This window comes from Streptomyces argenteolus, assembly GCF_042902585.1.
GTDB classification, from domain to species: Bacteria; Actinomycetota; Actinomycetes; order Streptomycetales; family Streptomycetaceae; genus Streptomyces; species Streptomyces argenteolus.
Genome location: NZ_JBIBEG010000008.1, coordinates 166988 through 222628, shown reverse-complemented (window position 1 = coordinate 222628; position 55641 = coordinate 166988). Strand labels below are relative to the sequence as shown.

Here is a 55641-nt window from a genome sequence, read left to right as displayed (position 1 = left end):
GTACGCCGTAGCGGTGGGCCACGTCGCGGAGCCGGCGCTGGGCGCGGTGGATCTCCCACTGGGAGGTGGTGATGCCGCCGAACTTGGAGGAGTCGGAGTAACCGAGCATGACCTCCTGGACGTCGCCGCGGAGCGAGACGAGCCGGCGGTAGGAGGGGTCGGCGAGCATCTCGTCGAGGATGACGTCGGCGGCCTTGAGCTCGTCGGTGGTCTCCAGGAGCGGCACGATGCCGATCTTGGCCACGCCGCCGTGGAGGTCGATGAGCCCGGCCTCACGGGCGAGGACGGCGGCGGCGAACACGTCGTCGGCGCCCTGGCACATCGAGATGATGTAGGACTCGATGACCTCGGGGCCGAAGCGCTCGAAGGCCTGGCTGATGGTGTGGAAGACGCCGAGGGTCTTCTCGCCGTCGGCGTCCAGCGGTGCCGGGGTGGGGGCGAGCGGGCGACGGGAGCGGAGTTCCTTGGCGAGGAGCTTCTGCCGGTAGTCGCGGGGCATGTCGGCGTAGCGCCAGGACTCCTCGCCGAGGCGGTCGAAGAGCTGGCCGAGCGCGTGGTGATGGGCGTCGGCGTGTTCGCGGACGTCCATGGTGGCGAGCTGGAGACCGAAGGCGGTGAGCGTGCGGATGGTGCGGTCCATGCGGCCGTCGGCGAAGAGCCCGCCGCGGTGTTCGCGCAGGGAGGTCTGGATGAGGGCCAGGTCGGCGATGAGCTCGGCGGTGCCGAGGTAGTCGCAGCCGGGGCGGTGGGGGGTGCCCTTGGCTAGGCGTTCGCGGGTGTTGACCAGCTTCTGGCGGACGCAGGTGGCCTTGAGGCGGTAGGGCTCCTCGGCGTTCAGCCGCTTGTAGCGAGGGCTGATCTCGGGGAGGCGCTCCAGGTCGGTCTGGAGCGAGGTGAGGAGCTCGTCGGTGGCTCCGGTGTAGCGGATGGAGTTGGAGAGCAGTCCGCGCAGCTGGTCGACGAGTTCGAGGGCGTCGGTGATGCCGTGCTCGTGCTGGAGGATGAGCACGTCCCAGGTGACGGTGGGGGTGACGTTGGGGTTGCCGTCGCGGTCGCCGCCGATCCAGGTGCCGAAGGTGAGCGGGCGGGTGCCGGCGGGCAGTTCGACGCCGACGCGCTCCAGCTCCGCGGCCAGGTCCTCCAGGACGTCGCCCACGGCGTTGGCGTGGAGTTCGTCGAGGTAGTAGATGGCGTTGCGGGCCTCGTCGGCGGGCTCCGGGCGGACGACGCGCAGTTCGTCGGTCTGCCAGATGAGGTCGATGTTCTCGGCCAGCCGGATGTCCTGCCGGCGGCGGTCGGCCTCGATGACGGGCGTTTCGAGGAGCTCGGCGATCCGGCGGAGCTTGTTGAGCACCGAGCGGCGTGCTGCTTCGGTGGGGTGTGCGGTGAAGACGGGCCGGACGTTGAGGTTCTTGACCGTCTCGCGCAGGTGCTCGGGGTCGGCGTCCTTGAGGCGGTCCGCGGTGCGGGCGAGGAGCCCGCCTTCGGCCGACCGGCGGTCGCGCATCTCGTGGGCGCGGTGGACCTGCTCGGTGACGTTGGCGAGGTGGAAGTAGGTGGAGAAGGCGCGCACGAGCTGTGCGGCGGTCTCCAGGTCCGTGTCGCCGAGGAGCTGTGCTGCTGCCTCGCCGTCGGTGCGGGTCAGGGCGCGGACGCGCTCGACGAGGTCGAGGAGGTCCTGGCCCTCCTGTCGTACGAGGGTCTCGCCCAGCAGGTCGCCGAGGCGGCGGATGTCGGCCCGCAGTTCGGTGCTGGCGGCAGGGGTCTGGTCGGCACTGCTCACAGTGTGCGGCTCCTTGCAGTGGTTGAGCACGTCTGTCAGGGGGGCCGGGGCGCTCGCGGTGCTGACGGGGGCACCCCGGATATGCAGAGTGCGGACCGCGCTGTCCGACGCACCCAGGATAGGTGTCCTGGGGGCGGGCGTGCTCGTTGCCCTTGGGGGTGGTCCGTGGCGATGCCGTGGGCCGGTTCCCCCAAGGGTTGTGACGGCGGCGCTCTCGTGTCGCGGGGTGCCTCGCTGCCATACTTACGTTGCCGTAGGTTACGGAAGCGTAGCCCGCTCATTCCGTCATATTTCCTCACCCCACGGGGGACTCACCATGCCCACCAGCCCCGATCTGATCGACGACGGCCTGCCGACGGAGGCAGGCGGTCGCGTTCCCCCCTCCGCCACGCTGGGTGGCGACAAGAAGCGTTCGATCGAGCAGATCGCGCTGCTGCTGTTCATCGTGGTGCCGTTCGCGGCCCTGGTCGCGGCGGTGCCGCTGGCCTGGGGCCGCGGTGTCAGCTGGCTCGACCTGGGTCTCCTGGTCTTCATGTACTACCTCGGGTGCCACGGTGTGACGATCGGTTTCCACCGCTACTTCACGCATGGTTCCTTCAAGGCGAAGCGTCCGCTCCGTATCGCTCTGGCCGTCGCGGGTTCGATGGCGGTGGAGGGGCCGCTCGTGCGGTGGGTGGCCGACCACCGCAAGCACCACCGGTTCTCCGACGCGGAGGGCGACCCGCATTCGCCGTGGCGGTTCGGCGAGAACCTGCCGGCACTGATGAAGGGGCTGTGGTGGGCCCACATCGGCTGGATGTTCAACGAGGAGCAGACGCCGCAGCAGAAGTACGCCCCCGATCTGGTCAGGGACCCCGCGCTCCGCGCGATCTCGCGCCACTTCCTCAGCTTCACGATCCTTTCGCTGGCGATCCCGCCGCTGGTCGGCGGTCTGGTGACGTGGTCGTGGTGGGGTGCGTTCACCGGGTTCTTCTGGGGTTCGCTGGTGCGGGTCGCGCTGCTGCACCACGTGACGTGGTCGATCAACTCGATCTGTCACGCCGTCGGCAAGCGCCCCTTCAAGTCGCGCGACCGCTCGGGGAACGTGTGGTGGCTGGCGGTGCTCTCGTGCGGTGAGTCCTGGCACAACCTGCACCACGCGGACCCGACGAGCGCCCGGCACGGGGTGATGAAGGGCCAGATCGACTCCAGTGCCCGGCTGATCCGCTGGTTCGAGAAGCTGGGCTGGGCGCACGACGTGCGGTGGCCCGACGCTTCACGTATCGCCTCCCGCCGCAAGCCCGCAGCCGCCGACCCGGCATGATTGACGACGTGGCGACCGACGGAAGCACCAGCGGCGAGAAGAGCATGCCTGTCCCCACCCGGCGGGCCAGGCGGGTCCGCATGACGGGTAAGGAGCGCCGCGAGCAGCTCCTGGACATCGGCCGCACCCTGTTCGCCGACAAGGGTTTCGAGGGCACATCGGTGGAGGAGATCGCGGCGCGTGCCGGGGTCTCCAAGCCGGTGGTGTACGAGCACTTCGGCGGCAAGGAGGGCCTCTACGCCGTCGTGGTCGACCGTGAGATGCGCCAGTTGCTGGATCTGGTGACGGGCGCGCTCACGGCGGGTCATCCCCGGGAGTTGCTGGAGCAGGCGGCGTTCGCGCTGCTGGACTACATCGAGACGTACACGGACGGCTTCCGCATCCTGGTCCGTGACTCCCCGGTCGCCCAGTCCACGGGCACGTTCGCGTCGCTGATCAGTGACATCGCGACGCAGGTCGAGGACATCCTGGGCCTGGAGTTCAAGGCCCGGGGCTTCGATCCGAAGCTGGCGCCGCTGTACGCGCAGGCGCTGGTGGGGATGGTGGCGCTGACCGGCCAGTGGTGGCTGGACGTGCGGAAGCCGAAGAAGGCCGAGGTGGCCGCCCATCTGGTGAATCTGGCGTGGCACGGGCTGGAGAACCTGGAGTCGAAGCCGCGGCTGATAGGCCACCGGAAAAACTGAGCCCGGCCGCGGTGCGCGTGTGCTCACCGGGCACCGCGGCCGCCGGCCGGTGCCCCCGCAGGACGGCTGCTCCGTGGACGCCCTCTTCACGCCGCCCGGTCTCCCGCCGTACTCGGATGCGAGCGGGACCCGGTGGGCACGACGTACGCCCCGACGGGCGTCCGTCACGACCGGCTGGAGCCGGGGGTGCCGCCGTCCGCCGTCGGTCCGGACCTCTCGCCGGAGGCTCTCGGCGCGCTGTGGGGCGCGGCCGTCCGGGTCACCCGGCGGTCCTGGCCACCGCGAAGATCCGGCGGAACGGGAAGACCGTGCCGTGCGGGGCCGCCGGGTAGGCGGTGCGCAGCAGGTCGCGGTACTCGGCGAGGAAGGCGTCCCGGGCCCCGGGGTCGTCGGCGAGGGCGTCGAGGAGGGGGCGCAGGCCCGTGCCCTTGACCCAGTCGAGTACGGCGTCCTCGCCCTGGAGCAGGTGCAGGTAGGTGGTCTCCCAGACGTCGACGGTGCGGCCGGGTGCGGTGAGGTGCTCCAGGTAGGCGGCGGGGCTGTGCACGGCGTCCTCGTGGCGGAGGAGGCCTCCGAGGCGGCCGTGCCAGCGGGGGGACTCGGCGAGTTCGCGCATGAGGGTGTGACTGGGGGCGCCGAAGTTGCCGGGGACCTGGAAGGCGAGGGTGCCGCCGGGCGCGAGGGCGTCCAGCCAGAGGGGGAAGCGGGCGGCGTGGCCGGGGACCCACTGGAGCAGCGCGTTGGAGACGATGAGGTCGTACGTCTCGGTGGGGGTCCAGGTCGCGGCGTCGGCCTCGGCGAAGTCGAGGAGGGGCCCGGCGTGGGTGGTGCGGGCGCGTTCGAGCATCGGGGGCGCGTTGTCGTAGCCGGTGACGCGGGCGCCCGGCCAGCGGGCGGTGAGGACGGCGGTGGCGTTGCCCGCGCCGCAGCCGAGGTCGGCGATGCGGGGTGCGGGTTCGTGGGGCAGGGGCCCGATCCTGGCGAGGAGGTCGTGGAAGGGGCGGGTCCTGTGGTCCGCGTGCCGGAGGTACTGGTGGGGGTCCCAGGTGGGTGCGGTCATGATGGCAGGATCGTCCGCGAGATCTCTTGATGTCAAGACACTTGAATTCAAGAGACTTCATGTCGAGGGACCCTCTACACTGATCGTCATGGAGGACGAGGTCGACCGACTGGTCGCTGCATGGCGCCGTGAGCGCCCCGACCTCGACGTGGAACCACTCGAGGTGCTGAGCCGCGTCTCCCGCCTGGCACGGCACCTGGACCGGGCCCGGAGGATCGCCTTCGCGGAGCATCAACTGGAGCCCTGGGAATTCGACGTCCTGACGTCCCTGCGGCGCGCGGGCCCTCCGTACCAGCTCTCCCCCGGCCAGCTCCTCACCCAGACCCTGGTCACCTCGGGCACGATGACGAACCGCATCGACCGGCTGACCAAGAAGAACCTCGTGGAGCGGCTCCCCGATCCGAGCGACCGCCGCGGCGTCCTCGTGCGGCTGACGGAGCGGGGCCGCGACAAGGCCGACCAGTCACTCGCCGGGCTGCTCGACCAGGAGCGGGCCATCCTCGGCGAGCTCTCGTCCCAGCAGCAGTCCGAACTGGCCGGTCTGCTACGCCAGTTGACCGCCCCGTTCGACAACGTCCCCGGTTAGCCGGACCGGCCCCACCCCGGCCCGCCGGGCGAGCGCCACGGCGGCGAGGGTCGAGTGCACACCGAGCTTCCCCAGCACGTTCTGCATGTGCGTCCGCACGGTGTGCGGGGACAGGAAGAGCCGCTCCGCGACCGCCTTGCGGCCCAGCCCCGCCACCATGCAGCGCAGCACCTCGCGCTCGCGGGGTGTCAGCGACTCCACGAGCTGTTCGCTCTCGGTGCGGTGCTTACGGGCCGCGGTCAGCTCCCGGAGGACCCCGGTCAGCAGGGCCGCGGGCAGATGCGTCTCGTCGCGCAGCACACCGCGGACGACGGTCAGGAGCCGCTGGAGCGAGCAGTCCTTGGCGACCCATCCCGACGCACCGGCCTGAAGCGCCATCGCCGCCCTGCGCGGGTCGTCCTTCTCCGCGAGCACCACCGTCCGGATGTGCGGGTGTCCCGAACGGACCCCGGACACCAGCGAGATGCCGTCCCCCTGGCCGGGCCCGCCGTCCGGTGCCTCGCGCGGGGCGGGCACCGTGCGGACGCCGTTCGCGGTGAGGATGCCCAGTTCGGCGTCGACCAGCATCACGTCGTAGCGCCGCCCCTCGGCGGCGGCGCGCTCCAGACACCGCAGCGCGGCGGGACCACTGCCCGCCGCGGACACGTCGACGTCCGGTTCGGCCGCCAGCGCGGCGGCGAGGGACTCGGCAAAGATGCGGTGGTCGTCGACCACCAGAACCCGGATACGCGCCACAGACACCCCCATGCTGTGTGATCTCCTGGGGCACCCCGTGGACGGCCGGCCCCGGCGAGGACGGACCACGGCGGATGCGACGCCCGGAGCACTCCGGTGAACCGCAGGCCCACGACCGCCGCCGTGCGCCGGCCGCCACCCGCCCCGGGCGTCGCATCCGACTGTCTCGTCCCCTGAAACGACACCGGCCCCCACCGGTGCTGTGCATCAGCGTACGGCGGGCGATGGGCGGCGGAAGGCGATTCGCAGAACTGACCATCCGAGGTGTTTAGGGTGTTGTGCATGTTCCGTCTTGAGACAGAAGTAGACAAGGAACGACGTATTCTGCTGGGCCGTCGGCTGCACGAGGACAACTGGGAGGGATCACCGCGGCTGCGTGCCCTGCACTCCACCCCGGCCGAACACGAACTGCCGCTGGACATATGGCTGCTGGACGACCAGGGCGAACTGGCCGGTGGTCTGAGCGGACGGACCTGGGCCTACTGGCTCCATGTGGACCTGCTCTGGGTGGATGGCCGCCACCGCGGCCTGGGCCACGGTGCACGGCTGCTCGCCGAGGCGGAACGCCTCGCCCGCGACGACCGCTCCTGCACCCGGTCCCGGCTGGAGACCTGGGACTTCCAGGCCCCTGGCTTCTACCGGAACCAGGGGTACGAGGTGGTCGGCGCGATCGAGGACTATCCGCCCGGCGTGGTGGAGTTCATCTTCGTCAAGCGGCTGGAACCAGCCGCCGGCCACCCGCCGAGGGAACGGCGGGGAAGACTCCTGGGGTGGCGTAGCCGGCGGAGGTGAAGGCCTCCGTCACGGCCTTGGCGACGGTGTCCGCCATCGCCTCCTCCACCAGCACGATCGCCGAGCCGCCGAAGCCGCCCCCGGTCATCCTGGCACCGAGCGCCCCGGCCGCGTTCGCCGCCGAGACGACGAGATCCAACTCGGCGCAGGAGACCCGCAGATCGTCGCGGAGCGAGACGTGTCCCGCGTTGAGCACCGGGCCCGCGGCCCGTACGTCCCCCGCGTCGAGCAGCGCGATGACCTGCTCCACGCGGTGGTTGTCGCTCACCACGTGGCGGACGTAGCGCACGACCGACTCGTCCTCGCCCGACGCCCGGAGCGTGTCCAGCGCGGCGTCCAGACCCTCGTACGGAAGGTCGCGCAGGGTCCCGATGCCGAGCGCCCGGGCGCCCGCCTCGCAGCCGGCCCTGCGCTCCGCGTACGCGCCGTCGCCCAGGGCGTGCTTGACCCGGGTGTCGACGACCAGCAGCCGCAGCCCCTGCGCGGCCAGGTCGAAGGGAACCTGGCGCACGGTGAGATCGCGGGTGTCCAGGTGCAGGGCGTGGCCCTCGGTGCAGCACGCCGAGGCCATCTGGTCCATGACACCGCAGGGCACACCGACGAAGGCGTTCTCGGCGCGCTGGCCGAGCACGGCGATCTCCGGTGCGCTCAGGCCCAGTTCGAACAGGTCGTTCAGGGCGAGCGCGGTGACGACCTCCAGGGCGGCCGACGAGGAGAGGCCGGCGCCGACGGGCACGGTCGAGGTGAGCTGGATGTCCGCACCGGTGACCGGGTGCCCGGCCTCGCGCAGCGCCCAGACGACACCTGCCGGGTAGGCGGCCCAGCCGTGGCCGGAGTGCGGGGCGAGCTCGTCCACGCGCAGGGAGACGACCCCGCCCGGCACGTCCGTGGAGTGCAGGCGCAGCTGTCCGTCCGTGCGGCGGGAGACGGCCGCGCGGGCGTGGTGCGGGAGGGCGAGCGGCATGACGAAGCCGCCGTTGAAGTCGGTGTACTCACCGATCAGGTTCACCCGTCCGGGTGCTGCCCAGATCCCTTCGGGGGCGGTCCCGTACAGCTCGGTGAAGGAGGCGGTCAGCTCGGCGTTGTCGGTCATGGTGCGGTGGGCTCCTCTCGGCGGGCGAACGTCCACGCGTCGGCGACGATGGCGGCCAGGTCGGGGCGGGACGGCTTCCAGCCGAGCCGCTCCCTGGCGGTGGCCGCGGAGGCGACGAGGACGGCGGGGTCGCCGCCGCGCCGGGGGGCCGCGGTCTCGGGGACGGGGTGGCCGGTGACCTGGCGGACGGTCTCGATGACCTCGCGCACGGAGAAGCCGTTGCCGTTGCCCAGGTTGCAGATGAGGTGCTCACCCGCGGTGGCCGCCTCCAGGGCCAGCAGGTGGGCCTCGGCGAGGTCGGCGACGTGGATGTAGTCGCGTACGCAGGTGCCGTCCGGGGTCGGGTAGTCGTCGCCGTAGACGGAGATCGTCTCGCGCTGCCCCAGGGCGACCTGGAGGACGAGCGGGATGAGGTGCGACTCGGGGCTGTGGCGCTCGCCGCAGCTGCCGTAGGCGCCCGCCACGTTGAAGTAGCGCAGGGAGACGGCTGCCAGGCCGTGGGCGGTCGCCTCGCCGCTGATCATGTGGTCGACGGCGAGCTTGGAGGCGCCGTACGGGCTGGTCGGCGCGGTGGGGTCGGACTCCGTGATGGGACTGGAGACCGGCTCGCCGTAGGTCGCCGCGGTGGAGGAGAAGACCAGGGTCCGGACCCCGGCGTCGCGCATCGCCGCGAGCAGGGCGGTCGTCCCGCCGACGTTGTTGACCCAGTACTTCTCCGGGTCGACGACGGACTCGCCGACCTGGGAGTACGCCGCGAAGTGCAGCACCCCGTCGTACGAGGCGTCGAGCCAGGTGGCGGCGTCCTGGATGCGGCCCTCGACGAACTCGGCACCCTCGGGGACGCCCTCGCGGAATCCGGTCGACAGGTCGTCGAGGACGGTCACGGTGTGACCGGCCTCCAGCAGGTGCGCGGCGACGACACTGCCGACATACCCCGCACCACCCGTCACCAGGTACTTCTTGCCGGTGCTGCTGCTCATTCGCTCGCTACCTCTCGCAGTCGCTGGGCCGCGGCCTCCGGCGGCACGTCGTTGATGAACGCGCCCATGCCGGACTCGGAGCCCGCGAGGAACTTCAGCTTGCCGGAGGTCCGCCTGATGGTGAAAAGCTCCAGGTGCAGCCCGAACTCCTCGCGGCCGGGCGCCTTGAAGGGGGCCTGGTGCCAGGCCGAGATGTACGGGGTCGGCGGCTCGCCGGGGCCGAAGATCCGGTCGAATCGCCTCAAGAGTTCCAGATAGATCTGTGGGAACTCTGTGCGGGCGCCCGCGTCGAGCTCCCGCAGGTCGGGCACACGGCGGCGCGGGTGGAGGTGCACCTCGTAGGGCCAGTGCGCGGCGTACGGCACGAAGGCGACCCAGTGCTCCCCCTCCAGGACGACGCGTTCGCCGTCGGCCAGCTCGCGGGCGACGACGTCGTCGAAGAGGTTGCGGCCGGTGCCGGCGCGGTGGCTCTCCATCGACCGCATCATCTGCTCGGTGCGCGGGGTGACGAAGGGGTAGCCGTAGATCTGCCCGTGCGGGTGGCCGAGGGTGACGCCGATCTCGGCGCCGCGGTTCTCGAAGCAGAAGACCTGGGCGACCTGGGGGAGCTCGGCGAGGTCGGCGGTGCGGTCGGTCCATGCCTCCAGGACCAGGGCGGCCTGTTCCTCGGTGAGGCCGGCGAAGGAGACGTCGTGGTCGGAGGTGAAGCAGACGACCTCGCAGCGGCCGGAGTCACCGGCGAGGGACGGGAAGCGGTTCTCGAAGACGGCGACGTCGTAGGCGGTGTCGGGGATCTCGCTGAGGCGCCCCTCGCGCGAGGGGCAGAGCGGGCACTCGTCGGCCGGGGGGTGGTACGTGCGCCCCTGCCGGTGCGAGGCGATGGCCACCGAGTCGCCGAGGAGCGGGTCGCGGCGGATCTCCGACGACGTCGAGACGGCGTCCAGGGGCCGCAGGTCGACGGCGTCGCGGACGGTGTCGTCGGCCGAGTCGTAATAGATCAGCTCACGGCCGTCGGCGAGGGTCGTAACCGTCTTCTTCACCAGGCTCCTCCATGTAACGCCCTCAAACAGAACCGCACATAACAAATCACAAGTCAACACGGCACGTCAATGGCGACGATTCCTGTGGACATGCCGGGCGCAGGGGCGGGCGGATCGGGACATTTTCCCCGCGTGCGATCACGATCAAACAAAGAACGCCACTCAACCTGTTCATTTTCTGAACACAAAGGCGTAGGTTCCGACGGGTTCAGTTCGCGCAACGAAGCGAGTACCCCCCATGCACTATCTGGCCGAAGGGCTCCGGCTCCCCACGAACGGGCTCGATTACACAATTCTGGCGATCTACTTCGTCGTGGTGCTCGGCATCGGCTTCGCCGCCCGGGCCAGCGTGAAGACGAGTCTCGACTTCTTCCTCTCCGGCCGGTCCCTGCCCGCCTGGGTGACCGGTCTGGCCTTCGTCGCGGCGAACCTCGGGGCCACCGAGATCCTCGGTATGGCAGCGACGGGCGCGCAGTACGGCGTCGCGGTCGTCCACTGGTACTGGATCGGCGCCATCCCGGCCATGGTCTTCCTCGGCCTGGTGATGATGCCCTTCTACTACCGGTCGAAGGTCCGCTCCGTACCGGAGTTCCTGCTCCAGCGCTTCGACAGGTCGGCGCACCTGCTGAGCTCCGTCCTCTTCGCCTTCGCGGCGATCCTGATCGCGGGCGTGAACCTCTACGCCCTGTCGATCGTCGTGGAGGCGCTCCTCGGCTGGCCGCAGTGGGTCGCGATCGTCGTCGCGGGGCTCTTCGTCCTCGTCTACATCACCATCGGCGGCCTCTCCTCGGCGATCTACAACGAGGTGCTGCAGTTCTTCGTCATCCTCGCCGCCCTGATACCGCTGACCCTGCTGGGCCTCAAGCGTGTCGGCGGCTGGGACGGGCTCAGCGGCTCGCTGGAGAAGCAGCACGGCACGGACTTCATGTCCGCCTGGGGCGGCACCGGCATCGGTGACGCCAACCCGCTCGGCGCCAACTGGCTGACGATCATCCTCGGCCTCGGCTTCGTCCTGTCCTTCGGCTACTGGACCACCAACTTCGCCGAGGTGCAGCGCGCCCTGTCCGCGAAGAACCTGTCGGCCGCGCAGCGCACCCCGCTGATCGCGGCCTTCCCGAAGATCTTCATCGTCTTCGCGGTGATGATCCCGGGCCTGGTCGCCGCCGCGGTCGTTCCCAAGATCGGAACCGCCGGTTCGGACCTCACCTACAACGACGCCATTCCGCTGCTGATGCAGGAACTCCTGCCCAACGGCGTGCTGGGCATCGCGGTGACGGGCCTGCTGGCCGCGTTCATGGCCGGTATGGCCGCCAACGTGTCCTCGTTCAACACGGTGTTCACCACGGACATCTGGCAGCGGTACGTGAAGAAGGACCAGCCCGACGCGTACTACCTGCGCTTCGGGCGGCTGATCACCGCGGTGGGCGTGCTGGCCTCGATCGGCACGGCGTTCATCGCCGCCAGCTTCTCCAACATCATGACGTACCTCCAGACGCTGTTCTCGTTCTTCAACGTCCCGATGTTCGTGGTCTTCATCATCGGCATGTTCTGGAAGCGCGCCTCGATGAAGTCCGGTGTCTGGGGCCTCGTCGCGGGCACCACGGCCGCGATGGTGAACTACTTCGTCATCTACAAGCAGGGCATCATCGACATCCCGTCCGACCAGGGCGCCAACTTCGTCTCCGCCATCGTCGGTTTCGTGGCGGGCGCGGTCGTGATGGTCGCCGTCACCCTGTTCACCGCCCCCAAGCCGGAGGCCGAGCTGGCCGGTCTGGTCTACGGGACGGAGTCCCCGGACGCCGACGAGGCGCCGGAGGAGGGCGACGACGCCTGGTACCGCAAGCCGGCGCTGCTCGGCTGGGGTGCCATCGTCCTCGCCACCCTCTGCTACCTGCCCTACTCGCTCTGATCGGAGGCATCACCATGTCCGACCTGCACAAGGAAGTCTCCGAACTGGAGCGCACGTCCGCGACCGCGGCCCGGCTCTTCGACATCCGGCGGATCATCGGCGGTCTCTTCGTGGTCTACGGAGTGATCGTCACCATCGCCGGGATCGACCCGTCCGAGGCCGACCTGAAGAAGGCCGAAGGCGTCCACATAAACCTGTGGACCGGCCTGGCCATGCTGGTGCTCGGGCTGTTCTTCCTGATCTGGATGAAGCTGCGCCCGGCCCAGGTGCCCGAGGAGGTCGCCGGCACGCCGGAGAGCTGACCGGCCCGTCGGCAGGGGGGCCGGACCGTCACGCGTTCACGCGAGACCGTCCGGCCCCTGCGGCGTTCCGGCCGCCCTGTCCAGCAGCCCCGTACGCGCCGCGAGTGCCGCGGCCTCCAGCCGGGAGCCGACGCCCAGCTTCATCAGCACCCGCTGGACGTGCGTGCGCGCGGTGCTGGGCGCGATGCCCATGCCCGCGGCGATCAGCCGGGTGTCCTCGCCCTCGGCGACCCGCACCAGCACCTCGACCTCGCGCGGGGTGAGCATCCGCAGGAGCCGCTGGCCCTCGTCGTCCGGCTGGACAGCGGGGTGCAGGAGCTCGGAGAACGCGCCCCGCAGCAGCTGCGGGGCGACCGCCGCCTCGCCCGCGCGGGCCTTGACCATCGCGCGTTCGACGCCCTCGATGCGCTCGTCGTGGCGTACGTAGCCGGCCGCCCCCGCGGCGAAGGCGGCGGCGATCCCGCGCGGGCTCGGCACCGGGCCGAGCACCACCACGGCCACCTGCGGGCGCTCCCGCCCGATCCGCACGATCGGGTCGAACACTCCGGGTTCCGAGGGAGCGGCCGTGCCGAACAGGCAGACCTCCGGCGCCCTGCTGACGACGAGTTCCGCGGACCCGGACGTGGGCGCGGCAGAGGCGAGCACCCTGTGCCCCCGCAGTTTCAGAGCCGAGGCGAGTGCCTCGGCGAGCAGACGGTGGTCATCGACCACCATGAGCCGCACGCCCATCGAGATAGCCCCCATGTGTACAGCGCCGTACCGCTGCGCAAAACCTGATCAGGCCCCCCGGCCCCTCTGACCCGGCAAGTTACACGCTTGTTCGACGTCGTGCGCCCCCTACCGGGCAGAAGCCCCCCAGAATGCCGAATTCTGCGCCATTCAGGGCTACTTGCACGACAGAAAGCGATCGGCCCTGCCGGTCGGAAGATCGACCGGCAGGGCCGTGGCCGCTCCCCGTGAACCGGGGGGCGAGTCGTCAGGAGGTGGTGAACGAGACGACGAGGTACTGCTTGTCGTCCAGCGAGCCGGAGCTCTTGCTGGGCTCGCTGATCATCTTCTCCGAGATGAACAGCCGGCCCTTCTCGTAGAGGAACTCCGCGTAGTCGGTGGAGAAGCTGGTCTCCGCGTCACGGACCGTCTCGTCGTCGGGGTTGACCATCAGGACGGTCTCCTTGAAGGAGGAGCCGTCGATGGAGACGATCTGGCCGCCCTTGTCGTACGGGGGCCGCTTGTAGGCGATGACGTTCGTGCCGTCCATGCGCAGCGGGGTCAGCGTGTAGCGGTCGCCCGCGTCCGCCTTGCCGCCGACGAGCTTGCCCGTGGTGAGGTCGAAGGCCACGATCTCGTTGGTGTCCCCGTACTCGCCGCCGCCCTCGTGCTCCTCGGTCGGCACGTACAGCCTGTTGTTGCCGACGGCCACGGAGCTGCACGTCTCGACCTCGGTGGAGCCGCACTCGGCGGCGTACTTGTCCGCGTCGGCGGAGATCCGGACGAGGAGCTTGCCGGTCTTCGCGTCGATGGAGAAGAAGTCCGAGATGCCACTGCCGTCACCGGCGGTGTCACCGACGTCGGCCGCGACGACGAGCGGCTTGGTGGAGACGATGCTCGCGTACTCCACGCCGGCCGGCATCTCGTACGAGGAGAGCGGTGCGCCGGTGGTCGGGTTCAGCGCCTGGATGGTGAGCTGCGGTTCGTCGTAGCTGCCGCACCTGCGGACCACGGCGAGGGCTTCGCCGCCGCCGTATCCGCGGTCCGAGCAGTTGTTGGTGTCGGTCTGCGGCTTCCAGAGCTCGGCCCCGTCGGCCAGGTTGAACGCCGCGCCGCCGCTGGTGCCGCCCGCGGCCACCGTACTGCCGCTGAGCGTGACCTCGTTGAACCTGATGGGCTCGTCGCCGCTGGACGCGGAGGTGACCGACTTGCTCCAGATCAGCTTGCCGGTGGCCAGGTCCAGCGCGCCGACCTTGTTGCAGGAGGGGTACTTGTCGGCCGCGGTCGGCTTGCCCTCCTCGAAGACGACGGCGGTCTTGTAGTCCTTGCTCATGTGCCGGGACGCGGCGCAGACCTGGCCGGCCAGCGGGATCGACCAGAGCTTGGTGCCCTTGGCGACGTCGTAGCCGACGATCTCGTTGACGCCGGTCTTCACGTACGCCTTGTCGGTGACCCAGGAGCCGTCGACGGTCGTGGTGTCGGTGACCTTCGGGTGCGGGAGCTGGAAGCCGACCTTGGACGCGGTGTTCGCGGGGGCCTTCTCGCTGCCGCCGCCCAGGCCCTCACCCTCGCCGCCCTTGCCCTCGCCGCCGCCGGTGGAGCCCGCGGAGGAGGCCTCGTCCTGCTTCCCGCCGTCGTCGCCGCTGGAGGCGTAGATGACTCCGCCGCCGACGATCAGCACCACGGCGACGGCCGCAGCGACGATGATCTTCATCTGGGTGCTGAACTTCTTGGGGCCGCTCGGCTGCGGCGCGCCGTACTGCGGCTGCATGGGAGCGGTCGGGTAGCCGTAGCCCTGCGGCATGCCGGGCTGCCCGGGAGGCGGACCCTGCGGGAAGCCGTAGCCGGGCTGGGTGGGCGGCTGCCCGGGGGGCGGGGCCTGCGGGTAGCCGTACGCGGGGTTCTGCTGCGGCTGGCCGGGCGGAGGCGTCGGGCTGCCGTAGCCGCCGGCCGGAGGGGGCGGCGGGGTGCCGTAGCCACCGGCCGGAGAGGTCGGCGGCGCGGCCGGGGGCTGCTTGCCGAACGGGTCGGCGGGAGGCGGGGTGGGCGCGCCGAATCCACCGGGCGGCGGGTCCTGCGGGGCGCCGAACCCGCCCTGGGGCGGTTCGCTGGGCGGCTGGGTCATGGCGTACGTACCTCTGCGGGGTCTGAGAAGGAGGGGCTGCGGTTGCCGGGCCCGGGCGTCACTTGCCGAAGGCCATCATGGTCGTCTGCTCTTTCTCCTCCTCGTCGTTGCTCGCGCTGACGCGGTCGCTGACGATGAAGGAGCGGCCACCCACGTACGCGATCTTGGACGAGAAGAAGTTCTCGATCTGCGTCGTCGAGTCCGGGTGCTGGAGCAGCACCTTGGGCGCGCCACCGGTGGGTGCGATCGTCGCGATCGCCCCGCCCTTGTCGTAGGACGGCTCCAGGTAGACGAGGACGTTGCCGCCCTCCATCCGGAGCGGCTTCATGGTGCGCTCGGCGGGGGCCGCGGCCTTCCACTTGGGCTTGCCGGTGTTCAGGTCGAAGGCGATGACCTTGTTGGTGCGGCCGGTGCCGCTCGTGTCGTCCTCGGTCATCATGTAGAAGGTGTTGGCGTCGGCCGCAATGCCGGCGCACCCCTCCAGCTGCTGCCCGAAGATGGCGAAGTCGTGGCCGCAGTCGACGGAGAACTTGTCCTCCTTGTCACCGACCAGCTGGGAGCGGAGCGTTCCGTTCTCCTTGAGCGCGAGGATGGACCACTTCTTCTGCTCGGACTGGGTCAGCGAGACGACGAGCGGGCTCACCGAGTAGACCTTGTCGACCTCCCAGCCGCGCTTGGGGGTGTACGTCCACTTGGCCTTCCCCGTGGTGGGGTCGACCTCCTGGATCCGGTGCTGCGGGTTGGCCGCGTCGTCGGTGCGGCAGCTCGACGCGGAGATCAGCTTGGGACCGCCGGCGAAGGCGAACGGCTGGCAGTTCCCCGACGGCTTGCCGAACAGCTCCTTGCCGTCGCTGACCCGGTAGGCGTTGGAGTTGCCGGTACGGCCGACGGTCACGGTGTCACCGCTGATGGCCAGGCCGATGTCCGACAGCATGTCCCAGGTGCCGTTCTGGGTGACCGACTTCTTCCAGCCGGCCTTGCCGGTGTTGAGGTCGATCATCTGGAGGTCGGCGCAGTCGGCCTTGTCCGTGGTGCCGTTCTTCACGCCGATGACGACCTTGCCGTCGGCGGTCGCCGTGGCGGGTGCCGCGCACATGTCGGCGGGCAGCGCCAGGGTCCACTTCTTCTTCCCGTCGGCCACCGAATAGCCGGTGACCGAGCGGTACATGCCCTTGACGAGGGTGTCCCCGACGATCCACGGGCCGTACACGTCGGCGCCGTTGCGCGGCAGGTCGACGTCGTTCGTCGTCAGCCAGAGGACCTTGGCCTCGCCGGCCTTGCGCCCGGCGTTGAGGTCGTCGTCGGCCTCGCGGCCGTCCCCCTTGCCGTCGCCCTGGTCGACGGTGGGCGAGGCGCTCGGGCCGGGGGCGGCGCTGGTCGACCCGGCGACGGGCTTCTTCTCGTCGTCACCGCCGCTCGTGGCGAGGAAGATGCCGCCGCCCACGACGAGGAGCCCAGCGAGCGCCGCGGCGACGACGAGCGCGGGCTTGCCCTTGAAGGGACCGCCGCCGGAGCCGCCCGGGGTGGGTGCGCCGGGGTACTGCTGCTGCGGATAGCCGTACCCGACGGTCGGCTGCTGGCCGTACGGGCCGGGCTGCTGCGCGTAGGGGCCGGCCGGGGCGCCGTAGGGCCCTGGCTGCTGCGCGTACGGGCCGGGGGTGGCCTGGCCGGGCGATTGCGGGTAGCCGTAGCCGGGCTGAGCCCCGGGCGCCTGCGGATAGCCGTAACCGGGCTGGGTGGGCGGGGGCGTGGGCGGCATCTGCGGCGGGGCCGCCGGTGGGGTCGGCGGCTGCTGGGGTGGCTGAGGAGTGCCCTGCGGGTCCTGCGGAGCCCCGAAGCCCCCCTGCGGCGGTTGCTGGCTGGGCGGCTGGGTCATCAGCACGTCCCCCTTCGTGCGGTCCGGTGCCCGGTCCGGTCTCCCCCGCGATTCCGCTGGGCTCAGAGGTCAGGTGCGAGACATCTCTGAATTCCCCCCGGAAAGGAGCGAATCGGGCATGGCTTCCGCGGCTTTAAGACAGTCGAGCGGGGCTTCTTTGTACCACCCGCACCGGCGTGGCACCGGCTCGGTCCATCCCCTGTTCCCAAGGGAGAACCGGCCCGTGATGCCCTCGTTACGCGCCTGTCCGGGGGCCGCCGGGGCCCTTCCCGCCGACGTTCCGTCAAGTCCACCCACTGAGGGCCGATTTCAGGGAACACCCCCGGTCCGGCCGCTATTCGCCGTAGACGAGCACGGCGGTGGCCGCCTTCTCCTCCTCGTCCTCGTCCTGGCTGATTCTCTGCGGCAGCAGATAGGAACGGCCCTCGCGGTAGGCCACCTTCGGTACGAAGAGCGAGCTCTCCGTCCCGGCGGCCGAAGCGGGGTGCTTCAGCAGGGTCGCGTAGGTCCCCGAGGACGGGGCGAGGGTGCCGATCTCGCCGCCCCCGCGGTACACGGCCTCCACGTGGACCAGCACCTTCCCCTTCTCCATGCGCAGCGGGAACATGAGCCGCCCGGCCGGAGCGGGCGCCTTCCACACGGACTTCCCGGTGGCCAGGTCGAACGCGACCACCTTGTTCGTCTGCGTCTTCGCGCCGTCCTCGGGGAGGGTCGACAGATAGAACCTGCTCGCGTCCGCGGCGACCCCCGCGCAGTCGTCCAGATTGCTGCCGGTCTCCACGGACTCCTCGCCGCACCGGACGCCGTAGTCCTCCTCGCCCACCATCTGCGAGCGATAGGTCCCGTCGTCGTTCAGGACGACGACCGCCCACTTCTCCGGCTGCTTGATCGAGATGACCAGCGGGCTCGTGGAGTAGACGTGGGCGACCGACCAGCCGGCCTTCAGCTCGTACGTCCACTTCGGCGCTCCGGTGACCGGGTCGACCTCCTGGACCTGCTGGCGGACCGGGTCGGCGGGTTCGGCCTGACAGCTGACGGCAGCGATCATCCGGGGGCCGCCGGTGAACGCGAAGGGCTGGCAGACGCCTTCACGCTTCCCGAAGAGCTCCTTCCCGTCGCTGACCCGGTAGGCGTTCGACGCGGTGTTGCGTCCGAAGGTGACCGTGTCCCCGCTGATGGACATGGCGACGTGCGAGAGACCGTCCTGCAGGCCGGAACGGTCGACCGTCTTCTTCCAGCCCGCCTTGCCGGTCCGCAGGTCGATCATCTGCAGGACGGAGCAGGACGCCTCCGACTCCGAGACGTTGTCCTCGATGCCGACGACGACCTTGCCGTCGGCCGTGGGGGCGGTGGGCGAGGCGCAGAGGTCGGTGGGCAGCGCGAGACTCCACCGCTCGGCCCCGTCGTCCACCGCGTAGCCGGTCACCTTGCGGTACATGCCCTTGGCGATGACGTCCCCGGCGAACCAGGGGCCGTGCGTCTCCTCGCCGTACTGCGGGAGGTCGACCCCGTTCTCCTGGAGCCAGGCCACCTTCGCCTCGCCCGTCTTCCGCCCGGCGTTGAGCTCGGCGGCCGTGGGCCCGGCGAAGGTCTCGTCGTCGGAGGTGGGTGGGGCGGTGGGCTTCTTGCCGTCGTCGCTCGGGCCGGCGACGGGCTTCTTCCCGCCTCCGTCGTCGCCCGTGGCCAGCCAGATCCCGCCGCCGGCCAGCAGGAGCGCGGCGAGTACGGCGCCGAGGAGCACGCCGGGCCTGCTCCGGAAGCGCCCTCCGCCGCCGGGACCGCCCGTGGCCGGGGGCGCCGCGGCGGTGGGGGGCTGCGGCGGGTAGCCGTACCCCGGCTGCTGCGCGTACGGGCCGGGCTGCTGCGGATACGGCGGGGTGTAGGGGACGGGCGGCGAGGGCTGCCCGGGCTGCGGGGCATAGGGACCGGGCTGCGGGGGCTGCTGGCCGTACGGGCCGGGCTGCTGGCCGTACGGGCCGGGCTGCTGGCCGTACGGGCCGGGCTGCTGGCCGTACGGGCCGGGCTGCTGGCCGTACGGGCCGGGCTGCGGGGGCGGGAAGCCGTAGCCCGGCTGCGGCGGCGGGGCCGTGTCCGGCGGGGGATCGTACGGAGCCCCGAAGCCCCCCTGCTGCGGTTGCTGCTGACCGGGCGGCTGGGTCATCAGCACGTCCCCCTTCGTGCGTTCGCGTCCGGTGCCCTGGAGCGGGCAGGGCTTCTTTGTACCACCCATGCACCACCCGCCCCACGGGCAACTACGGTCACGCCAGGGGGATCACGCGTCCTCGGCCAGCTCCAGCCAGCGCATCTCCAGCACATCGCGCTCGGCCACCAGCTCGCGCAGTTCGGCGTCGAGCTTGGCGACCTTCTCGAAGTCGGTGGCGTTGTCGGCGATCTGGGCGTGCAGCGACGTCTCCTTCGTCGACATCTTGTCGAGCTGCCGCTCGACCTTCTGCAGCTCCTTCTTCGCCGCACGCGCGGCCTGCGGCGAGACGGTCTCGGCCGGCGCCGCCTTGGGCGCCGAGGATCCGGCGAAGGACGCGGGCGTCGCCGTCTCCTCCATGCGCTGCCTGCGCTCGATGTACTCGTCGATGCCGCGCGGCAGCATCCGCAGCGCGCGGTCGCCGAGAAGCGCCATCACCTTGTCCGTGGTGCGCTCGATGAAGAACCGGTCGTGGGAGATCACGATCATCGATCCCGGCCAGCCGTCGAGGAGGTCCTCCAGCTGGGTCAGGGTCTCGATGTCCAGGTCGTTGGTGGGCTCGTCGAGGAAGAGGACGTTGGGCTCGTCCATCAGCAGACGCAGGATCTGGAGCCGGCGCCGCTCGCCACCGGACAGGTCACCGACCGGGGTCCACTGCTTCTCCTTGGCGAAGCCGAACTGCTCGCACAGCTGGCCCGCCGTCATCTCGCGGCCCTTGCCGAGGTCGACGCGGTCGCGCACCTGCTGGACGGCTTCGAGGACGCGCAGGTTCTTGTCGAGCTCCGCCACCTCCTGGGAGAGGTAGGCGAGCCGGACGGTCTTGCCGACGACGATCTTCCCGGCGGCCGGCTGCACGTCACCCTGGCTGCGGGAGGCCTCGGCGAGCGCCCGCAGCAGCGAGGTCTTGCCCGCGCCGTTCACACCGACCAGGCCGATGCGGTCCCCGGGGCCGAGCTGCCAGGTGAGGTGGGTGAGCAGGGTCTTGGGCCCGGCCTGGACGGTCACGTCCTCCAGGTCGAAGACGGTCTTGCCGAGACGGGCGTTGGCGAACTTCATCAGCTCGCTGGTGTCACGCGGGGGCGGCACGTCGGCGATCAGCTCGTTGGCCGCCTCGATGCGGTAGCGCGGCTTGGACGTACGGGCGGGTGCGCCGCGCCGCAGCCAGGCCAGCTCCTTGCGCATCAGGTTCTGCCGCTTGGACTCCTCGGTCGCGGCGATCCGCTCCCGCTCGGCCCGGGCGAACACGTAGTCGCTGTAGCCGCCCTCGTACTCGTGGACACTCCCGCGCTGGACGTCCCACATGCGGGTGCAGACCTGGTCCAGGAACCACCGGTCGTGGGTGACGCAGACGAGGGCGGAGCGGCGGGCGCGCAGGTGGCCGGCCAGCCAGGAGATGCCCTCGACGTCGAGGTGGTTGGTCGGCTCGTCGAGCACGATCAGGTCCTGCTCGGCGATCAGCAGCTTCGCCAGCGCGATCCGGCGCCGCTCGCCGCCGGAGAGCGGGGCGATGACGGTGTCCAGGCCGTGCTCGAAGCCGGGGAGGGCGAGACCGCCGAAGAGCCCGGTCAGCACGTCACGGATCTTGGCGCTGCCCGCCCACTCGTGGTCCTCGAGGTCACCGATGACCTCGTGCCGGATCGTGGCTTGCGGGTCCAGCGAATCGTGCTGGGTGAGGACGCCCAGGCGCAGCCCGCCGTTGTGGGTGACCCGGCCGGTGTCGGCCTCCTCCAGCTTGGCCAGCATCCGGATGAGCGTCGTCTTGCCGTCGCCGTTGCGGCCGACGACGCCGATCCGGTCGCCCTCGGACACCCCGAGGGATACACCGTCGAGCAGGGCACGGGTGCCGTACACCTTGCTGACCTGCTCGACATTGACCAGATTGACGGCCATTTCACTCCTGCCTCGGGGATCCCTGTGTCGGGGACCGCTCGACGTCCCAGAGTAGTCGCCGCGTGGGGTGCGATAGCGTGCGGCGATCGATCATGGGGAGTAACCCCAGGTCGGAGCGGTTCGGAACATGTCTGGGGTGGGAGCTTCATGAGGCGGCACGCGATACGGGCTCTGGTTCCGGCGGTCCTGGCGACGGTGGTGATGGCCGGCTGTTCGTCCTCGTCCGGCGGTGGCGCGGACCCCGGCAAGAACGGGGACGGCGCCCCCGCGCAGGCGGCGGAGAGCGCGGCAGCGCCGGAGAAGGGCGTCACGCTCGGCGGGGCCGGATCGGCCTGCGAGCTGCCGGTGACCTTCGACCTGGCGGCGGACTGGAAGCCGCAGGCCGTCGACGTGGAGCCCGGCTCCGAGCTCGCCGCGCTGGGGCGGCAGGGCTCGGCCACCATGGTCTGCGAGATCGACGCGAAACCGGCGGGGAACATCGGCTACCTGCGGGTCTGGCAGGGCAAGGGCGCCGGCACGGCCCCGCGCGCGGCGCTGGAGGACTTCGTGGCGGGCGACCCGAACGCCACGGGCGCCTCGTACGAGGAGACCGAAGCGGGGTCGGTGGCGGCGGCGGAGGTCACCTACACGGTGGAGGCCGAGCTGCTGGACGGGAAGAAGACGGAGCGGGCCTTCGCCGTGGCGACGCCCGACGGCCCGGTGGTGGTGCACCTGGGCGGCCTGGACTCGCAGGAGCACGAGGAGATGCTCCCGGCGTACGAGCTGGCCAGGACGTCACTGAAGCTGGGCTGACGCCGCCGGCGCACTCGTTGCCGCCTACCGGAATACCGCGTACAAAATCCTGTACGTACAGGATTTTGTACGTACATGAGGAGGCTGCTGTGCGGACAATGACCTATACCGAATCTCGCGCCAAATACGCCGAGACCCTGAGCTCCGTGGTCAACGACCGCGAAGAGGTCATAGTGACGCGCGCCGGGCATGAGCCCGTGGTGATCGTCGCACTCGACGAGTACGAGGCCATGAAGGAGACGGCTTACCTGTACCGCAGTCCCGAGAACGCGCGTCGCGTTCTGGCAGCGATCGATGATCTTGAAAACGGCGGCGGCACTGTACGGGAGCTCATCGAATGAAGCCGGTCTGGCACGAATCCGCATGGGTGGACTACGTGTGGTGGCAGACCCAGGAGCGGAAGATCCTCAAGCGGATCAACACCTTGCTCCAGGACATCGACCGCAACGGAAACGAAGGCATCGGCAAGCCGGAGCCTCTCCGGCATGACTTCCACGGGTACTGGTTGCGTCGGATCAGCGAGGAGCACCGGCTCATCTACCGCGTGCTCGAGGACGAAGTACGCATCGTCTCGTGCCGCTACCACTACGGTCGCTGACCACTTCCGCCCGTACCACCCCCGCCGCCCCCTCCCGGCTCACCGCCCCGCCCGCTCGACCAGCAGCCAGCCGCCGAGCGCCATGGCCACGGCCGCCGGGGCGCTGACGTGCACGGCGATGAGGAGTGCCGTGCGGCCCTCCAGCAGGCCCGCGTAGCCGACCATGGACAGACCGAGCACTCCGAGCAGGGCGAGGGTCACACCGAGCGCGGAGACGGCCCCGGCGCCGCTCGCGGCCCCGGCGGGGACGACGCGGACGGGTCGCTCGAACGTGCGGAAGGCCGCGACCAGGACCGCGGTGAGCGCCACGGCGGCGACGATCCGCAGCGGTACCTGGGCCCACCAGGCGCCGGTGGCCGGTTCGGGCAGGGGAAGGCCGAGGCCGATCATCGCCCCGTACACGCCGAGCATCGCGGTGAGGTGCCAGAGGAAGGCGGTCATCGCGAGGCCGTTGGCGGCCACGACCGCGCGCCAGACGCGGGGGCGGGCGACCAGCCGGGCTCCGGGGGCCCTCAGCAGCTCGACCGCGCCCACCAGCCAGAGGCCGTGAGCGAGCAGGGCGAGCGTGGGGGGTGCCATGTTGCTGATCTTCTCGCCCGGCATGCCGACCATGGACAGCGGATACGGACCGAGGGCCACCAGCGCGACGGCGGCGGCCAGGCCGGCCCCGGCGAGGAGCGCGGGCCTGCGGATGCGGGCGTCCGCGCGCAGGAATCCGAGCTGGTGCACCGCGAGCCAGACGAACGCGAAGTTGAGGAACTCGACGTACGGGACGCCGACGGCGAAGCGCAGCAGGTCCACGACGGCCGCGGCTCCCGCGAGCGCGGCGAACGCGCCCCAGCCGTAGCGGTCGTGCAGCTTCAGCAGGGCCGGGGTGAACGCGACCATCGCCAGGTAGATCCCGATGAACCAGAGGGGCTGGGTGACCAGCCGCAGGGTCACCCCGGTGAGCCCGCCGCCACCGCCGAGGAGCTGGACGGCGAGCGCGGCCACCCCCCACACCAGTACGAAGACCATGGTCGGCCGCAGGAGCCGTTGCAGCCTGGCCCGCAGGAACGACGGGTACACGGAACCGGTGGAGCCCTCCGGCCGCCTGCGGAGCAGCGAGCGGTAGGACAGCGCGTGGGAGAAGCCGCCGACGAAGAAGAACACCGGCATGATCTGAAGGGCCCACGTGAGAAGTTGGAGCCCCGGTACGACGGCGAGGAGGTTGCCGACCCCCTCGGTGGTGACGGCGGCCATCAGCCAGTGGCCGAGGACGACCGTGCCGAGCGAGGCGACGCGCAGCAGGTCGATGTAGCGGTCCCGGGTGGCGGGCGTGGCCTCGGCCAGTTCGCGAACAGGTGATCCCATGCGCCTACGGTCGCGCCGGGACCCCGGGGGGTGGCAGCGCGACCGTACTCAATTCCCGTCTGAGTACCGGCGGTCAGACGACGGTGGCACCCGGCGCCGGGGCCACGGCGGTCCGGGCTTCGCGGCAGGTGCCGGAGGTGCGCAGCGCGTCGGCGACCTTGTGCGCCGACTCCGCGTCGGACACCAGGAACGCCGTGGTCGGCCCGGATCCCGAGACCAGCGCGGCCAGGGCCCCGGCCGCGGTGCCCGCCGCGAGAGTGTCGGCAAGCGAGGGGCGCAGGGAGAGGGCGGCCGGCTGGAGGTCGTTGCCGAGGACGTCGGCGAGCGCGGCGGTGTCGCCGTCACGCAGGGCTGCCAGGAGGGCGGGGGAGGGTGCGGGTTCGGGGACGTCCGTCCCCGCGGTGAGGCGGTCGAACTCGCCGTAGACCGCCGGGGTGGAGAGTCCGCCGTCGGCGACGGCGAAGACCCAGTGGAAGGTGCCGCCGACCTCCAGAGGGGTCAGCTGCTCGCCGCGGCCGACACCGAGCGCGGCTCCGCCGATGAGGCTGAACGGCACGTCGCTGCCCAGTTGGGCGCAGATCGCGAGGAGTTCGTCCCGGGTGGCGCCGGTGGACCACAGGGCGTCGCAGGCCAGCAGGGCTCCGGCGCCGTCGGCGCTGCCGCCCGCCATGCCGCCCGCGACGGGGATGTCCTTGGCGATGTGGATGTGCACGGCGGGTTCGATGCCGTGCCGGGCCGCCAGGGCGATCGCGGCGCGGGCGGCGAGGTTGGTGGTGTCGAGCGGGACCTGGTCCGCGTCCGGCCCCGAGCAGGTGACGCGCAGTTCGTCGGCGGGGGTGACGGTGACCTCGTCGTGGAGGCCGACGGCGAGGAAGACGTTGGCCAGGTCGTGGAAGCCGTCGGGCCGGGGGGCGCCGACGGCGAGCTGGGCGTTGACCTTGGCGGGTACGCGGACGGTGACGCTGTGGGTCATGCGGAGGGCTCCGGCTTGTTCTCGGCGATGGCGGCGAACTCCTCGACGGTCAGCGACTCACCGCGGGCCTGCGGTGAGATACCGGCGGCGGTCAGGGCCGCCTCGGCCGCCGGGGCCGAGCCCGCCCAGCCGGCCAGGGCCGCGCGCAGCGTCTTGCGGCGCTGGGCGAAGGCGGCGTCCACGACTGCGAAGACCTCGGCCCGGCTCGCGGTGGTCCGGATCGGCTCCGTGCGGCGCACCAGGGACACCAGACCCGAGTCGACGTTGGGCGCGGGCCAGAAGACCGTGCGGCCGATGGACCCGGCGCGCTTGACGTCGGCGTACCAGTTGGCCTTGACGGACGGCACGCCGTAGACCTTGTTGCCGGGGCGGGCGGCCAGCCGGTCGGCGACCTCGGCCTGGACCATGACGAGCGTGCGCTCGATGGTGGGGAAGCGCTCCAGCATGGTGAGCAGGACCGGGACGGCGACGTTGTACGGCAGGTTGGCGACGAGCGCGGTCGGCGCGGGGCCGGGCAGCTCGGTGACGAGCATCGCGTCGGAGTGGACGAGGGCGAAGCGGCCCGCGCGCTCCGGCAGCCGGGCGGCGACGGTGGCGGGCAGGGCGCCCGCGAGCACGTCGTCGATCTCCACGGCGACGACCCGGTCGGCCGCCTCCAGCAGGGCCAGGGTCAGGGAGCCCAGACCGGGCCCGACCTCGACCACGACGTCGTCGGGCCGCACCTCGGCCGTCCGTACGATCCTGCGGACCGTGTTGGCGTCGATGACGAAGTTCTGGCCGCGCTGCTTGGTGGGGCGTACGCCCAGCGCTGCGGCCAGCTCGCGGATGTCTGCGGGGCCCAGGAGGGCGTCGGGCTCTGTGGTGCTCACCCGTCAAGCCTACGGCCGTCGCGGGGCCCTGCTTCCGCCGCCCGGCGCGGGCCCCGGGCCGGGCCTCTCGCGGAGGACGACGATCTCGTCGCCGTCGTCGAGCCCGGTGCCCGGGGCGGGTGCGACGGTGTCGCGGGTGCCGACCCTGACGCCTTCCGCGTCGAGGAGCTCACCCACGTCGTCCGCGAAGGTGTGCAGGGTGCGCGAACTGCCGTCGACGCTGACGCTGACGGCCTTGTCCTGCGCGAGGAAGGCGGCGGTTCCTCCGGCCAGGACGGCGAGGACCAGGGCGCGGGGGACGAGCCTCCGCAGGCTCTCCGGGCCGCTGCGGTGCCGCCCGGCGGCCCGGTGTCCGGCGGGCCGCCGCGGTGGGGCCTCCCGCGGGGGCACCAGCGGGGTGTCCAGCACCGTCGGGTGGTGGACGGGCAGGGGGCCCGGCCACAGGCCGGCGACGATCGTCCGCTCCTCGTGGAGGGAGCGCGGCGGCGCGGGTGCGGGGACCCGCGCCGGGGCCTGCCTCGCACGCGGACCGCCGCGCGGTGCACGGTGACTGCCCTGTGAATGGCCCACGACGCTCCAGAGACTCCGGCTGCCGACCCGTTTGCGCGGGCACGATAGCCGAGGTCCCGTCACCCTCCAAAGTCGTACGATTACCCTACGTGTCGGGGGTGGCGTCGGTGCTCAGAAGTCGAACGCCCGTGCCGTGTTGTCGTAGACGGCCGCCGCCAGGCTGTCCTCGTCGGTGCCCCGGACCTCCGCCATGGCACGCAGGGTGACCGGGACGAGGTAGGGGGCGTTGGGCCGTCCGCGGTACGGGGCGGGCGTCAGGAAGGGGGCGTCGGTCTCGACGAGCACCAGCTCCTCCGGGACGACGGCCAGCGCGTCGCGCAGCGGCTGCGCGTTCTTGAAGGTGACGTTGCCTGCGAACGACATGAAGTAGCCGGCCGCCGCGCAGATCCGGGCCATCTCGGCGTCCCCGGAGTAGCAGTGGAAGACGGTCCGCTCCGGCGCCCCCGCGTCGGCGAGGACGCGCAGCACGTCGGCGTGGGCCTCACGGTCGTGGATGACCAGGGCCTTGCCGTGCCGCTTGGCGATCTCGATGTGGGCCCGGAAGGACTCCTCCTGGGCGGCGACGCCCTCGGGGCCGGTGCGGAAGAAGTCGAGGCCGGTCTCGCCGACCGCGCGGACGTGGCCGAGGGCGGCCAGGGCGTCGATCTCGGCGAGCGCCTCGTCGAGTGCGGCCTTCCCGCCAGGCTCGCGGGCTCCCTGGCGGGCCGTACCCTCCGGGTCGCCGTGCACGATGCGGGGCGCCTCGTTGGGGTGGAGGGCGACGGCGGCGTGGACGGAGGGGTGCGCGGCGGCGGTCTCGGCGGCCCAGCGCGAGCCCTTCACGTCGCAGCCCACCTGGACGACGGCGGTCACATTGACCGCCGCGGCCCGGGCCAGACCTTCCTCGACGGTTCCGTCCTGCATGTCCAGGTGGGTGTGCGAATCGGCGACCGGAACCCTGAGGGGTTCGGGGAGCGGGGGGGCGTCGGTACGGCTCATGCCCCGACTCTACGAGGGCACGAGCCCCGCCTCACCGCCGGTGGAAGGGACGCAGCAGGTCGGACAGGTGCCAGTGGTGTTCCTCGGGCCCGGGGGCGCGCACCGCCGCGACGGCCATCTCCTCGGCCGGCGTCCCCCCTGCGGGCTTCTCCGGGCGCACGGTCTGCTGGGGCCGGAGCAGCTGCTGGACCAGGGAGACCCGGCCGGCCCGCATGATCCGGACGACGTGACTGCCGCACTTCGCGCAGGTGGGGGTGGAGAGCGGTGAGGGCACACGCTCTCCGTCCGCCGTGTAGACCACGAAGGCGTTGCCCGAGTGGTCGACGTGGTGTTCTATCTCGTAGGCCTGTTCCCAGCCGTACCCACACCGCATGCAGGCGAAGGCGTACGCCTCGTGCACGGTGGGGGCTGCGATCTCACTCATGCCTGCTCCTCTTGTCCGATGGACAAGCACTCCGGACAAGCACTCCGGATGGTGCGTTCCACCCTCAAGTGGACGCCCTCACCGGCGGTGAGGCACCAGGTCTGCCGAGTGTTGGAACGCTCTTGGCCGATCCGTGGCCCAAGGGCCCGGTCCGCGGCGCGGGCTTTACATTTCAGGCTAGTCCTTTGCCCTGTTCCTGGCCGGTCCGAGCCGCGTTCTTTGCCGCGACCACCGCATCGAACACCTCGCGCTTGGGCAGCCCCGCCTCGGCGGCCACCGCCGCGATGGCCTCCTTGCGCCGCTCCCCCGCCTCCTCGCGCACCTGCACCCTGCGCACCAGCTCGGCTGCGTCCAGTCCCTCGTTCCCGGTGTCCGTGGCGCCCTCGACGACGACGGTGATCTCGCCGCGGACGCCCTCGGCGGCCCAGAGCGCCAGTTCGCCCAGCGGGCCGCGCTTGACCTCCTCGTACGTCTTGGTCAGCTCCCGGCACACGGCGGCCCTGCGGTCCGCGCCGAACACCTCGGCCATCGCGGCGAGGGTGTCGTCCAGCCGGTGGGGCGCCTCGAAGAAGACCATCGTGCGGCGTTCGTCCGCGACCTCGCGCAGCTTCCCGAGCCGCTCGCCCGCCTTGCGCGGCAGGAAGCCCTCGAAGCAGAAGCGGTCCACGGGCAGCGCGGACAGGGCCAGCGCGGTCAGCACGGCGGAGGGGCCGGGCACCGCCGTGACCTTGATGTCCCGCTCCACCGCTGCGGCGACCAGACGGTAGCCGGGGTCGGACACGGACGGCATCCCCGCGTCGGTGACGAGCAGGACGCGCGCGCCTCCGGCCAGCGCCTCGACCAGTTCGGGCGTACGCGCCGACTCGTTGCCCTCGAAGTAGGAGACGACACGCCCCGTCGTGTGGATGCCCAGCGCCTGGGTGAGCCTGCGCAGCCGCCGGGTGTCCTCGGCGGCCACGACATCGGCCGTCTCCAGCTCGGCGGCGAGCCGTGGCGGGGCGTCCGCCACGTCGCCGATGGGGGTCCCTGCGAGTACGAGCGTTCCAGTCGTTCCAGTCACATCGGCCATCCTCCCAGCACGGGCGGCCCCCCTCGCACAGATGCGTTCCCTACGATGGCGCGGTGACGAGTACTGCGCCCGAGGCCCGGCAGGGCAACGACGCCGAGGATGACACCGGCGACCAGCCGCATTCCTGGCAGCTGCGGCTGCGCCGCTTCGGCCATTCCCCACGGCCCGGGACGGGGCTGCGCGAGCGCCTGATCCCGCCGTACACCCGGCCGGGCCGCCAGTTCTGGAACGTACTCGCCGTGCCGCCGGTGCTCGCCGGCCACCTGGAGCGCTGGGCCGCCTGGGGCGGTCCGCTGCTGGTGGCCCTGGTCGCCGGGGTGCTGCGGTTCTGGAACCTGGGCAGCCCGAAGGCGGTGATATTCGACGAGACGTACTACGCCAAGGACGCCTGGGCGCTGGTCAACCAGGGGTACGAGGGCTCCTGGCCGAAGGACGTCGACAAGCAGATCCTGAAGGACTGGGCCTCGGTGGACATCCCGGTGGACCCGGGATACGTCGTCCATCCGCCGGTCGGCAAGTGGGTCATCGGCATCGGGGAGCAGCTCTTCGGCTTCACCCCGTTCGGCTGGCGCTTCATGGTGGCGCTGCTCGGCACGGTCTCGGTGCTGATGCTGTGCCGCATCGGCCGCCGGCTGTTCCGCTCCACCTTCCTGGGCTGCCTGGCGGGCACCCTGCTGGCCGTGGACGGGCTGCACTTCGTGATGAGCCGCACCGCGCTGCTCGACCTGGTGCTGATGTTCTTCGTGCTCGCGGCCTTCGGCTGCCTCCTCGTCGACCGTGACTGGGCCCGCCGCAAGCTGGCGGGCGCCCTGCCGGTCGACGAGGACGGTCTCCTGCGCCCGGACGCGCACATCGCCGAAACGCTCCGCCTCGGCTGGCGGCCCTGGCGGATCGCGGCCGGCCTGATGCTCGGCCTGGCCTTCGCCACGAAGTGGAACGGTCTCTACATCCTGGCCGCCTTCGGGGTGATGGCGGTGCTCTGGGACGTCGGCGCGCGGCGCACCGCGGGCGCCGTGCAGCCCTACCGCGCGGTGGTCCTCCGGGACCTGCTGCCCGCGTTCGTCTCCACGGTGCCGGTCGCGATCGGCACGTACATCGTGTCGTGGACCGGCTGGATCGTCACCGACAAGGGCTACTACCGCAACTGGGCCACGACCGACGGCAAGGGCGGCAACTGGACCTGGCTGCCCGACTGGCTGCGCAGCCTGTGGCACTACGAGAACCAGGTCTACGACTTCCACGTCGGCCTGACCTCCGGCCACACCTACCAGTCCAACCCGTGGAGCTGGATCGTCCTGGGCCGCCCCGTCTCGTACTTCTACGAGGAGCAGACGGGCTGCGCCCGGTCCGCGACCGGCAAGTGCGCCCGCGAGGTCCTGGCGCTCGGTACGCCGCTGCTCTGGTGGGCGGCGTGCGTGGCGCTGCTGTACGTGCTGTGGCGCTGGTTCTTCCGGCGCGACTGGCGGGCGGGAGCGATCGCGTGCGGCGTGGCGGCGGGCTGGGTGCCCTGGTTCTTCTACCAGGAGCGCACGATCTTCCTCTTCTACGCGGTCGTGTTCGTCCCGTTCCTGTGCCTGGCGGTGACGATGATGGTCGGCGCCCTGCTCGGCCCCGCTGCCGGCACCGGCACCAGACACGGCCTGGGCCTGGAGAAGGCCGACCCCACGGGGGAACGCAGACGGACCCTGGGGGCGATCGCCGCGGGCGTGCTGGTGCTGCTGATCGTGTGGAACTTCGTCTATTTCTGGCCGATCTACACGGGCACCTCGATCCCCGAGGACTCCTGGCGCGACCGGATGTGGCTGGACACCTGGGTGTAGCGGGGACCTCGCACGAGGAGGGCGGCGCCGTCGGCGCCGCCCTCCGGCGTTCCTGGACACGGTTCCGGCCCTTCGGCGGGGTGCGTTCCTTCCCGTGACAGCGTTGAAGAACGATCGTTCTTGACCGATCGTTCTTCAACGCCTACGGTCATACCCATGGGACGACCACGCTCCTTCGACACCGGCCAGGCCGTCAGCACCGCCGCCACCCTCTTCGCCACGCACGGCTTCGAGGGCACCTCGGTCGACGACCTGGTCACCGCCACGGGAATCCACCGGGGCAGCCTCTACAAGACCTTCGGCTCCAAGCGGAGCCTCCATCTGACCGCCCTGCGCAACCACCTCGACCACGAGATCCACCCCGCCACCGCCGCCGTCGCCACACTCACCGACCCCGCACAGGCACTGGCCTCGGCCATCGCCTCGTACGACAGCGGCCCGGCCGCCGGGCTCCTCCTCCTCGCAGCGGCCGAGCGGGCCCCTCACGACCCGGACGTCGCCGCACTCGTCGCGGAAGGCATCGCCGCACTGGAGGACGCCCTGCGCCCCTCCCACGGCGACGCCGCCCCTCAGCTCGCCTCGACCGTCCTCGGCACCCGCCTGCGTCTGCACGCGCGGCCCACCGCCCCCAAGGAGCACTGACATGGCCCTGATCTCCATCGACCACGAACGCGGCCTGCTGACCGCCGAGATCCAGGGGTTCGACAAGCTCTGGAGCCTCAAGAGCCGCCTGGAGATCCCCCTCGCGCACGTGCGGGGCGCCACCCACGACCCCGGCATCGCCCGCGAGCGCAAGGGGGTGCGCGTCGGCGGCACCAACTTCCCCGGCGTGATCACGGCCGGGCGCTTCGTCCGCCACGGCGAACGCCTCTTCTGGGACGTGAAGAACCCGGACAAGGCGGTCGTCATCGAACTGGCCGAGGCCGAGACCTACGACCGCCTCGTCATCGAGGTCGAGGACCCGCGCGCCACGGTGGCCCTCGTCGAGGCGTCCATCAGCCGCGACTGAACCCCGGAGCATCCCGGCCGCCGAAGGCCCTCCATAGCGGAAAGCGCTCTCCCCGAGACCGTCGCGGTCCGATAACAACCTCCTCAGAGGCCCCTGCCGTCCCGTATGGTGCCGAAGGAAGGCCCTTTCTTGAACGCGTTCAAGAAAGGGTTCACGGGGAGGGGGACTGCACAGATGCGTGGTGGGGCGAAGGTCGCCATGGTCGGCGGAGCGTTCGTGCTGGTGGCCGGGGGGCTCGGTTACGGCGTGTACGACGTGGTGCTGGGAGGCGGGGACGCCGGGGGCACGGAGAGCGCGTCCGCGTCCTCGGAGGTGAGGACCGGGCCGCCCGGCAAGGACGAGACCGAGAAGACCGCGAAGGACTTCCTCGATGCCTGGGCGTCCGGCGACGCGACCTCCGCGGCCCAGCTCACGAACAACGAGTCGGTGGCCGAACCGCTGCTCACGGGGTACGCCGAAGAGGCCCACGTGACGAAGGCCGTGATCACACCAGGCCCCGCCGTCGGCACCAAGGTGCCGTACACGGTGAAGGCGACCGTCTCCTACGAGGGGAGGACCAAGCCCTGGTCGTACTCCTCGGAGCTGACCGTGGTGCGGGGGCTGACCACCGGGAAGGCACTGGTCGACTGGGAGCCGACGGTGATCCACCCGCAGCTCACCGACGGCGCGTCACTCAGGACCGGCGAGTCGTCGACGGCGGCGATCGAGGCCCTCGACCACGACGGGAAGGTGCTCGACAAGGAGACCTACCCCTCGCTCGGCCCGATCCTGGACAGCCTGCGCGAGAAGTACGGCGACACGACCGGCGGTGCGCCGGGCATCGAGACCTGGATCGAACCCGAGGACGAGGCCGCGGCGGACATCACGCTGCTGACCCTGGCCAAGGGCAAGCCCGGGCAGCTCCGAACGACGCTCGACGCGGAGGCCCAGGCGGCGGCCGAGAAGGCGGTCAAGCAGTACAGCGGGGCGTCGGTGGTGGCCGTGAGGCCGTCGACCGGCTCGATCCGCGCCGTCGCCAACAACCCGGCGACCGGCTTCAACGCCGCGATGCAGGGCAAGCAGGCGCCGGGGTCCACGCTGAAGATCGTGACCGCCGCGATGCTCCTGGAGAAGGGCCTGGTCACCGCGGACGGCGCCACGGAGTGCCCCAGGGAAGTGATGTACCAGGGCCGCACGTTCCACAACCTGGACCACTTCGAGCTTCCCGGCTCCAGCAGCTTCACGACCAGCTTCGCCCGCTCGTGCAACACCGCCTTCATCAAGCTGATCGACGACACGGAGGACGACTCCGCGCTGCCCAAGGAGGCCCGGGACGTCTTCGGGATCGGGCTCGACTGGAAGTCCGGCATCACGTCCTTCGACGGCAGCGTGCCCGACGAGACCGGCGGAGAGGCCGCCGCGCAGTACATCGGCCAGGGCACCGTCCAGATGAACGCGCTCACCGTCGCGTCCATCACGGCGACCGCCCGCACCGGCACGTTCCACCAGCCGGTCATCGTCCCCCAGGACCTGGACGGCCGTCAGCTCGCCACCGCGTCACGCTCCCTGTCGCCGAACGTCACCCGGCAGCTGAACGACATGATGCGGGCCACCGCCTCCTGGGGCACCGGCAAGACGGCCATGGCCCCGGTCGGCGGCGACAAGGGCGCCAAGACGGGCTCGGCCGAGGTCGACGGGCAGGGCACGTCCAACAGCTGGTTCACGGGCTTCAGCGACGACCTCGCCGCCGCGGCGGTCGTCCAGTCAGGCGGCCACGGCGGTGACGCCGCGGGACCGGTGGTGGCGGCGGTGCTGCGCGCCGGGTCGTAGGGGCGACGGATCACGGCCGGGCCGGTGGCGGATCACGCCGCCGGCCCGGCCTGCTTCCCGGCGTCACCCCGGCCACGCCGCCGGCGCGCGGCGATCGCCTCCGGGTCGATGTCCGGCCGGGACCACCGCGCCGCGAGAGCGAGGCTGGCGGCCCGGCCGTCCGCGACGTGTTCGTGCGCCAGCCTCGCCGCACGGTCGGCGTCCCGTGCGGCGATGGCCTCGTACATCCGCTCGTGCTCCGCACACTGCCGGTCCGGATCGCGTCGGGCCGTCAAGCGGAAGAGCCAGTGCATGCGCGCCCCCAGAGGGCGCATCACCCCGCTGAGCAGTGCGTTGGCGGCGAGTTCGACGATGTCGCTGTGGAAGGCCGCGTTGGCCGCGGCGATCGCGGCGCGGTCGTGCGCCCGGGTCGCCGCCCGGGCCGCGTCGAGTCCGTCCGCCAGTCGCGCCAGCCCCTCGGCGTCCGCCCGTTCCGCCGCCAGACGCGCCGCGAGGGACTCCAGCGACTCGCGGACGTCGAAGAGGTCCCGCACGTCACTCGGGGTGAAGGGGGCGACCAGAGCCCCCCGGTGCGGCACCAGCACCACCAGTCCGTCGGCCGCGAGGAGGCGCAGTGCCTCCCGCAGCGGAATGCGCGAGACCTCCAGCTCCGCGGCCAGGTCGCGCTCGACGAGCCGTTCCCCCGGCTGGAGTTCGACCTCGATGATGCGCCGCCGCAGGGTCTCGTACGCACGCTCGCGCAGCGAGGGGCGCCCTTCGTCGGACGGTCGGGCTGCTGTCACCAAGGCTCTTCCTCCGCTGTCGGGCCTGTCCCACCGTAAGCGGACCACGCGGCCGGGACGTTACTGCTAACCGCTCGGTGACACGGCGGCAACATACGACCCGGAAACTGGGGCGCCATAGCGGTATACCACTAACCGGCTCGCGGGCCCCGTCTCCTGGAGGCATCCCAGTGGCACCATCCCGAACTCCCCTCTCCTCCCTCGCCGTCGCCGCCTCCGTCGTGTCGGGGCTCCTCCTGCTGAGCGGCTGCGGCGGATCGTCCGCGGCCGAGGGCGGGGAGGACGCCGGCAAGCTCAAGGTCGGTGTCCTCTTTCCCGGCTCGCTCTCCGACGACGGCTTCATGGGGTCGGCGTACCTCGGTTACCAGCGCGCGGCGAAGAAGCACGACGGCGCGGTGGAGTTCAGCAAGGTCGAGCAGGTGGCCACGGCCGACTACGAGAAGGCACTGGTCCGGTTCGCCACCACCTCCGACCTCGTGATCTCCATCGGCGGGCAGACCGACGCCGACGTGCGCAACGTGGCGGCGCGCTTCCCGCAGGTGAAGTTCGCGGAGATCGGCGGTCCCGCCGACGGGAAGCCGCTCGCGAACCTCTCCCTGTACGACCCCCAGCAGGCCGAGGGGGCCTTCCTCTCCGGTGCCGCGGCGGCCCTGCTCTCCGAGAGCGGGACGGTCGGATTCATCGGGGGCGCGGAGCTGCCGGCCATCGTGAACGCGGCCGAGGAGTTCAGCCGGGGAGCCGAGGCGGCCGACCCGGGCGTCAAGGTCCTCGCCCCGCAGTACGTCGGCGACTTCAACGACGTCGCCAAGGCCAAGCAGTCGGCACTGGCCGACTTCGGAGCCGGCGCGGACGTCCTGGGACAGGTCCTCAACCTCGGCCACAAGGGCGTCGCCCAGGCCGCCGGCCAGCGGGACGGATCGCTCATCGGCGGCCCGATCGCCCACGAGTGCGGGAGCGACCCGGCGTACGCCGGGTACGTGGAGACGGACATCGGCGCGGAGATCGAGTACGCGGTGGACCACCTGGTCGCCGGGGACTGGAAGGCCGAAGCCGTCCACTTCGGGCTGACCTTCGAGGAGCCGCACAACGACATCGTGCTCTGCGACACCGCCGACCCGGCGGTGGGCGAGAAGCTCGACGAGCTGAAGCGGAAGATCACGGCCGGCGAGATCACCACCCGATGAGCGCGCACGCTCCCGCCCTGGAGATCACCGGGCTCACCAAGTCCTTCGGCGCGACGCGCGCCCTGGACGCGGTGGACCTCGTCGTCGAGGCCGGCACCGTGCACTGCGTGCTCGGGGAGAACGGCGCCGGCAAGTCGACCCTCTGTCACATGGTGGGCGGCTCGCTGGTCCCGGACGAGGGCGCCCTGCGGCTGTACGGGGCGCCCTACGCCCCCCGCAGGCCCGCCGACGCCCTCGCCGCCGGGATCGCCATGGTGCACCAGCACTTCAGCCTCGTACCGACCCTGACCGTCGGCGAGAACCTGCGCCTGCTCCGGCTGCGAGACCTGCCCCGGCGGGTGGCGCGGGTACGCGAGGAGTACGGACTGGAGCTGGACCTGGACGCGCGGGTGGCCGAGCTGCCCGTCGGGGTGCGTCAGCGGGCCGAGATCGTCAAGGCGCTGCTGCGGGAGCCCCGGCTCCTCGTGCTGGACGAGCCCACGGGTGTGCTCGGCCCCGCCGAGACGGACGCGCTGCTCGCGACCTGCCGCAGGATCGCCGGATCGGGCCACGCCGTGGTGCTGGTGACGCACAAGCTCGGTGAGGCCGCACGGGCCGGCGACGCGGCGACGGTGCTGCGCGGCGGGCGCGTCTCCGGCGGCGGACCGCTGGCCGAACTCCCGCCGGAGCGGCTGGTACCGCTGATGATCGGGAGGCCGGCCCAGTCGCTGGGCGCGGGAACGGCCGGGACGCTCGGCCTGGCGCTCGACGGGGACCCGCAGGCCCCGGCGCCCGAGGCGCCCTGCGACGAGGACGCGGCCCCCGCCCCGGAGCGCAGGGCTCCGGGGCGTACGGTCCCGGGCGGTACGGAGAAGGCGCTGCGCCTGAGGGACGTCAGTGTGCGGCGCGCCGACGGTACCCACGCGCTCGACGCGGTCTCCCTGGACGTCGGATTCGGGGAGATCGTCGGGATCGCCGGGGTGGAGGGCAACGGGCAGAGCGAGCTCATGGCGCTGCTCGGTGGCTCGCTCACGCCCGGCTCGGGACGGGTGGAGCTGGGCGGCCGGGACGTCACACGCGCGGCACCCCGCGAGCGGAGCGGGGCCGGCCTGGGCGTGGTGCCGGAGGACCGGCTCCACGAGGGCTGCGTGCCCCGGCTGCGGGTCTCCGAGAATCTGTTCCTCGGCCGGCTCGACCGTTTCCGCCGGTACGGGATGTTCCTCGACCGTCGGTCCATGGCCCGGGCCGCCGAGGTGGTGCTGACGGAGCACGGCATCCGGGCGGACGGCCCGGGGGCCCTCATGGCGTCGCTGTCCGGAGGCAACCAGCAGAAGGTGGTGCTGGCCCGGGAGCTGGCGCTCGACCCGCTGGTCTGCCTGGCCGCCTCGCAGCCGACCCGCGGCCTGGACATCGGAGCGGTGGGCGCCGTGCACTCCCGCATCCGCCAGGCGGCAGCCGCGGGGACGGGGGTCCTGGTGGTCTCCAGCGAACTGCCGGAGCTCCTCGCCCTGTGCGACCGGATCTCCGTGGCCTACCGGGGGAAGCTGCTGGGCCCCGTCGACCCGGCGGAACCGGACGCCCGGGAGCGGATCGGCGCCCTGATGCTCGGCGCCCACGCGTCCGCCTCGGCCAGCCGGGACGAGAACGGGTCCCGGGGAGCACCACCCCAGCCCGTCCCCGGCGGGGAGCCGGCCGGGCGCTGAGCCCGCGCACCACCGGCCCACCACGCCCGCGCCCCGCCGAACTCCCCGCGGCATACGCACCCCCGGACCCCGCAGCAGCCGAGCACGCGACCGCACACGCACCAACGGACCCCGCAGCACCGAGCACCGCCCACCTCCGCCGGCACCCCCGCACCACCGAACCCGCCGCGACCGCACGGCCGGACCCCGCAGCACCCAAATCCGCACCACCGCACCGGCGCTCCCCCGGCCCGGTCGCACGCTCGGCACCCACGTCGTCCGCCCCCGCCACCCTGTCGCGCGCCAAGACACCCGTGTCGCGCACCTCGGCACCCCGTCGTCCGCCCCGACACCCGTAAGGAGCAAGGAGCCGCCATGTCGCCCCCACCGCTTCCCCTGTCCGCCCCCGAGACCGCCCCCGCCTCCACCCCGGCGACCGCCCACGCCCCCCGTACGGCACGGATCCGTCTCCTCTCCGCGCTGCGGCACCCTGTCGCCGTCGCGGTGCTCGCGGTCCTGCTCGCCGGCCTGGCCGGCGTCGGGCTCGTCATGGGCGCCGGAACACAGCCGGCCGTCGCCTGGGACGCCCTCGTCGAGGGGATGTTCGGATCGCAGTACGCCGTCGGCAGTTCCCTCAACTCGGCTGCCGTACTGGCCCTGATCGCCACCGGCTTCACCGTCGCCCACCGCGCCGGGCTGGTGAACGTGGGAGGTGAGGGCCAGCTCTGCGCGGGCGGGCTGGCGGCTGCCGCCGTGGGGACCGCCCTGCCCTCCGGAGTCCCGGCCGCGCTCGGGGTACCGCTCGTCCTCGCCGCCGGAGCCCTGGCGGGGGGCGCCTGGGCCGGGATCGCCGCCTGGCTGCGGACCGCGCGCGGTACCAGCGAGGTCATCACGACGCTGCTGCTCAACTTCATCGGGGTGGGGCTCGTGTCGGTGGCCGTCCATGAGGAGGCGCTCCTGCGTCAGCCCGTGACGTCGTCCGAGACGCTGCCGCAGTCGGCCCCGCTGCCCGAGGGCGCACGGCTGCCGCTGATCGGCGGTGTCGAGTCTCCCGCCACGGCGATCGTCCTGATCGCCGCCGTCGCCGCCGTGCTCACCGGCCTGGTGCTGCGGCACACGGCCGTGGGACTGCGGCTGCGGTCCGTGGGGCACTCCCCCGCCGCCTCCGCGCGGATGGGACTTCCCGTGGCCCGTCTCGAAGGGGGTGGCCTGGCGTTCGCGGGCGCCGCGGCCGGACTGGCGGGCGCGTCCCTCGTCGCCATCGCCCCCTATGTGCTGGCCGAGCACTTCTCCTCCGGCTACGGCTTCTCCGGCCTGGTGGTGGGGCTGCTCGCCCGGGGCTCACTGACCGCCGTGGCGGCCGTGTCGCTCCTCTTCGGCTTCCTCACCAACGGCGGCATCAACCTCCAGCTCGCGGCCGAGGTCCCCGCCTCCTCCGTACAGATCGTGCAGAGCCTGCTCGTGCTGTTCGTCGCCGCGGCCATGTTCACCACCACACGTGACAGGAGCGGCTCATGAGTGCGGTCGTGGAGGAGCTGGCCTCCGGAGGGGTGCGTCTGGCCGTGCCTCTCCTGCTGGCCTCGTCGGGCGAGCTGCTGAGCGAACGTGCCGGCGTGCTCAACCTCTCCGTCGAGGGCATGATGCTGACCGGCGCCTTCGCCGGCGCGGCGGGGGCCCTGGCCTCGGGCAGCGCGGGCGTGGGCGTGCTCGCCGCCCTGGCCGCCGGACTGCTCTTCGCGGCCCTTCAGGCTCTGCTCAGCGTCGTCCTGCGCGCCGACCAGATCGTCACCGGCATCACGGCGAACGCCCTGGCCCTCGGCGCGACCACCTACGGCGCCCGGGTGCTGTTCGGCGACGGGGCGGCCGACTCGGTGCCCGGCTTCGACCCGATCGCGATACCTGGCCTGCACTCCGTCCCTGTCCTGGGACCCGCCCTGTTCGAGCAGACCGCCCTCGGATACGCCGCGTTCCTCATCGCCGCCGCCCTCGCCCTGGGATTCAGCAGGCGCACCGGGTGGGGGCTGGCCCTCGACGCGATCGGCGAGGACGCGACGACCGCGGACCGCTGCGGCCTTCCGGTGCGGGCCGTCCGCTTCGCCGTCGTGCTGCTGACCGGCGCCGTATCGGGTCTGGCGGGCGCCCAGTTGGTCCTGTCGGAGGTCCACGCCTTCAGCGACAACATCACCGGCGGCATCGGTTATCTCGCGGTCGTCGCGGTGATCGCGGGCCGCTGGCGGGCCTGGCCCACCATCGCGGCCTGCCTCTTCTTCGGCGTGGCGCAGTCGCTCCAGTTCGCGGCGCCCGCGCTCGGACTGCACGTGTCCGCGCCGCTGCTGACCACGCTCCCGTACGTCATCGCCCTGCTGGCCGTGAGCGGTCTCGTCGGCCGCAGCCGGGCGCCTTCGGGGCTGACCGTCCCGTTCCTGCGCGGCAGTTGACCGCTCGCCGTCCCCGCACCCCTTCCCCGAGGACATACGACATGACGCTGATCCTGACCCGGTCCGACATCGCCGCCCTGCTCGCGGACCTTCGTGACGACATCGAGGCGGCCGTGGAGGGATGCCACCGGGATCTCGCCCTCGGCAGAGCCGTCCTGCCGCCCCCGCCCGCCATGCCGTTGCCGGGCTCGGACGGCACCTTCCTCGCCATGGCCTCGGCCTCCGCCCCGGACGGCCTCGCCGCCGTGAAGCTGCTGGCCGACCTGCCCGCCAACCGCGCGCGGGGGCTTCCGGTGCAGCGCTCGGCCGTCCTGGCGGTGTCCGCGGAGACGGGGGCGTGCGAGGCGCTCCTCGACGGCGCCGAGGTCACCCGTGCGAGAACCGCCGCCGCCACCGCGGTCGCCACCCGCGCCCTGGCCCGGCGGGACGCCCGGGTCCTGGGGCTCGTCGGGACCGGCCCACTGGCCCGTGCCCATGCCCGTGCGCTGCTCCCGGGCCGTCCCTACGAGCGGATCGTGCTCTGGGGACGCGATCCCGGCCGGACCGGGGAGACCGCGGCCTGGATCACCGAGGAGCTCGGCGTGGAGGTGAGCGTGCTGTCCGGGCCGCGGGCCGTCGCGGAGGCGGCGGACGTCCTGTGCACGCTGACGCCGTCGCGCGAGCCGCTGATCCGCGGGGCGTGGCTGTCCCCGGGCCAGCACATCAACGCCGTCGGCGCCCCGCCGCGCCCCGACCACCGGGAGATCGACACGGAAGGCGTCGTGCGCTGCCGGATCGTCGTCGACGCCTACTCCACGGCCCGGGCGAAGTCCGGTGAGGTCCTGATACCGCTCGCCGAAGGCGCGCTCCGCGAGGACGACTTCCGCTGCGAACTGGGCGAGGTCCTCGCGGGTACGAAGCCCGGCCGCACCTCGGACACCGAGCTGACGCTCTTCGACTCGGTGGGGGTCGGCCTCCAGGACCTGGCGGTGGCCCGGCTGCTGATCGACGCCGCCCACGCCCGGCGGTCGGGGACGAGGATCGAACTCGGCGCCTGACCGGAGCCGGGGCCGTGCGGGAGGACGGGCGCGGGGGCGCACTCGTTGTGGCCCGCGCGGGCCCCGGTTCAGTAGCGTGCGGGGCATGAGCACTTCCGACACCACTCCGGCCCCGGCCGCCTCCGAGGCCCACCCCCGTTTCGCCGAAGCCCTGCGGGAACTGGGCCTCCAGGTCGAGGTACGCCGCTTCCCCGACGCCACCCGCACCGCAGCCGAGGCCGCGGCGGCGATCGGCTGCGAGCTCAGCCAGATCGCGAAGTCCCTGATCTTCGAGGCGGACGGCGAACCCGTCCTCGTCCTGATGGACGGCTCCTCGCGGGTGGACGTGGAGCTCGTACGGAGCGAACTGGGGGCGCGCGAGGTCGGACGCGCGCGGGCGGACATGGTCCGGGAGACCACCGGATACGTGATCGGAGGGGTGCCGCCCTTCGGCCACCGCACGAAGACACGGGTGCTGGCCGACCGGGGGCTCCTGGGCCACCCGGAGGTGTGGGCGGCGGCGGGTCATCCGCACGCCGTGTTCCGGCTCGACCCGGCCACCCTGATCGAGCTCGCGGGCGGCACCCTCGTCGACGTGCGCGAGCGGACCACGTGACCCCTCTGGTGGCTGCGGCGGTCCTGGCCGCCGCGATCACCCACGCGAGCTGGAACGCGATCGCCCACGCCATACGGGACCAGCTGCTCTCGATGACGCTCATCGCCGGCGGCGGGGCGCTGATCGGCGCCGTGCTGGCATGCTTCGCCCCGCTTCCCGCGGCCGGCGCCTGGCCCTGCCTGCTGGCCTCGGCGGCCCTGCACGTGGCGTACATGCTGCTGCTGACGCGTTCGTTCGCCCTCGGGGACTTCGGCCAGATGTATCCCCTCGCCCGGGGCACGGCCCCGCTTGTCGTGACGGTGCTCGCCGCCGTCTTCGTCGGTGAGCGGCCGGACGGCTGGGCGACGGCGGGGGTGGCGGTGGCTTCGGCGGGGCTCGTGGGACTGGCGGTCTGGGGGGCCCGCGGCCACGGCAGACGCCCCGACCGGGCGGCGGTCGTGGCGGCCCTGGCGACGGGTCTGGCCATCGCCGGGTACACCACCGTCGACGGCATCGGTGTACGCGCCTCCGGTACGCCGGTGGGCTACATCGGCTGGCTGATGGTCATGCAGGGCACGGCCCTCCTGCCGTACGCCTGGCTGCGCAGGCGGGGCGAACTGCTGCCCCAGATCAGGCCGTTCGCGGCGCGGGGCATGCTGGGCGCGGCCCTGGCGATGGCCGCCTACGGTCTCGTCCTGTGGGCGCAGACGAAGGCTCCGCTCGCGCCGGTCGCGGCGCTGCGGGAGTCCTCGATCATCGTGGGCGCGGCGATAGGCACGCTGTTCTTCAAGGAGAGGTTCGGCGCTCCGAGGATCGCGGCGGCCGGGCTGATGGTGGTGGGCATCGGGCTGATGCTGCACACGAGTTGACGGCCGGGGACCGCACCCACCGGACCGTAGAACGTGCCCGGGTGCTCCTCGGCGCGGTGCCCCGGCCGGGCACGCAACTCCGCGAGGAAGCGCACGGAGAGCGGCGGCCACCCCCAGAAGTCGAAGGCGAGCGCCCCGAGGCAGGACCCGGGCCCGAACTCCCGGTCGGTGACCGGCACGGGGACGGCGCAGGCGGGACAGGCCACGTCACCCCGCCCGGTCGTCCGCCGAGTCTCGATGCCGTACCTGAACGGCTGCCGGACCTCCTCGTCCGGCTCGAAGCTGTGCGGGTGATCGATGACGACCGTGCGTGTCCCGCACCGGGGGCAGGTCGCCGAGTCCGCCGCGTCCTGACCCTGGCCGCCGACGTGGTGGTGGCGTCCGACGACGACGGCGACCGGGCCGGGGTACCACGTCGGATCGGAGGCATCGGCCACCGCACGCGCCCAGTGGGGGCCCGGCCGGTGACCGACGTCCACGAACAGGCTGTACATCGCGTCCTTGGTCGTCCCGCGCGTGACGACGCCCTCGGCGACCATCCAGTCGACCGTCCGCCCGGCGAGCGCGCCCGCCTCCTCGCCCGTCAGGTCCAGATCGACGACGCGCTCGAAGAAGTCACCTGTCGCTGCCACCCGCCCCTTCGTGCCGGAACCGGCTTCCCGCCGGTCCCGTCACCCTGTCACGCGGCACCGACAGTGGAGGCGTCCAGCTCGACGACCACCTCGTCGTCCTCGAAGGTCCCCGTCGGGCGGAAGCCCAGCGAGGTGTAGAGCGCCGCGGCGCCCGTGTTGGCGGGGTGGTACGACAGCCGGATCACCGCGCAGTCCTCCAGGCCGGCCAGCCAGGCCGTGAGCGTGCGGACGGCCGCCCGTCCCACGCCCCTGCCCTGCTCGGGCCCGTCGACCAGCATCCCGCCGATCCAGTACGAGCCGTCCTCGTCCCTGGCCCACATCACGTGCCCCAGCGGGAGTTCGCCCGCGTGGACGGCGAGCGAGTGCCAGGTGTCCTCGCGCAGGGTCAGGAGCAGATAGCGGGCCGCGAGCGCGGGGACGTAGGCGCGCTGGCCGTCGAGCGGCGCGACGTCGCCGACCGCGCGCCAGTTGTCGTCGGTCACCTCGCGCAGTGTGACGCGCCGTCCGGTCCTGTCGGTGAAGCCGTGGTCGATCACGTGGGGAGGGTAGAGCGCGGCCCGCCGGTCCCGCTACCCGGTTTCCTCCTCGCCCCTCATCGCCCTGCGGAAGCCCGTGTTGACCCCGAGCAGACCGCCGTCCACCCGCAGGGTCGTGCCGGTGATCCAGGCCGCGTCGCGGGACGCGAGGAAGGCGACGGCGGAGGCGATGTCGTCCGGTTCGCCGATCCGGCCGAGCGGGTAGAGGGCCGAGGCCCGCGCCAGATCGGCATCGCGGCCGGCCCAGGCGTCCGTGCGGATCGTGCCGGGGGCGACGAGGTTGACCCGCACGCCGCGCGGCCCGGCGTGACCGGCGAGCGTACGGGTCAGGCTGGCCAGGCCCGCCTTGGCCGCGCTGTAGGCGTGACCGCCGAAGTCCTGCTCGCCGTTGACGGAACCGATGTTGACGACGGCACCCCGGCCCGAGGCCACCAGGTGCGGCAGCGCGGCACGGGAGCAGCGGTAGGGCCCGCTCAGGGTGATGTCGAGGGTGCGGGCCCAGGGCTCGTCGGCCTCGTCCTCGAAGAGCGCGGCGTCCTCGTGGTTGCTGTAGGCGTTGTTGACCAGGACGTCGAGCCGGCCGAAGGAGGCGACCGCGTGGGCCACCGCCGCCTCGACCGCCGCCCGGTCGCCCACGTCGCAGGCCAGGGACTCGGCGGTGCCGCCGGTCGCGCGTATCGCCGCCGCCGTGCGCTCCGCGCGCTCGGCGTCCAGGTCGGTGACCAGGACGGCCGCGCCCTCGGAGGCCAGCCGGCGGGCGGTGGCCGCCCCGATGCCCTGTCCCGCGCCCGTGAGGAGCGCGGCGTACCCGTCGAAGCGAGGAGGAGTCATAGCGACGACCGTACTGCCCTGACCAGGGCCTGGGCACGGGGGTCGGCGGTGACTCCCTTCTGCAGACCGTTCGTCACATAGCCGAGCGCGATGCCCGATTCGGGGTCGGCGAACCCCAGCGAGCCACCGCGGCCGGGGTGGCCGAAGGCCCCGGGGCCCAGGAGCGGGGCGGCGGGGCCGTGCAGCATGTAGCCGAGGCCGAAGCGGGTGCTGACGACGAGCACCCGGTCCGGGCCCGCGGACTCCTCGGTGCGGGCCAGGGTGAGGGTCGCGGGGGCGAACAGCCGCTCGCCGTCGACCTCGCCGATCATCGCCGCGTAGCAGCGGGCGAGGCCCCGCGCGGTGGCGATGCCGTTGGACGCCGGGAGTTCGGCCGCGCGGTAGCCCGGGTCGTTCTCGTCGGGGAAGGGGTCGATCGCCCCGAAGGCGCGGCGGGTGAGCGAGGCCGGGTCGCCGTAGGCCTCGACCACGGACCGCTTGGGGCGCACCCGGAGCGCTCCGCCGCCCTCGGCGGGCGGCGGCTCGACGGGGCCGATCCGCCCGATGCGGTGCGCCTCGTCGTCCGGGAGGCCGAACCAGAAGTCCAGGCCGAGCGGGCGCGCGATCTCCTCGGCGATCCAGCGGCCGATGGTGCGCCCGGTGACCCTGCGCACCAGTTCGCCGATCAGCCAGCTGTAGGTCTGGGCGTGGTAGCCGTGGTCGGTTCCGGGCTCCCACTGCGGCCGTTGGGCGGCGACGGCCCGCGGCCCCGACACCTGGTCCGCGGCCTCCTCGGGCGTCAGCGCCACGTCGAGGGCGGCCAGCCCCGCGCGATGGGCGAGGAGGTGGCGCACGAGGACGCGCTCCTTGCCGTTCGCCTTGAACTCCGGCCAGTACGTGCCGACGGGGGCGTCCAGGTCCACCTGACCGCGCTGGTGCAGCAGCAGCGGGACGGCGGCGGCCACGCCCTTTCCGGCCGAGCGCACGACCTGCACGGTGTCCACGGCCCAGGGTTCACGGCCGTCGACGTCCCGCGTACCGGCCCACAGATCCACGACCTTGCGGCCGTGACGGTAGAGGGCGACCGCCGCGCCCCGTTCCCCGCGCTGTTCGAAGTTACGGACGAAAGCGTCCCGTACCGCCTCGAATCCCGGTGCCACCGTGCCTCGTACGTCCACGCCTGCTCCCGTGCTCCCGCTCATCCCCCCATGGTGCATCGCGCCGCAGGTGGAACGGGGGGCGGGTCACCATCTGTTCACGGACGCGGAACGGACACGGAACGCGGGTCGAAGCCGAAGGGCAGCTCCAGCCGGTGGGCGCGCATGAGCGTGTCGTCGCACAGCAGGTCCTGCGTGCGGTCGTCGGCTGCGATCACCCCGTCGCTGAGGATGACGGCGCGCGGGCAGAGTTCGAGGGCGTAGGGCAGGTCGTGGGTGACCATCAGCACGGTGACGTCCAGGGACCGCAGGATGTCGGCGAGTTCGCGCCGGGAGGCCGGGTCCAGGTTCGAGGAGGGCTCGTCCAGGACGAGGATCTCCGGCTCCATGGCGAGGACGGTGGCGACGGCGACCCGGCGGCGCTGGCCGAAGGAGAGGTGGTGCGGGGGGCGCGCCGCGTACTCCTCCATACCGACCCGCTTCAGGGCGGTCATGACCCGCTCCTCCAGCTCGGGGCCGCGCAGTCCGGCCGACGCCGGGCCGAAGGCGACGTCCTCGCGGACGGTCGGCATGAAGAGCTGGTCGTCGGGGTCCTGGAAGACGATGCCGACCCGGCGGCGGATCTCGGCGAGGTTCTTCTTCGCGACGGGCAGTCCGGCGACCCGGACGGTGCCCGCTCCGGCGTCCAGGATGCCGTTGAGGTGCAGGACGAGGGTGGTCTTGCCCGCGCCGTTGGGGCCGAGGAGCGCGACGCGTTCGCCGCGGGCCACGGTCAGGTCGACGCCGAAGAGGGCCTGGTGGCCGTCGGGGTAGGCGTAGGCGAGGCCGCTGACCTCGAGGGAGGGCGCGGGTGCGGTGGGCAGGCTCATACGGTCCATCCCAGCAGACGTACGGCGAGGGCGAGCACGGGGAGTGCCGCCGCGTGCGCCCACTGGGTGCGGGAGGCGGTCACCTCGTCGATCACCGGCATGGTGCCGGTGTAGCCACGGCTGACCATCGCGAGGTGGACGCGCTCGCCGCGCTCGTAGGACCGGATGAAGAGGGCGCCGGCCGTCTTGGCGAGGACACCCCAGTGGCGTACGCCGCTCGCCTCGAAACCCCGGGAGCGGCGGGCGATCGACATCCGGCGCAGCTCGTCGGTGATGACGTCGCCGTACCGGATCATGAACGAGGCGATCTGGACGAGCAGCGGCGGCAGCCTGAGCCGCTGGAGACCGAGCAGCAGGGACCGCAGCTCGGTCGTGGAGGCGAGGATCACCGAGGCGGCCACCCCGAGGGTTCCCTTGGCGAGGACGTTCCAGGCGCCCCAGAGACCGGGGACGCTGACGGAGATCCCGAGCAGCTCGGTCTGCTCGCCGGGCACGACGAACGGCATGAGGAGCGCGAACGCGACGAACGGCACCTCGATGACGAGCCGCTTCAGCAGGAACCCGGGTGAGATCCGGGCCACTGCGGCGACGGCGGCGAGCAGCACGGCGTACAGCGCGAAGGCCCAGACCGCCTCGCGCGGGGTCGACACGACGACCACGACGAAGCAGAGGACGGCGGCGAGCTTGCAGTGCGGTGGGAGGGCGTGGACGGGTGAGTGCCCGTGCCGGTAGAGCTTGTGGGCGTGGCCGGCGCCCACGTCAGACGGTCTCGGTGGTGCGGGCGGCGGGTTCCTGCGGCGTACGGCGGCTGCGCAGCGTCCAGAAGACACCACTGCCGACGGCGACGGTGACTCCGACGCCGATCACTCCGGCGAGGCCTCCGGAGACCCGGGCGTTGCTGACGTCCTCGACGCCGTAGTCGGCGAGGGGGGAGCCGGCGGCGTCGTGCTCCTGGACCTTCTCGTCGATGCCCTTGTCGGCGGCGACCTTCTCCAGGCCGTCGGGGTTCGCGGAGGCGTAGAAGGAGACGAAGCCCGCGAGGACGAGCGCGGCGGCCAGCCCGGTGGCCCAGACCGCGCGGGTGGAGCGTGCGGCGGCGCGGGCGGGCACGGGCGTGGCGGCCGGGGCGTCGACGAGTGCGCCGCCGACCCGGAGCTTGAGCGGGGTGGCGAGTCCACGGGCGCCGTGCACGAGGTCGGGGCGTACGGCGATGACGGCGCCCACGGTCAGCGCGGTGATGGCCGCCTCTCCGATGCCGATCAGGACGTGGACGCCGACCATCGCGGCGAGGACCTGGCCGAGGGGGACGTCGGTCGTCCCGCCGATCGCGTAGATGGCGGTGAACGCGACGGCCGCCGCCGGCACGGAGACCAGCGCGGCCACGAAGGCCGCCGCGGTCGTGGAGCGACGGGTGCGCGGCAGCACACGGGTCAGCCCGCGGAAGAGGGCGTAGGCGACGACGGTGGTGACGACGCCCATCACGGTGATGTTCACCCCGAGGGCGGTCAGGCCGCCGTCGGCGAAGAGGACGCCCTGCATCAGCAGGACGACCGCTATGCAGAGCACCCCGGTGTACGGCCCGACGAGGATCGCCGCCAGCGCACCGCCCAGGAGGTGTCCGCTGGTGCCGGCCGCGACCGGGAAGTTCAGCATCTGCACGGCGAAGATGAAGGCGGCCACGAGCCCGGCCAGCGGGGCGGTGCGTTCGTCCAGCTCACGCCGGGCGCCGCGGAGACCGACGGCGACCGCGCCTGCGGCGACGACACCGGCGACGGCGGAGACGGGTGCGTTGATGAATCCGTCGGGTACATGCATGGAGTGGCTCCGCTTTCGGGCGTTGCTGCGGGCGGGGTCGAGAACCGCTCAATGATAGGGCCCTGTTGCAAAGAGTTCGCAAGAGCGCAGAGGTGACAACTAAGCACGCCCCTCAAAGTGCCCAAATGGGAAGATATGGGACATTAGGGGGAGCGATATTCACACAGGAGGAGCCGGCCATGTCCCTCATGATCAAAGAAGACGCACGAGCCCGGCTCATCACGGACGGCCCCGACCCTCGCCTGGTCCCCGTGGAACTCCGCTACGACCCCGAGGATCCACGGACCGTCCACGTCCGCCTCCCCGGCGACGTCGACTGGACCTTCGGCCTCGACCTCCTGGAACGCGGGATGCGCACCCCCGTCAGCCGCGGGGACGTACGCGTCTGGCCGTGCGGCCGGGCCCAGCTGGTCCTGGAGCTGCACGCGAAGGACGGCGTCGCCGTCTTCCAGTTCGACAACGCCCCGCTGATCCGCTTCCTGGCGCGCACGCGCGCGGCGGCCCCCGCGCGCCCGGAGGCCGCCCCGGCCGCGGCCACCCGCACCTGACGACACGGCAGGAGCCCCCGCGCCGCGCGGCGCGGGGGCTCCTGCCGCCCCGGTCCCCCGTCCCCACAGGTGACCGGCGCTCCGGGGCCCGCCCGCTCATCCGCGCAGGAGCGGGCCCCGGGGTCCTCCGACGTCACACCCGGACGAGCTCACGCTCCCCGCCGCCCTCGGCGGGACCGCCGGCGAGGTCCTTGCGCAGGCCCTCGCCCTCCACGTCCACGTTCGGCAGCACCCGGTCCAGCCAGCGCGGCAGCCACCAGGCCCGCTTGCCGAGCAGGGCCAGCACGGCCGGCACGACGGCCATGCGCACCACGAACGCGTCGAAGAAGACGGCGATGGCGAGCGAGAAGCCGATCATCTTGATCATCTGCTCGGAGGAGCCGATGAAGCCGGCGAACACGGCCATCATGATGACGGCGGCTGCCGTGACCACCCGGGCCCCGTGCTGGAAGCCGGTGACGACGGCCTGGCCGGGCGTCTCCCCGTGGACGTACGCCTCACGCATCCGGGTGACGAGGAAGACCTCGTAGTCCATCGCGAGACCGAAGACCACACCGACCATGAAGATCGGCATCATGCTCATGATCGGACCGGTCTGCTCGACCCCGAAGAGCGAGCCGAGCCAGCCCCACTGGAAGACCGCGACGACGGCGCCGAGAGCCGCGACGACCGAGAGCAGGAAGCCGAGGGCCGCCTTGAGCGGCACGAGGATCGAGCGGAAGACCACCATCAGGAGGAGGAACGCGAGGCCGACGACGAGCGCCAGGTAGGGCAGCAGCGCGTCGTTCATCTTCTGCGAGAAGTCGATGTTCATGGCGGTGGCGCCGGTGACCAGCACCTCGGCACCGGTGTCGCTCGTGACGGTCTCACCGGCGTCACGGATGGCGTGGACCACGTTCTCCGTCTCGACGGAGCTCGGCCGGTCCTTGGGGATGACCGTGATGGTCGCGGTGTCGCCGGCCTTGTTGAAGGTGGCCGGGGTGACGGCCGCGACACCGCCGGAGCTCTCGATCTCGTCGGAGACCCTGGTCACCGCGGCCTTGCCGTCGGCGCTGTTCCTGGTGTCGACGACGACCATCAGCGGACCGTTGAACCCGGGGCCGAAGCCGTCGGAGAGCATGTCGTACGCCTGACGCTGCGTGGTCGACTTCGGCTGGGCGCCGTCGTCCGGCAGGCCCATCTCCAGCGAGGCGGCCGGTACGGCGATCGCCCCGAGGCCGAGGACACCCACGAGCAGCACCCAGACCGGGCGGCGCAGCACGAACCGCGCCCAGCGGGTGCCCGCGTTCGGCTTCGCCTCGGGCCTGTTCTCCGCCTCGGCGGCCTTGCGGGCCTTGCGCCCCAGGATCCGCTTGCCCGCGAAGCCCAGCAGCGCCGGGACGAGGGTGAGCGCGATGAGCACGGCGATCGCGACCGTACCGGCGGCCGCGAAGCCCATCTTCGACAGCATCGGGATGTTCACGACGGCGAGGCCGACCAGGGCGATGACCACGGTGAGACCCGCGAAGACCACTGCCGATCCCGCCGTGCCCACGGCCCGCCCGGCGGCCTCCTCGCGTTCCCGGCCCTCGGCCAGTTCGGCGCGGTAGCGGGAGACGATGAAGAGCGCGTAGTCGATGCCGACCGCGAGGCCGATCATCATGGCGAGCGTCGAGGTGGTGGAACCGAGGTCCAGGACGTTGGCCAGCGCGGTGATCGTGGAGACCCCGATACCGACCCCGATGAGGGCGGTCAGCAGCGGCAGCCCGGCGGCGATCAGCGAACCGAAGGTGATGACCAGGACGACGGCGGCGACGGCGACGCCGATGATCTCGGTGGCGCCCGTCTCCGGCATCACCTGGAGCGCGTCACCGCCGATCTCGACCTTCATGCCGCTGCTCCGCGCGTCGTGCCCGGCGTCCTCCAGCGCCTCCCGCGTCCCGTCGGTGAGCTCCATGGAGCTCACCTCGTACGAGACGGAGATGTAGGCGGTGGAGCCGTCCTTGCTGACCGCGTCGGCCGTGTACGGGTCGGCGACGGAGGCGATCTGGTCCGAACCGGACTTCAGCTCACCCACGATCCCCTTGATCTCGGCCTTGTTGGCCGCGTCGGTCACCTTCTCGCCCTCGGGCGCCTTGAAGACGACCCGGGCGGTCGCGCCGTCGGCGCTGCCGCCGGGGAAGCGTTCCTCCAGCAGGTCGAAGGCGCGCTGGGCCTCGGTGCCGGGGATCGAGAAGGAACTCGATGTGGCGGTGGACGCGGCGGAGGCGCCAAAGCCGGCCAGGGCCAGCAGCGCCACCCAGATCAGAGCGACGTAGCGGCGACGCCGGAAGGCGAGCCGTCCGATTTTGTACAGGAATGTGGCCACGGGGGGTGTACTCCCGGTCAGGTCGTTGTACGGAAGAGGGCGTGTGGAACCAGCCCGACGACGAGAGCGGCGTGTCAGGTGGAGCGTCGGGGAGTCAGGTCGTACGGAGGAGAGGGAACGCGGGGACGTCAGACGCCGAGGGCGGGGAACACCACGGCTTCCGCGTAGTCGGTGAGGAACGCCTGGTCGACGGGGCGGCCCTCGACCAGCTCGCGAGCGGCGAAGGCGCCGATCATCATGTGGGGTACGTAGGAGAGGGCCGGGTTGTCCGGACGCACTTCACCCCGGTCCACGGCCCGCCCGATCATCAGTCCGAGACCGGTGAGTTCCGGCTCGACCATCAGCTCACGCAGGGCCTGGAGCAGATCGGGATTGCTGTGGACCGCCTGGCCGAGACCCCGCATCAGCGCGGAGCTCTTCTCCATCTGGCAGTCGTCGGTCCGCTGGAGCGCGGCGCGGAAGTCACCGCGCAGCGAACCGGTGTCGATCTCGCCGAGCTGCACGGGCTTGTTGTGCCTGAGCGCCTTGACGACGAGTTCGGCCTTGCTCCCCCACTGGCGGTAGAGGGTGGCCTTGCTGGAGCGGGTTCGGGCGGCAACGGCGTCCATGGTCAGGGCTTCATAGCCGACCTCGCCGAGCAGATCGAGCACCGCGGCGTACAGCTCGCTCTCGCGCTCGGGCGTGAGCCGGCTGCGTGCCATGGGTCGACCTCCTCCTGAGTTGCGCCTGCTGGATGGTACGTCAGCCGAAGATCAACTAACGGAACGAAACGGTTTCGTACACTTCGAAGGTACCCCCTCCCCGAGCGAAACGAAGCAGTTTCGCTTGTGTCGTGCACCACAAGTTGCCGGGGGCCCTTCGCACGGAAAGCATTGGAGGGTGAGTGACGACGCCGCGTATCTCCGTTTCCCGCACCTCCACGAGGACTTGCTCTGCTTCGCCGCGGAGGACGACCTCTGGGTCTCCCCTCTCGCCCCGGCGGGGCAGCGGCCGGGCCGGGCGTGGCGGCTGACCGTCGACCGGACGAGGGTCAGCCATCCACGCTTCTCGCCCGACGGCAGCCGCATCGCCTACACGACCTGGCGCACGCTCGATCCAGAGATCCACATCACCCCCGTGGACGGCGGGCCCGCCCGCAGACTCACCTACTGGGGGTCGACCGACGCGCGGGTCTGCGGCTGGAGCCCGGACCCCGGGGACTCCTCGCAGATCCTCGCCGTGTCCTCGCACAACCAGCCGTTCTCCTACTTCTCGTGGGCCTACAGCGTCCCCACGGACGGCAGCCCCGGCGGCAAGCTGCCGTGGGGGCCCGTCTCCGACATCGCGGTCGCCGACGTCGACGGGGAGCGGCGCACCCTGCTGCTGACGGGGAAGCCGCCGCACGAGCCGGCGGCCTGGAAGCGCTACCGGGGCGGGGCGACGGGCCGGCTGTGGCTGCACGGCAAGCGCCTGCTGCCGGACATCGGCGGGCATCTGGACGCACCCATGTTCGTCGGGCGGCGCATCGCCTTCCTCTCCGACCACGAGGGCGTCGGCAATCTGTACAGCTGCCTGATGGACGGCGGCGATCTGCGCCGGCACACCGACCACGACGCGTTCTACGCCCGGCACGCCTCCAGCGACGGCAGCCGCGTCGTCTACCAGTGCGCGGGCGATCTGTGGCTGGTCGACGACCTGGAGACGCCGGACGCGAAGCCCCGGAAGCTGGAGGTACGGCTCGGGGGCCCGCGGACCGGCCGGCGCACGTACCAGGTACCGGCGTCCAGCCACGTGGACGCGCTGTCCGTGGACGAGACGGGCCGGGCGAGCGCCGTCTCCGTGCGCGGCAGCCTCTACTGGCTCACCCACCGCGACGGCCCCGCGCGCACCATCGCCGACACCCCGGGGGTGCGCGTCCGGCTCCCCGAGATGCTGGGCAGCGGCGGCCAGGTCGCCTACGTCACCGACGCGGAAGGGGAGGACGCGGTCGAGATCGCCTACCTCCCCCGGGCCAGCGGCGACCGCCCGCCGCGACGGCTGGCCGCCGGGCAGCTCGGCAGGGTCCACGAGCTGATCTCCGATCCGGAGGGCGAACGGCTGGCCGTCGCGAGCAACGACGGCCGGCTGCTGCTGCTGGACACCACGGAGGAGGCAGAACCCCTCGACCTCGACGGATCCGAAGCGCAGGCAGCACCGCCGGAGCCTGCGCCGGAGACGGCCGCGCCCCGGGTCACCGAGCTGATCCGCTCCGTCAACGGCCCGGTCCGGGATCTGGCGTTCTCGCCCGACGGACACTGGCTGACCTGGTCCCACCCCGGCGTCGGCCGGTCCCTCCGGCAGATCAAGCTGGCCAGGATCACCGGCCCCGACGCCCCGCTGATAGTGGATGTCACCAACGGGCGCTTCGAGGACGAGAACCCCGTCTTCACCGGCGACGGCCGCTACCTCGCCTTCCTCTCGTGGCGCGGCTTCGACCCCGTGTACGACGTCCACACCGGCGACCTGTCCTTCCCGCTGGGCTGCCGGCCGTATCTGGTCCCTCTCTCCTCCGCCACCCCCTCCCCGTTCGCGCTGCTCCCCGACGGGAGGCCCGCGGCCGGTGGCCTGGACCCCGTGGACATCCCCGAGGGGACGGTCGAGGGGGCGACGGTCACCGTGGAGTTCGAGGGCCTGGAGAACCGGGTCACGCCGTTCCCCGTCGCCGCGTCGAAGTATTCGGCGCTCCAGCCGGTCAGCGGCGGCGGTCTCGTCTGGCTCCGCTGGCCGATCTCCGGGGCCCTGGGCGAGACGTTCGCCAACCCGGCGGACATGTCGGGCCGGCCGACCCTGGAGCACTTCAACATCGCCAAGGCCCGCAAGACCGAACTGGTCGGCCACCTCGACTGGTTCGCGGTCAGCGGCGACGCCACCCGGCTGGTCGTCATGGACGACGGGGAACTGCGGGCCGTGCCGTCCAACGAGCCCGGTGACAACGACTCCACGGTCTTCATCGACCTGCGCCGCATCCTGCACGACGTCGACCCGGCGGCCGAATGGCGCCAGGCCTACGGGGAGGCAGGCCGCATCATCCGGTCCTACTTCTGGGAGCCGGACATGTGCGGGATCGACTGGGACGCCGTGCTGGACCAGTACCGCCCGCTGGTCCAGCGGGTGGCCTCCCCCGACGAGTTCGCCGATCTGCTGCGGGAGGTCCTGGGCGAGCTGGGCACCTCCCACGCCTATGTCTCGCCCGCCCGCCGCAACGAGGGGCCGCCGCACTACCAGCGGGCGATCGGGCTGCTGGGCGCCAACCTCGTCTGCCGGGACGGGAACTGGACGGTCCAGCGCATCCTGCCCGGCGACTCCTCCGACTCCAAGGCGCGTTCCCCGCTCTCCGGTACGGGCATCCGGGAGGGCGCCGTCCTCACCCACGTCGACGGCCGGCCCGTCGACCCGGTGGCCGGGCCCTACCCCCTGCTGACGGCGGCGGGCGGCACCACGGTCGAGCTGACGTTCCGGCCCGCCGGGGGCGAGTGCGGCGGCCGGTCCCGCCGGATCGCGATCGTCCCCCTGGTCGACGAACGGCCGCTGCGCTACCAGGACTGGGTGGCCAAACGGCGCGAGGTCGTACGGGAGTTGAGCCACGGCAAGTGCGGCTACCTGCACATCCCGGACATGGGAGGGTCCGGCTGGGCGCAGTTCAACCGCGACCTGCGGCTCGAAGTGGCCCGCCCCGCCCTGATCGTCGACGTACGCGGCAACGCGGGCGGGCACATCAGCGAACTCGTCGTCGAGAAGCTCACCCGCACGATCCTGGGCTGGGACCTGACCCGCAACGCGCAGGCGGTCAGTTACGCGTCCAACGCGCCCCGGGGGCCCGTCGTCGCCCTCGCCGACGAGGCGACCTCCTCCGACGGCGACATGATCACTGCCGCCTTCCGGCTGCTGAAGCTGGGGCCCGTGGTCGGTCAGCGCACCTGGGGAGGCGTGGTCGGGATGACCGGGCGGCACCGGCTCGGGGACGGCACGGTGATCACGGTGCCGATGAACGCCGCCTGGTTCGACACGTACGGCTGGTCCGTCGAGAACCACGGCGTCGAGCCCGATCTGGAGGCCCTGCGCACCCCCCTGGACTGGGCCGAGGGGCGCCACGCGGTGCTGGACGACGCGGTCAGGGTGGCGCTGGACCTGCTGGGCGCCCACCCGGCGGCCACGCCTCCCACGTACGACACGGCTCCGAACCTGCGGCGCCCCCCGCTGCCCCCGCGGTGAGCCCGTCCGGGGCCGCGAGCCACTCCGCCGACACGGAAGGGGCCTAGGGCACACACGGAAGGGGCGTACCCGGCACCCGGGTACGCCCCTCACTCGTCACCGCAGACGCATCAACGCGTCGGCCAGTCAGCGCTCGAAGCGCTCACGCGTCTGCTCCGCCGCGTCCTGCGCCCGGTCCCGGGCGCCGGCGCGACGGCCGGACGCCTGGTCCGCGGTGCGGTCCGCGCCGGACGGACGCTCACGCGCCTCGTCCCGCTTGCCGCCGCCCTTCTGCTGCTTGGCCTGGTCGGCGAGCTCCTGCGCCTTGTCCTTGAACTGGTCTGCGATACCCATGCTGTTCACTCCTATGTGGGTGCGTGGGGGTGGCCCCGGTGGGGCCTCGCTCAGACTTACACACCCGGACATTCACCGCATTTCGATCATCCGCGCCGGACGCGTGCCTCCTGATCCGCCTCTCCGCCGGCCCCCACGAGCCCCTTGCCGACACCGTCCAGGCGCGACCCGAAGCGCTTCATCTCGCGCTGTCCGACGGTCCCGATCACCGCCGGCAGATACCCCCTGATCGACTGCATCCCCCGCAGCCACCACTGGGCGTACACATGCGCGGAGCGCCGTTCGATGCCGGCCACGATCCGGTCGACCGCCGGGCCCAGGGGGTACGTACGGTTCGTCGGCCACGGCAGCCGCTGCCGCAACTCCCGCATGACGTCGTCCTGGTCGGCACCGCGCACCATGTCCGTGTCGGTCCAGGACAGGTAGCCGACCCCGACCCGCACGCCCCGGTGGCCCACCTCCCCGCGCAGACAGTGCGCGAACGCCTCCA

50 protein-coding genes and 1 pseudogene (2 of these 51 only partly in view) are annotated in these 55641 nt (G+C 72.0%); 22 read left to right on the top strand and 29 right to left on the bottom strand.

Annotated elements, in window-relative coordinates; all coding sequences use genetic code 11:
- A protein-coding gene (gene ppc, locus ACFY8O_RS26520) for a phosphoenolpyruvate carboxylase (RefSeq protein ID WP_145809038.1) crosses the window boundary here: on the bottom strand, window positions 1–1783 show its 5' portion. Its footprint begins 947 nt before the window's first position; only the first 1783 of its 2730 coding nucleotides appear in the window; its start codon is at window positions 1781–1783; its stop codon lies off the left edge, out of view.
- Between the two features lie 316 nt (window positions 1784–2099).
- On the opposite strand from ppc, the gene ACFY8O_RS26515 reads away from it, so the two are divergent.
- Both ACFY8O_RS26515 and ACFY8O_RS26510 read left to right on the top strand, forming a co-directional pair.
- Window positions 2100–3086, top strand: coding sequence for an acyl-CoA desaturase (locus ACFY8O_RS26515; protein ID WP_145809039.1), 987 nt, complete (start codon window positions 2100–2102; stop codon window positions 3084–3086).
- On the top strand, window positions 3083–3769 hold the full coding sequence (locus ACFY8O_RS26510; protein ID WP_387906467.1) for a TetR family transcriptional regulator: 687 nt from the start codon (window positions 3083–3085) through the stop codon (window positions 3767–3769). Before ACFY8O_RS26515 ends, ACFY8O_RS26510 begins: the two co-directional genes overlap by 4 nt.
- Before the next feature lie 259 nt (window positions 3770–4028).
- Here the strand turns inward: ACFY8O_RS26510 and ACFY8O_RS26505 are convergent, their stop codons facing one another.
- Window positions 4029–4829: a trans-aconitate 2-methyltransferase gene (locus tag ACFY8O_RS26505; protein ID WP_145809042.1), complete on the bottom strand. Its 801-nt coding sequence runs from the start codon at window positions 4827–4829 to the stop codon at window positions 4029–4031.
- Window positions 4830–4917: 88 nt separating this feature from the next.
- Here ACFY8O_RS26505 and ACFY8O_RS26500 point away from each other — a divergent pair, with 88 nt between their 5' ends.
- A complete protein-coding gene (locus ACFY8O_RS26500) occupies window positions 4918–5415 on the top strand; it encodes a MarR family winged helix-turn-helix transcriptional regulator (RefSeq protein WP_387906464.1) in 498 nt (165 codons plus the stop codon).
- Here the strand turns inward: ACFY8O_RS26500 and ACFY8O_RS26495 are convergent.
- On the bottom strand, window positions 5374–6162 hold the full coding sequence (locus ACFY8O_RS26495) for a LuxR C-terminal-related transcriptional regulator (RefSeq protein ID WP_208766074.1): 789 nt from the start codon (window positions 6160–6162) through the stop codon (window positions 5374–5376). The two genes, ACFY8O_RS26500 and ACFY8O_RS26495, sit on opposite strands and share 42 nt — an antisense overlap.
- Before the next feature lie 270 nt (window positions 6163–6432).
- Between ACFY8O_RS26495 and ACFY8O_RS26490 the strand changes: the two are divergent.
- Window positions 6433–6870: pseudogene (locus ACFY8O_RS26490) on the top strand (GNAT family N-acetyltransferase); the annotation flags it as partial.
- Here ACFY8O_RS26490 and galK read toward each other — a convergent pair.
- From galK to galT, 3 genes are read right to left on the bottom strand one after another with little or no spacing between them, the layout of a single operon-like run.
- Window positions 6860–8035 (bottom strand): galactokinase, encoded by a 1176-nt coding sequence (gene galK, locus ACFY8O_RS26485; RefSeq protein WP_145809047.1) that lies wholly within the window; start codon window positions 8033–8035, stop codon window positions 6860–6862. The pseudogene ACFY8O_RS26490 and the gene galK overlap by 11 nt on opposite strands.
- Window positions 8032–9015, bottom strand: a complete 984-nt coding sequence (galE, locus tag ACFY8O_RS26480) for a UDP-glucose 4-epimerase GalE (protein ID WP_145809048.1) — start codon at window positions 9013–9015, stop codon at window positions 8032–8034. Before galE ends, galK begins: the two co-directional genes overlap by 4 nt.
- Window positions 9012–10055 (bottom strand): galactose-1-phosphate uridylyltransferase, encoded by a 1044-nt coding sequence (gene galT / locus ACFY8O_RS26475; protein WP_387906460.1) that lies wholly within the window; start codon window positions 10053–10055, stop codon window positions 9012–9014. Before galT ends, galE begins: the two co-directional genes overlap by 4 nt.
- A gap of 238 nt (window positions 10056–10293) precedes the next feature.
- Here galT and ACFY8O_RS26470 point away from each other — a divergent pair, with 238 nt between their 5' ends.
- Window positions 10294–11964: a sodium:solute symporter family protein gene (locus ACFY8O_RS26470; protein ID WP_387906457.1), complete on the top strand. Its 1671-nt coding sequence runs from the start codon at window positions 10294–10296 to the stop codon at window positions 11962–11964.
- 14 nt (window positions 11965–11978) lie between these two features.
- Window positions 11979–12266: a hypothetical protein gene (locus tag ACFY8O_RS26465; protein ID WP_387906455.1), complete on the top strand. Its 288-nt coding sequence runs from the start codon at window positions 11979–11981 to the stop codon at window positions 12264–12266.
- Between the two features lie 36 nt (window positions 12267–12302).
- Here the strand turns inward: ACFY8O_RS26465 and ACFY8O_RS26460 are convergent, their stop codons facing one another.
- From ACFY8O_RS26460 to ACFY8O_RS26440, 5 genes are all read right to left on the bottom strand, one after another.
- Entirely contained in the window at window positions 12303–12995 is a 693-nt protein-coding gene (locus ACFY8O_RS26460; protein WP_387906683.1) for a helix-turn-helix transcriptional regulator, read from the bottom strand.
- 247 nt (window positions 12996–13242) lie between these two features.
- Window positions 13243–15099 (bottom strand): outer membrane protein assembly factor BamB family protein, encoded by a 1857-nt coding sequence (locus ACFY8O_RS26455; RefSeq protein WP_387906452.1) that lies wholly within the window; start codon window positions 15097–15099, stop codon window positions 13243–13245.
- Window positions 15100–15157: 58 nt separating this feature from the next.
- Complete coding sequence (locus ACFY8O_RS26450; RefSeq protein WP_387906450.1) at window positions 15158–16975, bottom strand: outer membrane protein assembly factor BamB family protein; 1818 nt, start codon at window positions 16973–16975, stop codon at window positions 15158–15160.
- Window positions 16976–17309: 334 nt separating this feature from the next.
- Window positions 17310–19205: an outer membrane protein assembly factor BamB family protein gene (locus ACFY8O_RS26445; protein ID WP_387906447.1), complete on the bottom strand. Its 1896-nt coding sequence runs from the start codon at window positions 19203–19205 to the stop codon at window positions 17310–17312.
- Window positions 19206–19247: 42 nt separating this feature from the next.
- Entirely contained in the window at window positions 19248–21065 is a 1818-nt protein-coding gene (locus ACFY8O_RS26440; RefSeq protein ID WP_145809057.1) for an ABC-F family ATP-binding cassette domain-containing protein, read from the bottom strand.
- Window positions 21066–21212: 147 nt separating this feature from the next.
- On the opposite strand from ACFY8O_RS26440, the gene ACFY8O_RS26435 reads away from it, so the two are divergent.
- The 3 genes from ACFY8O_RS26435 (at window position 21213) to ACFY8O_RS26425 (ending at window position 22455) form a co-directional block, all read left to right on the top strand.
- Window positions 21213–21857 carry a lipoprotein gene (locus tag ACFY8O_RS26435; RefSeq protein WP_387906444.1) on the top strand — a complete coding sequence of 215 codons (645 nt, stop codon included), beginning with the start codon at window positions 21213–21215 and terminating at the stop codon, window positions 21855–21857.
- 89 nt (window positions 21858–21946) lie between these two features.
- Window positions 21947–22198, top strand: coding sequence for a type II toxin-antitoxin system Phd/YefM family antitoxin (locus ACFY8O_RS26430; protein ID WP_356742329.1), 252 nt, complete (start codon window positions 21947–21949; stop codon window positions 22196–22198).
- A complete protein-coding gene (locus ACFY8O_RS26425) occupies window positions 22195–22455 on the top strand; it encodes a Txe/YoeB family addiction module toxin (protein WP_387906441.1) in 261 nt (86 codons plus the stop codon). Before ACFY8O_RS26430 ends, ACFY8O_RS26425 begins: the two co-directional genes overlap by 4 nt.
- A gap of 39 nt (window positions 22456–22494) precedes the next feature.
- On the opposite strand, the gene ACFY8O_RS26420 is transcribed toward ACFY8O_RS26425, so the two are convergent.
- From ACFY8O_RS26420 to rsmI, 7 genes are all read right to left on the bottom strand, one after another.
- Window positions 22495–23808, bottom strand: coding sequence for an acyltransferase family protein (locus ACFY8O_RS26420; RefSeq protein ID WP_387906439.1), 1314 nt, complete (start codon window positions 23806–23808; stop codon window positions 22495–22497).
- Between the two features lie 73 nt (window positions 23809–23881).
- Window positions 23882–24781 (bottom strand): 4-(cytidine 5'-diphospho)-2-C-methyl-D-erythritol kinase, encoded by a 900-nt coding sequence (locus ACFY8O_RS26415; protein WP_387906437.1) that lies wholly within the window; start codon window positions 24779–24781, stop codon window positions 23882–23884.
- Entirely contained in the window at window positions 24778–25650 is an 873-nt protein-coding gene (rsmA, locus tag ACFY8O_RS26410) for a 16S rRNA (adenine(1518)-N(6)/adenine(1519)-N(6))-dimethyltransferase RsmA (RefSeq protein ID WP_387906435.1), read from the bottom strand. Before rsmA ends, ACFY8O_RS26415 begins: the two co-directional genes overlap by 4 nt.
- Before the next feature lie 9 nt (window positions 25651–25659).
- Window positions 25660–26220, bottom strand: coding sequence for a ubiquitin-like domain-containing protein (locus tag ACFY8O_RS26405; protein WP_387906432.1), 561 nt, complete (start codon window positions 26218–26220; stop codon window positions 25660–25662).
- Between the two features lie 111 nt (window positions 26221–26331).
- Window positions 26332–27198 (bottom strand): TatD family hydrolase, encoded by an 867-nt coding sequence (locus tag ACFY8O_RS26400; protein ID WP_387906429.1) that lies wholly within the window; start codon window positions 27196–27198, stop codon window positions 26332–26334.
- Between the two features lie 31 nt (window positions 27199–27229).
- Entirely contained in the window at window positions 27230–27622 is a 393-nt protein-coding gene (locus tag ACFY8O_RS26395) for a hypothetical protein (protein ID WP_145809071.1), read from the bottom strand.
- Window positions 27623–27794: 172 nt separating this feature from the next.
- Window positions 27795–28691: a 16S rRNA (cytidine(1402)-2'-O)-methyltransferase gene (gene rsmI, locus ACFY8O_RS26390; RefSeq protein ID WP_145809073.1), complete on the bottom strand. Its 897-nt coding sequence runs from the start codon at window positions 28689–28691 to the stop codon at window positions 27795–27797.
- Window positions 28692–28744: 53 nt separating this feature from the next.
- Between rsmI and ACFY8O_RS26385 the strand changes: the two genes are divergently transcribed.
- The 4 genes from ACFY8O_RS26385 to ACFY8O_RS26370 all read left to right on the top strand — a co-directional run bounded on the left by ACFY8O_RS26385 (window position 28745) and on the right by ACFY8O_RS26370 (window position 33329).
- A complete protein-coding gene (locus ACFY8O_RS26385; protein WP_145809078.1) occupies window positions 28745–30511 on the top strand; it encodes a dolichyl-phosphate-mannose--protein mannosyltransferase in 1767 nt (588 codons plus the stop codon).
- A gap of 156 nt (window positions 30512–30667) precedes the next feature.
- On the top strand, window positions 30668–31153 hold the full coding sequence (locus ACFY8O_RS26380) for a TetR/AcrR family transcriptional regulator (protein ID WP_387906426.1): 486 nt from the start codon (window positions 30668–30670) through the stop codon (window positions 31151–31153).
- A gap of 1 nt (window position 31154) precedes the next feature.
- The gene (locus ACFY8O_RS26375) at window positions 31155–31520 is read left to right on the top strand and encodes a hypothetical protein (protein ID WP_387906424.1); all 366 of its coding nucleotides are present in this window, start codon (window positions 31155–31157) and stop codon (window positions 31518–31520) included.
- Between the two features lie 174 nt (window positions 31521–31694).
- Entirely contained in the window at window positions 31695–33329 is a 1635-nt protein-coding gene (locus tag ACFY8O_RS26370; protein WP_387906422.1) for a penicillin-binding transpeptidase domain-containing protein, read from the top strand.
- A 32-nt stretch (window positions 33330–33361) separates the two neighbouring features.
- Here ACFY8O_RS26370 and ACFY8O_RS26365 read toward each other — a convergent pair whose 3' ends face one another.
- The gene (locus ACFY8O_RS26365; protein WP_387906419.1) at window positions 33362–34111 is read right to left on the bottom strand and encodes a GntR family transcriptional regulator; all 750 of its coding nucleotides are present in this window, start codon (window positions 34109–34111) and stop codon (window positions 33362–33364) included.
- Window positions 34112–34281: 170 nt separating this feature from the next.
- Between ACFY8O_RS26365 and ACFY8O_RS26360 the strand changes: the two genes are divergently transcribed.
- The 7 genes from ACFY8O_RS26360 (at window position 34282) to ACFY8O_RS26330 (ending at window position 41874) form a co-directional block, all read left to right on the top strand.
- The gene (locus ACFY8O_RS26360; RefSeq protein WP_387906416.1) at window positions 34282–35295 is read left to right on the top strand and encodes a BMP family protein; all 1014 of its coding nucleotides are present in this window, start codon (window positions 34282–34284) and stop codon (window positions 35293–35295) included.
- Window positions 35292–36977, top strand: coding sequence for an ABC transporter ATP-binding protein (locus ACFY8O_RS26355; RefSeq protein ID WP_387906413.1), 1686 nt, complete (start codon window positions 35292–35294; stop codon window positions 36975–36977). The genes ACFY8O_RS26360 and ACFY8O_RS26355 overlap by 4 nt, the downstream gene beginning before the upstream one ends.
- Window positions 36978–37331: 354 nt before the next feature.
- Window positions 37332–38474 (top strand): ABC transporter permease, encoded by a 1143-nt coding sequence (locus tag ACFY8O_RS26350; protein WP_387906411.1) that lies wholly within the window; start codon window positions 37332–37334, stop codon window positions 38472–38474.
- Window positions 38471–39394 (top strand): ABC transporter permease, encoded by a 924-nt coding sequence (locus tag ACFY8O_RS26345; protein WP_387906408.1) that lies wholly within the window; start codon window positions 38471–38473, stop codon window positions 39392–39394. The genes ACFY8O_RS26350 and ACFY8O_RS26345 overlap by 4 nt, the downstream gene beginning before the upstream one ends.
- A 41-nt stretch (window positions 39395–39435) precedes the next feature.
- Entirely contained in the window at window positions 39436–40431 is a 996-nt protein-coding gene (locus ACFY8O_RS26340; protein WP_387906406.1) for an ornithine cyclodeaminase family protein, read from the top strand.
- A gap of 85 nt (window positions 40432–40516) precedes the next feature.
- Window positions 40517–41026, top strand: a complete 510-nt coding sequence (locus tag ACFY8O_RS26335) for a YbaK/EbsC family protein (RefSeq protein ID WP_387906403.1) — start codon at window positions 40517–40519, stop codon at window positions 41024–41026.
- Window positions 41023–41874, top strand: coding sequence for an EamA family transporter (locus tag ACFY8O_RS26330; RefSeq protein ID WP_387906401.1), 852 nt, complete (start codon window positions 41023–41025; stop codon window positions 41872–41874). The genes ACFY8O_RS26335 and ACFY8O_RS26330 overlap by 4 nt, the downstream gene beginning before the upstream one ends.
- A gap of 679 nt (window positions 41875–42553) precedes the next feature.
- Here the strand turns inward: ACFY8O_RS26330 and ACFY8O_RS26325 are convergent.
- From ACFY8O_RS26325 to ACFY8O_RS26300, 6 genes are all read right to left on the bottom strand, one after another.
- Window positions 42554–43042: a GNAT family N-acetyltransferase gene (locus ACFY8O_RS26325; protein WP_387906398.1), complete on the bottom strand. Its 489-nt coding sequence runs from the start codon at window positions 43040–43042 to the stop codon at window positions 42554–42556.
- A 33-nt stretch (window positions 43043–43075) separates the two neighbouring features.
- Entirely contained in the window at window positions 43076–43873 is a 798-nt protein-coding gene (locus ACFY8O_RS26320) for an SDR family NAD(P)-dependent oxidoreductase (protein WP_387906395.1), read from the bottom strand.
- Window positions 43870–45030, bottom strand: a complete 1161-nt coding sequence (locus ACFY8O_RS26315; RefSeq protein ID WP_387906681.1) for a serine hydrolase domain-containing protein — start codon at window positions 45028–45030, stop codon at window positions 43870–43872. Before ACFY8O_RS26315 ends, ACFY8O_RS26320 begins: the two co-directional genes overlap by 4 nt.
- Before the next feature lie 77 nt (window positions 45031–45107).
- Window positions 45108–45878 (bottom strand): energy-coupling factor ABC transporter ATP-binding protein, encoded by a 771-nt coding sequence (locus tag ACFY8O_RS26310; RefSeq protein WP_145809112.1) that lies wholly within the window; start codon window positions 45876–45878, stop codon window positions 45108–45110.
- Complete coding sequence (gene cbiQ, locus ACFY8O_RS26305) at window positions 45875–46636, bottom strand: cobalt ECF transporter T component CbiQ (protein ID WP_145809115.1); 762 nt, start codon at window positions 46634–46636, stop codon at window positions 45875–45877. The genes ACFY8O_RS26310 and cbiQ overlap by 4 nt, the downstream gene beginning before the upstream one ends.
- Window position 46637: 1 nt before the next feature.
- Window positions 46638–47693, bottom strand: coding sequence for an energy-coupling factor ABC transporter permease (locus ACFY8O_RS26300; protein ID WP_387906393.1), 1056 nt, complete (start codon window positions 47691–47693; stop codon window positions 46638–46640).
- Between the two features lie 179 nt (window positions 47694–47872).
- Here ACFY8O_RS26300 and ACFY8O_RS26295 point away from each other — a divergent pair, with 179 nt between their 5' ends.
- Window positions 47873–48241 (top strand): SsgA family sporulation/cell division regulator, encoded by a 369-nt coding sequence (locus ACFY8O_RS26295; protein WP_387906391.1) that lies wholly within the window; start codon window positions 47873–47875, stop codon window positions 48239–48241.
- 133 nt (window positions 48242–48374) lie between these two features.
- Here ACFY8O_RS26295 and ACFY8O_RS26290 read toward each other — a convergent pair whose 3' ends face one another.
- Together ACFY8O_RS26290 and ACFY8O_RS26285 are read right to left on the bottom strand one after the other, a co-directional pair.
- A complete protein-coding gene (locus tag ACFY8O_RS26290; RefSeq protein WP_145809121.1) occupies window positions 48375–50588 on the bottom strand; it encodes an MMPL family transporter in 2214 nt (737 codons plus the stop codon).
- Between the two features lie 128 nt (window positions 50589–50716).
- Entirely contained in the window at window positions 50717–51289 is a 573-nt protein-coding gene (locus ACFY8O_RS26285) for a TetR/AcrR family transcriptional regulator (protein ID WP_145809123.1), read from the bottom strand.
- A 178-nt stretch (window positions 51290–51467) separates the two neighbouring features.
- Between ACFY8O_RS26285 and ACFY8O_RS26280 the strand changes: the two genes are divergently transcribed.
- Window positions 51468–54818: a S41 family peptidase gene (locus tag ACFY8O_RS26280; RefSeq protein WP_387906387.1), complete on the top strand. Its 3351-nt coding sequence runs from the start codon at window positions 51468–51470 to the stop codon at window positions 54816–54818.
- A gap of 126 nt (window positions 54819–54944) precedes the next feature.
- Here the strand turns inward: ACFY8O_RS26280 and ACFY8O_RS26275 are convergent, their stop codons facing one another.
- Together ACFY8O_RS26275 and ACFY8O_RS26270 are read right to left on the bottom strand one after the other, a co-directional pair.
- The gene (locus ACFY8O_RS26275) at window positions 54945–55151 is read right to left on the bottom strand and encodes a hypothetical protein (RefSeq protein ID WP_145809127.1); all 207 of its coding nucleotides are present in this window, start codon (window positions 55149–55151) and stop codon (window positions 54945–54947) included.
- 86 nt (window positions 55152–55237) lie between these two features.
- Window positions 55238–55641, bottom strand: the 3' end of a protein-coding gene (locus tag ACFY8O_RS26270; protein ID WP_387906384.1) for an SDR family oxidoreductase. 481 nt of this gene lie beyond the right edge of the window; only the last 404 of its 885 coding nucleotides appear in the window; its start codon lies beyond the right edge, outside the window; the stop codon is at window positions 55238–55240.

What these genes read in the sequence shown, in the direction of transcription:
- ACFY8O_RS26420 (WP_387906439.1), bottom strand. Translation starts at nt 23,808, where the DNA reads ATGGGATCACCTGTTCGCGAACTGGCCGAGGCCACGCCCGCCACCCGG.
- ACFY8O_RS26400 (WP_387906429.1), bottom strand. Translation starts at nt 27,198, where the DNA reads ATGAGCCGTACCGACGCCCCCCCGCTCCCCGAACCCCTCAGGGTTCCG.
- ACFY8O_RS26375 (WP_387906424.1), top strand. Translation starts at nt 31,155, where the DNA reads ATGGCCCTGATCTCCATCGACCACGAACGCGGCCTGCTGACCGCCGAG.
- ACFY8O_RS26435 (WP_387906444.1), top strand. Translation starts at nt 21,213, where the DNA reads ATGAGGCGGCACGCGATACGGGCTCTGGTTCCGGCGGTCCTGGCGACG.
- galE (WP_145809048.1), bottom strand. Translation starts at nt 9,015, where the DNA reads ATGAGCAGCAGCACCGGCAAGAAGTACCTGGTGACGGGTGGTGCGGGG.
- ACFY8O_RS26415 (WP_387906437.1), bottom strand. Translation starts at nt 24,781, where the DNA reads ATGACCCACAGCGTCACCGTCCGCGTACCCGCCAAGGTCAACGCCCAG.
- ACFY8O_RS26465 (WP_387906455.1), top strand. Translation starts at nt 11,979, where the DNA reads ATGTCCGACCTGCACAAGGAAGTCTCCGAACTGGAGCGCACGTCCGCG.
- ACFY8O_RS26495 (WP_208766074.1), bottom strand. Translation starts at nt 6,162, where the DNA reads ATGGGGGTGTCTGTGGCGCGTATCCGGGTTCTGGTGGTCGACGACCAC.
- ACFY8O_RS26370 (WP_387906422.1), top strand. Translation starts at nt 31,695, where the DNA reads ATGCGTGGTGGGGCGAAGGTCGCCATGGTCGGCGGAGCGTTCGTGCTG.
- rsmI (WP_145809073.1), bottom strand. Translation starts at nt 28,691, where the DNA reads ATGGCCGATGTGACTGGAACGACTGGAACGCTCGTACTCGCAGGGACC.
- ACFY8O_RS26295 (WP_387906391.1), top strand. Translation starts at nt 47,873, where the DNA reads ATGTCCCTCATGATCAAAGAAGACGCACGAGCCCGGCTCATCACGGAC.
- ACFY8O_RS26505 (WP_145809042.1), bottom strand. Translation starts at nt 4,829, where the DNA reads ATGACCGCACCCACCTGGGACCCCCACCAGTACCTCCGGCACGCGGAC.
- ACFY8O_RS26345 (WP_387906408.1), top strand. Translation starts at nt 38,471, where the DNA reads ATGAGTGCGGTCGTGGAGGAGCTGGCCTCCGGAGGGGTGCGTCTGGCC.
- ACFY8O_RS26515 (WP_145809039.1), top strand. Translation starts at nt 2,100, where the DNA reads ATGCCCACCAGCCCCGATCTGATCGACGACGGCCTGCCGACGGAGGCA.
- ACFY8O_RS26440 (WP_145809057.1), bottom strand. Translation starts at nt 21,065, where the DNA reads ATGGCCGTCAATCTGGTCAATGTCGAGCAGGTCAGCAAGGTGTACGGC.
- galK (WP_145809047.1), bottom strand. Translation starts at nt 8,035, where the DNA reads ATGACCGACAACGCCGAGCTGACCGCCTCCTTCACCGAGCTGTACGGG.
- ACFY8O_RS26275 (WP_145809127.1), bottom strand. Translation starts at nt 55,151, where the DNA reads ATGGGTATCGCAGACCAGTTCAAGGACAAGGCGCAGGAGCTCGCCGAC.
- ACFY8O_RS26310 (WP_145809112.1), bottom strand. Translation starts at nt 45,878, where the DNA reads ATGAGCCTGCCCACCGCACCCGCGCCCTCCCTCGAGGTCAGCGGCCTC.
- ACFY8O_RS26355 (WP_387906413.1), top strand. Translation starts at nt 35,292, where the DNA reads ATGAGCGCGCACGCTCCCGCCCTGGAGATCACCGGGCTCACCAAGTCC.
- ACFY8O_RS26350 (WP_387906411.1), top strand. Translation starts at nt 37,332, where the DNA reads ATGTCGCCCCCACCGCTTCCCCTGTCCGCCCCCGAGACCGCCCCCGCC.
- ACFY8O_RS26320 (WP_387906395.1), bottom strand. Translation starts at nt 43,873, where the DNA reads ATGACTCCTCCTCGCTTCGACGGGTACGCCGCGCTCCTCACGGGCGCG.
- ACFY8O_RS26500 (WP_387906464.1), top strand. Translation starts at nt 4,918, where the DNA reads ATGGAGGACGAGGTCGACCGACTGGTCGCTGCATGGCGCCGTGAGCGC.
- ACFY8O_RS26450 (WP_387906450.1), bottom strand. Translation starts at nt 16,975, where the DNA reads ATGACCCAGCCGCCCAGCCAGCAACCGCCGCAGGGGGGCTTCGGGGCT.
- ACFY8O_RS26445 (WP_387906447.1), bottom strand. Translation starts at nt 19,205, where the DNA reads ATGGGTGGTACAAAGAAGCCCTGCCCGCTCCAGGGCACCGGACGCGAA.
- ACFY8O_RS26455 (WP_387906452.1), bottom strand. Translation starts at nt 15,099, where the DNA reads ATGACCCAGCCGCCCAGCGAACCGCCCCAGGGCGGGTTCGGCGCCCCG.
- ACFY8O_RS26470 (WP_387906457.1), top strand. Translation starts at nt 10,294, where the DNA reads ATGCACTATCTGGCCGAAGGGCTCCGGCTCCCCACGAACGGGCTCGAT.
- ACFY8O_RS26395 (WP_145809071.1), bottom strand. Translation starts at nt 27,622, where the DNA reads ATGAGTGAGATCGCAGCCCCCACCGTGCACGAGGCGTACGCCTTCGCC.
- ACFY8O_RS26380 (WP_387906426.1), top strand. Translation starts at nt 30,668, where the DNA reads ATGGGACGACCACGCTCCTTCGACACCGGCCAGGCCGTCAGCACCGCC.
- ACFY8O_RS26300 (WP_387906393.1), bottom strand. Translation starts at nt 47,693, where the DNA reads ATGCATGTACCCGACGGATTCATCAACGCACCCGTCTCCGCCGTCGCC.
- ACFY8O_RS26335 (WP_387906403.1), top strand. Translation starts at nt 40,517, where the DNA reads ATGAGCACTTCCGACACCACTCCGGCCCCGGCCGCCTCCGAGGCCCAC.
- ACFY8O_RS26510 (WP_387906467.1), top strand. Translation starts at nt 3,083, where the DNA reads ATGATTGACGACGTGGCGACCGACGGAAGCACCAGCGGCGAGAAGAGC.
- ACFY8O_RS26285 (WP_145809123.1), bottom strand. Translation starts at nt 51,289, where the DNA reads ATGGCACGCAGCCGGCTCACGCCCGAGCGCGAGAGCGAGCTGTACGCC.
- ACFY8O_RS26425 (WP_387906441.1), top strand. Translation starts at nt 22,195, where the DNA reads ATGAAGCCGGTCTGGCACGAATCCGCATGGGTGGACTACGTGTGGTGG.
- ACFY8O_RS26460 (WP_387906683.1), bottom strand. Translation starts at nt 12,995, where the DNA reads ATGGGCGTGCGGCTCATGGTGGTCGATGACCACCGTCTGCTCGCCGAG.
- ACFY8O_RS26340 (WP_387906406.1), top strand. Translation starts at nt 39,436, where the DNA reads ATGACGCTGATCCTGACCCGGTCCGACATCGCCGCCCTGCTCGCGGAC.